The 57,671-nt window shown below is 53.6% G+C and carries 50 protein-coding genes and 1 pseudogene (1 of these 51 running past the window's edge); 24 read left to right on the top strand and 27 right to left on the bottom strand.

Annotated elements, in window-relative coordinates; translation table 11 throughout:
* The 7 genes in view from CPA45_RS09180 to CPA45_RS09150 are tightly spaced (at most 60 nt apart) and all read right to left on the bottom strand, a layout consistent with a single transcriptional unit that may run on beyond the window.
* Positions 1–1,424, bottom strand: the 5' portion of a protein-coding gene (locus CPA45_RS09180; protein WP_096651259.1) for an FAD-binding oxidoreductase. It extends 1 nt beyond the left edge of the window; only the first 1,424 of its 1,425 coding nucleotides appear in the window; it begins with the start codon at positions 1,422–1,424; the stop codon is cut by the window's left edge — 2 of its three bases fall inside, at positions 1–2.
* 9 nt (positions 1,425–1,433) lie between these two features.
* Positions 1,434–2,603 (bottom strand): fumarylacetoacetate hydrolase family protein, encoded by a 1,170-nt coding sequence (locus CPA45_RS09175; RefSeq protein ID WP_096651258.1) that lies wholly within the window; start codon positions 2,601–2,603, stop codon positions 1,434–1,436.
* A 15-nt stretch (positions 2,604–2,618) separates the two neighbouring features.
* Entirely contained in the window at positions 2,619–4,196 is a 1,578-nt protein-coding gene (locus CPA45_RS09170; protein ID WP_096651257.1) for an aldehyde dehydrogenase (NADP(+)), read from the bottom strand.
* 12 nt (positions 4,197–4,208) lie between these two features.
* Positions 4,209–5,201 carry an AraD1 family protein gene (gene araD1, locus CPA45_RS09165; RefSeq protein WP_096651256.1) on the bottom strand — a complete coding sequence of 331 codons (993 nt, stop codon included), beginning with the start codon at positions 5,199–5,201 and terminating at the stop codon, positions 4,209–4,211.
* 41 nt (positions 5,202–5,242) lie between these two features.
* Complete coding sequence (locus tag CPA45_RS09160; RefSeq protein ID WP_096651255.1) at positions 5,243–6,526, bottom strand: TRAP transporter large permease; 1,284 nt, start codon at positions 6,524–6,526, stop codon at positions 5,243–5,245.
* Positions 6,527–6,529: 3 nt separating this feature from the next.
* Complete coding sequence (locus CPA45_RS09155) at positions 6,530–7,123, bottom strand: TRAP transporter small permease (RefSeq protein WP_096651254.1); 594 nt, start codon at positions 7,121–7,123, stop codon at positions 6,530–6,532.
* A 60-nt stretch (positions 7,124–7,183) separates the two neighbouring features.
* On the bottom strand, positions 7,184–8,263 hold the full coding sequence (locus tag CPA45_RS09150; RefSeq protein WP_096651253.1) for a TRAP transporter substrate-binding protein: 1,080 nt from the start codon (positions 8,261–8,263) through the stop codon (positions 7,184–7,186).
* Between the two features lie 320 nt (positions 8,264–8,583).
* Here CPA45_RS09150 and CPA45_RS09145 point away from each other — a divergent pair, with 320 nt between their 5' ends.
* The 4 genes from CPA45_RS09145 to CPA45_RS09130 are packed head-to-tail and all read left to right on the top strand — an operon-like array spanning position 8,584 to position 13,144.
* Positions 8,584–10,386 carry an IlvD/Edd family dehydratase gene (locus CPA45_RS09145; RefSeq protein ID WP_096651252.1) on the top strand — a complete coding sequence of 601 codons (1,803 nt, stop codon included), beginning with the start codon at positions 8,584–8,586 and terminating at the stop codon, positions 10,384–10,386.
* A gap of 47 nt (positions 10,387–10,433) precedes the next feature.
* Positions 10,434–11,375: a DMT family transporter gene (locus tag CPA45_RS09140; protein WP_096651251.1), complete on the top strand. Its 942-nt coding sequence runs from the start codon at positions 10,434–10,436 to the stop codon at positions 11,373–11,375.
* A 28-nt stretch (positions 11,376–11,403) separates the two neighbouring features.
* Complete coding sequence (locus CPA45_RS09135) at positions 11,404–12,174, top strand: FadR/GntR family transcriptional regulator (RefSeq protein ID WP_096651250.1); 771 nt, start codon at positions 11,404–11,406, stop codon at positions 12,172–12,174.
* Between the two features lie 31 nt (positions 12,175–12,205).
* Positions 12,206–13,144 (top strand): Gfo/Idh/MocA family protein, encoded by a 939-nt coding sequence (locus CPA45_RS09130; RefSeq protein ID WP_096651249.1) that lies wholly within the window; start codon positions 12,206–12,208, stop codon positions 13,142–13,144.
* Positions 13,145–13,154: 10 nt separating this feature from the next.
* Here CPA45_RS09130 and CPA45_RS09125 read toward each other — a convergent pair whose 3' ends face one another.
* Positions 13,155–14,099, bottom strand: a complete 945-nt coding sequence (locus CPA45_RS09125) for a LysR substrate-binding domain-containing protein (protein ID WP_096651248.1) — start codon at positions 14,097–14,099, stop codon at positions 13,155–13,157.
* A gap of 521 nt (positions 14,100–14,620) precedes the next feature.
* Between CPA45_RS09125 and arfA the strand changes: the two genes are divergently transcribed.
* The 12 genes from arfA (at position 14,621) to CPA45_RS09065 (ending at position 30,272) form a co-directional block, all read left to right on the top strand.
* Entirely contained in the window at positions 14,621–16,156 is a 1,536-nt protein-coding gene (gene arfA, locus CPA45_RS09120; RefSeq protein ID WP_096651247.1) for an arabinosylfuranosidase ArfA, read from the top strand.
* Positions 16,153–17,232 carry an ABC transporter ATP-binding protein gene (locus tag CPA45_RS09115; RefSeq protein WP_096651246.1) on the top strand — a complete coding sequence of 360 codons (1,080 nt, stop codon included), beginning with the start codon at positions 16,153–16,155 and terminating at the stop codon, positions 17,230–17,232. Before arfA ends, CPA45_RS09115 begins: the two co-directional genes overlap by 4 nt.
* A gap of 55 nt (positions 17,233–17,287) precedes the next feature.
* Positions 17,288–18,565, top strand: a complete 1,278-nt coding sequence (locus CPA45_RS09110; protein ID WP_096651245.1) for an extracellular solute-binding protein — start codon at positions 17,288–17,290, stop codon at positions 18,563–18,565.
* 98 nt (positions 18,566–18,663) lie between these two features.
* A complete protein-coding gene (locus CPA45_RS09105; protein WP_096651244.1) occupies positions 18,664–19,542 on the top strand; it encodes a carbohydrate ABC transporter permease in 879 nt (292 codons plus the stop codon).
* Entirely contained in the window at positions 19,539–20,438 is a 900-nt protein-coding gene (locus tag CPA45_RS09100; protein ID WP_208858477.1) for a carbohydrate ABC transporter permease, read from the top strand. The genes CPA45_RS09105 and CPA45_RS09100 overlap by 4 nt, the downstream gene beginning before the upstream one ends.
* Positions 20,439–20,467: 29 nt before the next feature.
* Positions 20,468–21,541, top strand: coding sequence for an arabinan endo-1,5-alpha-L-arabinosidase (locus CPA45_RS09095; RefSeq protein WP_208858476.1), 1,074 nt, complete (start codon positions 20,468–20,470; stop codon positions 21,539–21,541).
* 491 nt (positions 21,542–22,032) lie between these two features.
* Complete coding sequence (locus tag CPA45_RS09090) at positions 22,033–23,121, top strand: carbohydrate porin (protein ID WP_165771531.1); 1,089 nt, start codon at positions 22,033–22,035, stop codon at positions 23,119–23,121.
* A gap of 396 nt (positions 23,122–23,517) precedes the next feature.
* The gene (locus CPA45_RS09085; protein WP_096651242.1) at positions 23,518–24,741 is read left to right on the top strand and encodes an aldose epimerase family protein; all 1,224 of its coding nucleotides are present in this window, start codon (positions 23,518–23,520) and stop codon (positions 24,739–24,741) included.
* A 70-nt stretch (positions 24,742–24,811) separates the two neighbouring features.
* The gene (locus tag CPA45_RS09080; RefSeq protein ID WP_096651241.1) at positions 24,812–25,807 is read left to right on the top strand and encodes an arabinose ABC transporter substrate-binding protein; all 996 of its coding nucleotides are present in this window, start codon (positions 24,812–24,814) and stop codon (positions 25,805–25,807) included.
* Positions 25,808–25,847: 40 nt separating this feature from the next.
* On the top strand, positions 25,848–27,341 hold the full coding sequence (gene araG / locus CPA45_RS09075; protein ID WP_096651240.1) for an L-arabinose ABC transporter ATP-binding protein AraG: 1,494 nt from the start codon (positions 25,848–25,850) through the stop codon (positions 27,339–27,341).
* 117 nt (positions 27,342–27,458) lie between these two features.
* On the top strand, positions 27,459–28,469 hold the full coding sequence (gene araH / locus CPA45_RS09070; RefSeq protein ID WP_096651239.1) for an L-arabinose ABC transporter permease AraH: 1,011 nt from the start codon (positions 27,459–27,461) through the stop codon (positions 28,467–28,469).
* 57 nt (positions 28,470–28,526) lie between these two features.
* The gene (locus CPA45_RS09065; RefSeq protein ID WP_096651238.1) at positions 28,527–30,272 is read left to right on the top strand and encodes an IlvD/Edd family dehydratase; all 1,746 of its coding nucleotides are present in this window, start codon (positions 28,527–28,529) and stop codon (positions 30,270–30,272) included.
* 11 nt (positions 30,273–30,283) lie between these two features.
* On the opposite strand, the gene CPA45_RS09060 is transcribed toward CPA45_RS09065, so the two are convergent.
* On the bottom strand, positions 30,284–31,510 hold the full coding sequence (locus tag CPA45_RS09060) for an ROK family transcriptional regulator (protein WP_096651237.1): 1,227 nt from the start codon (positions 31,508–31,510) through the stop codon (positions 30,284–30,286).
* Between the two features lie 360 nt (positions 31,511–31,870).
* On the opposite strand from CPA45_RS09060, the gene CPA45_RS09055 reads away from it, so the two are divergent.
* The 4 genes from CPA45_RS09055 (at position 31,871) to CPA45_RS09040 (ending at position 35,602) form a co-directional block, all read left to right on the top strand.
* Positions 31,871–32,641 (top strand): SDR family NAD(P)-dependent oxidoreductase, encoded by a 771-nt coding sequence (locus tag CPA45_RS09055; RefSeq protein ID WP_096651236.1) that lies wholly within the window; start codon positions 31,871–31,873, stop codon positions 32,639–32,641.
* 62 nt (positions 32,642–32,703) lie between these two features.
* The gene (locus tag CPA45_RS09050) at positions 32,704–34,110 is read left to right on the top strand and encodes a sugar porter family MFS transporter (protein WP_096651235.1); all 1,407 of its coding nucleotides are present in this window, start codon (positions 32,704–32,706) and stop codon (positions 34,108–34,110) included.
* A gap of 26 nt (positions 34,111–34,136) precedes the next feature.
* Positions 34,137–35,036, top strand: a complete 900-nt coding sequence (locus CPA45_RS09045) for an SMP-30/gluconolactonase/LRE family protein (protein ID WP_096651234.1) — start codon at positions 34,137–34,139, stop codon at positions 35,034–35,036.
* A 266-nt stretch (positions 35,037–35,302) separates the two neighbouring features.
* Positions 35,303–35,602 carry a hypothetical protein gene (locus CPA45_RS09040; RefSeq protein ID WP_096651233.1) on the top strand — a complete coding sequence of 100 codons (300 nt, stop codon included), beginning with the start codon at positions 35,303–35,305 and terminating at the stop codon, positions 35,600–35,602.
* Between the two features lie 200 nt (positions 35,603–35,802).
* Here CPA45_RS09040 and CPA45_RS09035 read toward each other — a convergent pair whose 3' ends face one another.
* The 11 genes from CPA45_RS09035 to dksA form a co-directional block, all read right to left on the bottom strand.
* Complete coding sequence (locus CPA45_RS09035; RefSeq protein ID WP_096651232.1) at positions 35,803–36,981, bottom strand: acetyl-CoA C-acetyltransferase; 1,179 nt, start codon at positions 36,979–36,981, stop codon at positions 35,803–35,805.
* Positions 36,982–37,191: 210 nt separating this feature from the next.
* Positions 37,192–37,572 carry an aspartate 1-decarboxylase gene (gene panD / locus CPA45_RS09030; protein WP_096651231.1) on the bottom strand — a complete coding sequence of 127 codons (381 nt, stop codon included), beginning with the start codon at positions 37,570–37,572 and terminating at the stop codon, positions 37,192–37,194.
* Between the two features lie 26 nt (positions 37,573–37,598).
* On the bottom strand, positions 37,599–38,468 hold the full coding sequence (panC, locus tag CPA45_RS09025) for a pantoate--beta-alanine ligase (protein ID WP_096651230.1): 870 nt from the start codon (positions 38,466–38,468) through the stop codon (positions 37,599–37,601).
* A gap of 45 nt (positions 38,469–38,513) precedes the next feature.
* Positions 38,514–39,305 (bottom strand): 3-methyl-2-oxobutanoate hydroxymethyltransferase, encoded by a 792-nt coding sequence (gene panB, locus CPA45_RS09020; RefSeq protein ID WP_096651229.1) that lies wholly within the window; start codon positions 39,303–39,305, stop codon positions 38,514–38,516.
* Between the two features lie 136 nt (positions 39,306–39,441).
* The gene (gene folK, locus CPA45_RS09015) at positions 39,442–39,966 is read right to left on the bottom strand and encodes a 2-amino-4-hydroxy-6-hydroxymethyldihydropteridine diphosphokinase (protein WP_096651228.1); all 525 of its coding nucleotides are present in this window, start codon (positions 39,964–39,966) and stop codon (positions 39,442–39,444) included.
* Positions 39,967–39,974: 8 nt separating this feature from the next.
* Complete coding sequence (gene pcnB / locus CPA45_RS09010; protein ID WP_096651227.1) at positions 39,975–41,360, bottom strand: polynucleotide adenylyltransferase PcnB; 1,386 nt, start codon at positions 41,358–41,360, stop codon at positions 39,975–39,977.
* 863 nt (positions 41,361–42,223) lie between these two features.
* Positions 42,224–43,621, bottom strand: coding sequence for a sigma-54-dependent transcriptional regulator (locus CPA45_RS09005; RefSeq protein WP_096651226.1), 1,398 nt, complete (start codon positions 43,619–43,621; stop codon positions 42,224–42,226).
* Entirely contained in the window at positions 43,599–46,544 is a 2,946-nt protein-coding gene (locus tag CPA45_RS09000) for an ATP-binding protein (RefSeq protein ID WP_096651225.1), read from the bottom strand. The genes CPA45_RS09005 and CPA45_RS09000 overlap by 23 nt, the downstream gene beginning before the upstream one ends.
* Complete coding sequence (locus CPA45_RS22830; RefSeq protein WP_165771530.1) at positions 46,534–46,710, bottom strand: hypothetical protein; 177 nt, start codon at positions 46,708–46,710, stop codon at positions 46,534–46,536. The genes CPA45_RS09000 and CPA45_RS22830 overlap by 11 nt, the downstream gene beginning before the upstream one ends.
* A 1-nt stretch (position 46,711) precedes the next feature.
* The gene (gluQRS, locus tag CPA45_RS08995) at positions 46,712–47,611 is read right to left on the bottom strand and encodes a tRNA glutamyl-Q(34) synthetase GluQRS (RefSeq protein ID WP_096651224.1); all 900 of its coding nucleotides are present in this window, start codon (positions 47,609–47,611) and stop codon (positions 46,712–46,714) included.
* Positions 47,612–47,711: 100 nt separating this feature from the next.
* On the bottom strand, positions 47,712–48,149 hold the full coding sequence (dksA, locus tag CPA45_RS08990; protein ID WP_009101440.1) for an RNA polymerase-binding protein DksA: 438 nt from the start codon (positions 48,147–48,149) through the stop codon (positions 47,712–47,714).
* A 258-nt stretch (positions 48,150–48,407) separates the two neighbouring features.
* On the opposite strand from dksA, the gene CPA45_RS08985 reads away from it, so the two are divergent.
* Both CPA45_RS08985 and sfsA read left to right on the top strand, forming a co-directional pair.
* Entirely contained in the window at positions 48,408–49,568 is a 1,161-nt protein-coding gene (locus CPA45_RS08985; RefSeq protein WP_096651223.1) for an aminotransferase class I/II-fold pyridoxal phosphate-dependent enzyme, read from the top strand.
* Positions 49,565–50,293, top strand: a complete 729-nt coding sequence (gene sfsA, locus CPA45_RS08980) for a DNA/RNA nuclease SfsA (protein WP_096651222.1) — start codon at positions 49,565–49,567, stop codon at positions 50,291–50,293. The genes CPA45_RS08985 and sfsA overlap by 4 nt, the downstream gene beginning before the upstream one ends.
* A 4-nt stretch (positions 50,294–50,297) precedes the next feature.
* Here the strand turns inward: sfsA and CPA45_RS08975 are convergent, their stop codons facing one another.
* From CPA45_RS08975 to CPA45_RS08950, 6 genes are all read right to left on the bottom strand, one after another.
* A complete protein-coding gene (locus CPA45_RS08975) occupies positions 50,298–50,747 on the bottom strand; it encodes a DUF4426 domain-containing protein (RefSeq protein ID WP_096651221.1) in 450 nt (149 codons plus the stop codon).
* Between the two features lie 33 nt (positions 50,748–50,780).
* Positions 50,781–51,374, bottom strand: a complete 594-nt coding sequence (gene metW, locus CPA45_RS08970; protein WP_078090347.1) for a methionine biosynthesis protein MetW — start codon at positions 51,372–51,374, stop codon at positions 50,781–50,783.
* A complete protein-coding gene (gene metX, locus CPA45_RS08965) occupies positions 51,374–52,570 on the bottom strand; it encodes a homoserine O-succinyltransferase MetX (protein ID WP_096651220.1) in 1,197 nt (398 codons plus the stop codon). The genes metW and metX overlap by 1 nt, the downstream gene beginning before the upstream one ends.
* A 64-nt stretch (positions 52,571–52,634) precedes the next feature.
* Positions 52,635–53,228 carry a YggT family protein gene (locus CPA45_RS08960; protein WP_078088850.1) on the bottom strand — a complete coding sequence of 198 codons (594 nt, stop codon included), beginning with the start codon at positions 53,226–53,228 and terminating at the stop codon, positions 52,635–52,637.
* A 30-nt stretch (positions 53,229–53,258) separates the two neighbouring features.
* Positions 53,259–54,083 carry a pyrroline-5-carboxylate reductase gene (proC, locus tag CPA45_RS08955; protein WP_096651219.1) on the bottom strand — a complete coding sequence of 275 codons (825 nt, stop codon included), beginning with the start codon at positions 54,081–54,083 and terminating at the stop codon, positions 53,259–53,261.
* Positions 54,084–54,173: 90 nt separating this feature from the next.
* On the bottom strand, positions 54,174–54,890 hold the full coding sequence (locus tag CPA45_RS08950; RefSeq protein WP_096651218.1) for a YggS family pyridoxal phosphate-dependent enzyme: 717 nt from the start codon (positions 54,888–54,890) through the stop codon (positions 54,174–54,176).
* A 34-nt stretch (positions 54,891–54,924) separates the two neighbouring features.
* Between CPA45_RS08950 and CPA45_RS23080 the strand changes: the two are divergent.
* Positions 54,925–55,065, top strand: a pseudogene (locus CPA45_RS23080) (twitching motility protein PilT); the annotation flags it as partial.
* 21 nt (positions 55,066–55,086) lie between these two features.
* Here the strand turns inward: CPA45_RS23080 and CPA45_RS08940 are convergent.
* On the bottom strand, positions 55,087–56,229 hold the full coding sequence (locus CPA45_RS08940) for an anhydro-N-acetylmuramic acid kinase (protein ID WP_096651217.1): 1,143 nt from the start codon (positions 56,227–56,229) through the stop codon (positions 55,087–55,089).
* A 115-nt stretch (positions 56,230–56,344) separates the two neighbouring features.
* On the opposite strand from CPA45_RS08940, the gene tyrS reads away from it, so the two are divergent.
* A complete protein-coding gene (gene tyrS, locus CPA45_RS08935; RefSeq protein WP_096651216.1) occupies positions 56,345–57,544 on the top strand; it encodes a tyrosine--tRNA ligase in 1,200 nt (399 codons plus the stop codon).
* Positions 57,545–57,671: the final 127 nt, after the last annotated feature.

The raw sequence follows: 57,671 nt of genomic DNA, 5'->3' as shown, positions 1-57,671 counted from the left end.
TAGCCATTGTCAGGTAATATCCTCCCTGGATTCATCAGCCCCTTGGGGTCGAAGAGGGCTTTCACACCGCTGATCAACTCTCGCTCAATAGGTGATAAGCGCGCCAGATAAGGAGCTTGTTTGGTGCGGCCTATGCCGTGTTCGGCGCTGATGCTGCCGTGGAACTCATCGAGTACGTCAAACAGCTTCTCTTCCAGGTCATGCAGGTGGGCTCTCTTATCGCTGTCCGCCATGGCGAGGGGAGGTAGGATATTGAAGTGCAGATTGCCGTCGCCAACATGCCCGTAGGCAATGATTTCGCACTCTGGTGACGCCGCCATCACCACTTCACTTGCACGGGTAACGAAGTCTGGAATTGCCGAGATGGGTACCGAGATATCGGTGCGCAAGTGCTCGCCGCGTCGGCGTTGGCCTTCCAACATACTCTCCCGGATCTGCCACAGCTGGGCAGACTGGGTGTCGCTGGATGCCAGCGCGCCATCCAGTACCAGCTCGCGCTCCATCCCGGTCTCCAGCAACTGTTCCAGCATCGAACCGAGATCTACCGGGCCCGTGGCGGCGACTTCCATCAACACATACCAGGGGTAAGCGCTCTCCATTGGGTCGCGCAGTTCAGGCGTTGCTTCAATGGCCAGCTCAATGCAGCGGCGGGGAATCAGCTCGAAAGCCGTCAGCAGATCGCAGCAGTCGCGGCGGGCCAAACCGTATAGGTCAATCACCGCCTGAACGGAGGGTAGACCAAGCAGTGCGGTACGATTCTGGGTCGGGCGTGGTGAGAGCTTGAGTACCGCACCGGTGACAATACCCAGGGTGCCTTCGCTGCCTAAAAACAGCTGCTGAAGGTCGTAGCCTCGGTTGTCTTTATGTAGCGCGTTAAGACTTTCCCACAGGCGTCCATCAGGAAGAACGACTTCAAGCCCAAGCACCAGCTCGCGCATCATGCCGTAGCGCAGCACGTTAAGCCCGCCTGCATTGGTCGCGATGTTGCCGCCAATCTGGCAACTGCCCTGGGCGCCTAACGAAAGGGGGAAGTCGCAGTCATGCTCAAAAGCCGCTAACTTCACGTTCTCGAGAATACAGCCCGCGTCGACGGTGATGGTGAAGTTAACCGGGTCTATGGCGCGCACACTATTTAAGCGCTCCAGACTGATCACCAGTTCCTGACCGTTTGCGGCGGGCAAGGCGCCTGCCACCAAGCCACTATGGCCTCCCTGGGGCGTCATCGCGATGCCTTGTGCATAGCAGCGCTTAGCGACTTCGGCGACTTCCGCAGTAGTCGCCGGGCGGGCCACAGCTAGCGGCATGCCTAGCGTATCGCCTGCCCAGTCGCTCACATAGCGCGCCATGGCATTTGGTTCGCGGACTAAACCCCGTTCACCAAGTAGGCTGGTTAGCTCATTTAAGAAGATGTTGATGTCCTTCATTGGATGTACTCAGGGACTGCGTCGCTTAAGGTGACGCATCAGTTCGCAAATCCCATAGGTCCAAGGTGGCAATTGGTCGCTTCTGCCGACCGAATTGACCAGGGCGCCAAGGACAGGGGTGGCGATGGTGACGCGATCGCCTAGATGGTGGGTGAAACCCTGGCCTTTACCATCGCGGTCCTGAATCGGCGAGAACATGGTGCCTAGGAATAGCATAAAACCGTCAGGGTATTGATGGTGGTCGCCGATGGTTTGGCTTACCAAGTCCAGTGGGTCGCGGCTGATTTCGCGCATATCGCTCTCGCCTTGCAGCAGAAAGTCGTCATCCTTACCCTCAATGCGTAGCGATACCTGACAGTTGCGTATGCTGTTGATATCAAAGTGATCATCAAATAGGCGAATAAAGGGGCCAATGGAGCAGGAGGCGTTGTTATCTTTTGCTTTACCTAACAGCAGGGCACTGCGCCCTTCAACATCGCGCAGGTTTACGTCGTTGCCCAAGGTGGCACCGCGCACCTGACCGCGGCTATCGACTGCCAAGACAATTTCCGGCTCGGGGTTATTCCACTGGGAGGATGGGTGCAAGCCCACCGGGGTGCCAAAGCCTACCGAGGAGAGCGGTTGGGCTTTGGTAAACACCTCTGCATCGGGGCCGATGCCGACTTCCATATATTGCGACCAGCCGCCGCGGGCTTGAAGCGCTTTTTTAAGCGCCATCGCCTCATCCGAGCCTGGCTTAATCTTGGAAAGGTCGGTGCCGATCAGTGCTTGTAGGTCATCGCGCAATTCAACGGCCTTGGCCGGATCGCCCCCCGCCTGCTCCTCAATCACCCGCTCCAACAGGCTAACTGCGAAAGTAACGCCACAAGCTTTAACGGCCTGCACATCACAGGGAGCAAGTAGATAGGGAGCCTGTGGTGGTGATAGCTGAGAATTGGCCAATAGCGCCTCTGAACTGCCTAACGACGGCCCTTGTGCTTGCTTCACGATATCCAGCAGATCTTCGCGCTCAAGCAGCTCGGCCATGGTTGGGCCAAACTCAGTGAGATCAATAACATTGTCGCCATGTAGGGTAATCAATGCGGGACCTGGCTGTGGGCTATCTACCCAGGCACGACCAATGAGCAAAGCTTTTTCAGCGTCAGTGGGTAACACCTCTTTCAATGCGAGTGCTTGCATATGTGCCTTCATGTTCTAGCCCTCGCGCTTGCCATCCACCAGGCGGGCGATGTTAAAGGGATTGTCATCGCGCAGTGCTTCAGGCAGCAGCCCCGCAGGCAGATCCTGGTAGCAGACCGGGCGCAGGAAGCGGTAAATTGCTGCGCTACCCACAGAGGTAGTGCGCGCATCAGAAGTGGCCGGGTAAGGGCCACCATGTACCATGGCGTGGCACACTTCGACCCCGGTGGGCCAGCCGTTGGCCAAAATGCGACCAGCACGGCGCTCTAGAATGGATAGCAAGCGCTTAGCGGCGGCCAGATCGCCATCGTCAAGTTGTAGCGTTGCGGTCAATTGGCCTTCCAACTGATCGGCGACACGCTGCATTTCATCGCTATCACGGCACTCAATTACCAGTGATGTAGCGCCGAAAACTTCACTCTGCAGGGCTTCATCGGTCAAAAAATCGTTGGCGCTAGCAACAAATAGCCCTGTCTGGCAGCCATGAGGGGCATTGTTGGTTTGGCCGCGGGCGATTTCCTTAACGTGAGGGCTACCTGACAGGGCTGCGACACCGCTTTGATAAGCCGTGTGAATGCCCGGCGTCAGCATAGTTTGTGCCGCGCTGGCCTTAACGGCTTCACCGGCAGTCGCCACAAATGCATCGAGGTCAGGACCTTTAAGGCCGATAACCAAGCCAGGGTTGGTGCAAAACTGGCCCGCGCCCATGTTCAGCGAAGCCACAAAGCCTTCTGCAATCTTGCTGCCGCGAGCGTTTAGCGCTTCGGGTAGCAGGAAGACCGGATTGATGCTGCTCATTTCGGCGTAAACAGGAATTGGCTCGGGGCGCGCTTGCGCCGTTGCCATCAAGGCGGTGCCACCGCTTCGTGAACCAGTGAAACCAACGGCTTTAATGCGTGGGTCGGCAACCAGTGCCTGGCCGATCTCTTTGCCTGAGCCAAATAGCAGTGAAAATACCCCTTCAGGGAGCCCGCATTTGGCGACGGCGCGCTGAATGGCACTGCCTACTAGCTCAGAGGTTCCGGGGTGGGCAGAGTGGCCTTTCACTACCACCGGGCAGCCTGCCGCGAGGGCAGAGGCGGTGTCGCCGCCTGCCACACTAAACGCGAGCGGGAAGTTACTGGCGCCAAATACGGCCACTGGCCCTAATGGAATATGCCGCTGGCGCAGGTCTGCGCGGGGTAGCGGCTGGCGCTCTGGCAGGGCGGGGTCGAGGCGAATGTCTAGCCATTCACCCGCGCGCACGACGGAGGCGAACAGCCGCAGCTGGCCGCAGGTACGGCCACGCTCGCCTTCAAGGCGTGCCTGAGGTAGGCCAGTCTCAGCTACGCCGCGTTCGGTAAGCTCTGCGCCAATGGCCTCAATCTCCTCGGCGATGGTTTCCAGGAAATGGGCACGGGTTTCCAGTGAGGTCTCGCGGTAGTGATCAAAGGCTGCCTCAGCAAGCTGGCAGGCCTGTTCTACCTCAGCGCGACTGCCGCCATGGTATGTCGGTGCTAATGCTTCACCGGTAGCTGGGTTAATCGCGAAAATCTCAGCCTGTGAGCCGGTAACGGCCTGTTGACCGATAAGTAGTGTGCCTTGCAGTGTCATCTTGGCCTCCTTTTAAAGGGTGTTAACTTTCGTTGATCCATGGGGTTGTTCCATGCGCAGTGTGTTACGCAGTGGTCTACCAAAGTCGCCAAGTGTGATCTCGAAGCGGTCACCTTCACGGGGCTGGATACCGTCGGCAAAGCTTAGGGTCGCGGTGCCAAAGAAGTGAACGTGGACATCGCCTGGGCGGCGAAAGCCAGGGTATTTGAAATGGTGGTACTCAAGGTTGGCGATGCTATGGGCCATATTGGCTTCGCCGGTCAGAAAAGGTTTTTCCCACAAGATTTGGCCATCACGCACAATGCGGCTGGTGCCTTCAAGATAATCGGGCAATTCGCCGATCAACAGCTCCGGCCCAACGCTACAGGCGCGCAGTTTAGAGTGTGCTAGCCATAGGTAGTTAAAGCGTTCGGTGATGTGATCGGAAAATTCATTACCCACTGCATAGCCGATCCGCCAAGGAGTTCCATCTGCCGCCACGATATATAGCCCAGCAAGCTCGGGCTCTTCCCCGGCATCCTCCGCGAATGCGGGACTTGGTATCTCGGCTTCGGGGGCAACGATGCAGTCGCCATCGCCTTTGTAGAACCACTCCGGCTGGGCACCCGGTGTATTGTCGCTGGGTTTGCCACCCTCAACTCCGAGCTTAAACATGCGCATGGAGTCGGTTAACTCGGTTTCCGCCACTTGAGTTTTAGCATGCATAGCGGAGCGGGTATCAGCGCTGCCAAGGTGAGTTAAGCCGGTACCAGTGACCAAACAGTGAGCAGGGTCAGGGTGGGTCAGTGGCGGTAGTAAACGCTGTTCATCTATTAACGCCTGATAATCGATAAGAGCATCGCCTAAGCGTGCTGTTATCGCCTGTTTAAGGGATTCCCCAGCGCTGATAGCCGCTTGAGCCAAGGCGTAAGTGCCGCCCTCAATATTAAGTGGGCGAACGCTATCGGCACTTTCCACCAGGGCGACCCGAACCTGTTGCTGGTCGCGGTATTGAATCAGTCGCATCGTAAGCTACTCCTTATTGTAGATAGTTGTAGTATTCGTTATCAGTTGCCACGCACGGCGGTGAGGTCCGGCAGCCAGGTAACAATGCCGGGGAACGCAATCAGGATAACCAGCACGACTAGTAGTGCCGCGTAGTAAGGCAGCATTGCCTTAACAAGTTGCTCCATGGAGACTTTGCCGACCCCACAACCTACGTAAAGACAGGTACCCACGGGTGGGGTTAACAGACCGATGCCAAGAATGAAGGACATCAACACGCCGAAATAAACTGGGTCAACGCCTACTGAGGTCACAATGGGGGTTAGCATCGGTGCCATAATCACCATGGCGGGGGTCAAATCCATTACAAACCCCACCAGCAGGAGCAAGCCCGCGACAATCAACAACAGTAGGAAGGGGTCTTGAGTGATTGCTTGTACTTGGGTAACCAGAGTTTGCGGCACCATATTGATGGTTAAAAACCACGCAATAACGGTGGCAAATGCGAGCAGCAACAAGACCATGCCCGTCAAACGAGCAGTGCGAATCAGCATGCCCCACAGCTCACGAATCTTAAATTCGCGGTAGACCACTAAGGAGATAAACAGCGAGTAAAGCAGTGCCGCGACAGCGGCCTCAGTGGCGGTAAATATGCCGCCTATAATGCCGCCAATCACGATGACGGGAAGTACCAGGGCCAGCCATGCAGCCTTAAACGCTTCCCACAGTAAATCGAGACGGAACTTACGGGTCTGCCCGGCCTGGCCGAAGCTAGCCATAATGAAGGTGGTTGCCATTAGGCCAAAGCCGATGAGTAGTCCTGGTACGATGCCAGCAATAAACAGACGGCTGATGGAGGTTTCGGTAACGATGCCAAACAGAATTAGCGGGATAGAGGGTGGAATAATAATACCGATCACCGACGAGACAGTATTGATCGCAGTGGCTTGAGGGGCGCTGTAACCCTGTTGCTTCATTGAGGGGATCATCATCGCGCCGGTAGCTGCAGTGTCGGCCACCGCTGAACCGCTAATGCCACCGAAAAACATGGAGCCGGTAATCGCCACTTGACCCAAGCCACCGCGCACGAACCCCACCAAGGCACCGGCTAGCTCCATTAAACGACGGGCGATGCCACCGTTACTCATCACTTCACCGACCAGAATAAAGAACGGAATCGCCAGTAGCGGAAAACTATTAACACCACGGATCGACTGTTCGATCATGATGGAGAGTGGAATATCCGAAATTATCGCCATGACCACGGCAGCTACACCCAGGCCAAAGGCGATAGGCAGGCCTAATGCCAAGGAGGCGAACAGAATGCCTAGGAAGATCCATAGCATGGTCTAACGGCCTCCAACGATGGTAGAGGTCACATTAGGCGAGCGTATTTGTTGAATGCTCTGCCAAGCACGCCAGATGGCCACTGCGGCAATAAACATGGCGCAAAGCACCAATGAAACGTTGACGAGGTTCCATGGCACACCAAGAATCGCAGTGCGTCCGGTTGATCTAGACATGACTAGAAAACCACCCCAGATAATGACGCCCATAAGTGCAGTGATGATCAGGTGCTGAAATAAGTACAGCATATGGGCTGCACGTGGCTTAAGCCTGCGCACTAAAAAATCCACAGCAATGTGCTCGTAGCGGGCAAAGGCAGCTGCTGCGCCGATAAAAATTAACCAGATAAACAACATACGGGCCAGCTCATCGGCCCAAGGCAGTGAATGGTTTAACAAGGAGCGTCCGATCACATTGGCCGACACCGAAATAATGAGCGCCACCAATAAGGTGGCAATAATGTGTTCCATCGCCAGTGTTAACCAACGAAAGAGCGCCGGGCCGCGGCGTTTCTCGGTGTCGATTTCCAGAGGATAGCGTTGAGGATCGTCAAGAAAATCCGTGGTATTAGGAATAGGGGCGTTGGGAATATCCATGAGTTCTCCAAGTCGGCGAGTAATGTGGCAAGAGGCTTCTGCCCCTTGCCCTGGTGACAATTACTCAGCCATCGTTGACTCGACAATTTGCTGAATTTCAGCGATCAAATCCTCACCAATGCGCGGGGCCCATTGATCGTAAACGGGCTGTACGGCGGCCTGGAATGCGGCAATCTGCTCATCATCAAGACGCGTGATCTGCATACCTCGCGCTTCAAGCTGTCCCCGTGCCCAATCGTCGTATTCAGTGGCTAATTGGATCTCGTAGGCTGCCGCTTCTTGGGCTGCCTGCTGCACTAACTCTTGATAGGCCGGGTCAAGGCGATTCCAAGTTCTTTCAGACATCATGATTATAAAGGGGGTGTAGACATGGCGTGTTTCAGAGCCGTAATCCTGCACTTCATGGAAGTTGGAGGTCAGAATCGTACTCCAGGGATTTTCCTGGCCGTCGATTACTCCCTGCTCCATCGCCGAAAACACTTCGCCAAATGCCATTGGCGTAGGGTTAGCACCCAGTGCCTGCCAGATACTCAGTTGTACCGGGTTTTCCATGGTGCGAATGGTTAGGCCGCTGACATCTAACCCGGCGACATCGTCGGGCGACTCCACGGGACGCACGCTGTTGGTTAACTGCCGATAGCCGTTCTCATGATAGGCAAAGGCCTTAATGCCGGTCCCTTCAAACTTATCGAGTAGCCCAAGGGCGACATCACTTTCTAGCACCGCGATAGCCGCTTCACGAGTGGGGAGCAGGAACGGCAGATCGAAGACGGCTAGCTCTTGAACGTAGCTGGTCGCTGGCGAAGTCGAAGGGATGGTCATATCCAGTGTTCCCGTCTGCAGCATCTCCATCATCTGCGCATCGTCGCCCAACTGGCTGTTAGGAAACACATTTACCGTCAAACGCCCTTCAGTGCGCTCAGCCAGAATGTCACCAAAATAGCGTGTGGAGATATACAGCGGTGATGTCTCGGCTAAGCCAAGACCAACACGAATAGTATGTGTACCAAGATTTTCTGTGATCACCTCGCCCTGGATGGGGGGAGGGTCGGATAGGTCAGGCGTTTGTGCATAAGCGATACTTGTGCTGAGGAGCGTGGCACCGGTCAGTAGCAGGGTGCGCTTCCAAAGGTAAGACATAGTGGTCAATCTCCTAGCGTGCTGATGATCGCTACCCAAGGGTTGTGTTCTCAGCGAACTGCAGCATGGTTGCTATTGTTGTTGTGTTTGAACGGAACCCTTTTTGAGCGAAAGGCGCCGCAACCTGAGTGTAAATGTCTAACTTTTCCGGCATATGTTCAACATATACTTTTGTATGTGTCGACTATGTGCAAGGGATGGCGTACCGTCATAGTGGCTACCCTGCAAGCGTATTCGGGGTAACTGAATCGATAAATGTTGGTGGCTTAGGTTCGCTTACTAACGTTCGTTTTATTTTCTATCAGGCATGGAGTAAGACCATGGCCAAAGCCCGCCGGATCACCTCTGAGAAGCTGCGTTCACGCTACTGGTTCGATAACCCTGATCATCCCGGCACCACGGCTCTGTGTATCGAACGCTATCTTAATTACGGTATCACTTTGGAGGAGCTGACTAGCGGTAAGCCGGTTATTGGTATTTGTCAGTCAGGCTCTGATTTAACCCCATGCAATCGCCACCATATTGATTTGGTTAAGCGGGTAAAAGATGGCATTCGTGCCGCAGGCGGCGTGCCGTTTGAATTCCCCATGCACCCGATCCACGAAAATGTGCGCAGACCAACCGCAGCGCTGGACCGCAACCTCGCCTACTTAGGATTAGTGGAGGTACTCCATGGCTACCCGTTAGACGGGGTGGTATTAACCACCGGCTGCGATAAAACCACCCCTGCAGCATTGATGGCGGCGGCAACGGTGAATATTCCCGCTATCGTATTGTCTGGTGGGCCGATGCTTAATGGCTGGCGCGGCGCCGAGCGGGTGGGCTCGGGCACCATTATCTGGGAGCTGCGGAAACGTTTGGCAGCCGGTGATATTGACTACGCTGAGTTTCTTTCACGGGCCAGCGACTCGGCACCCTCGATTGGTCACTGCAATACCATGGGCACCGCTTCCACCATGAACTCCATGGCCGAAGTGTTGGGCATGAGCCTGCCGGGTTCAGCGGTGATTCCGGCTCCTTACAAAGAGCGGGCCATGGTGGCTTATGACACCGGTACGCGGATTGTCGAGATGGTGTGGGAAGATCTACGCCCGCTGGATATTCTCACCCGGAAAGCTTTCGAGAACGCCATCGTGGCCTGCTCGGCGCTGGGCGGCTCCTCTAATGCACCGGTGCATGTCAATGCCATTGCCCGCCATGCAGGCGTAGAGTTGGATAACGATGACTGGCAGCACTTAGGTCATGAAATTCCGCTACTGGCTAACGTGATGCCAGCAGGCGCTTTTCTGTGTGAGGAGTTTTACCGCGCGGGAGGCGTTCCCGCCATTCTGTACGAGTTGTATGGGGCAGGTAAGCTTCACGGCGATGCCCTGACCGTGAATGGCCGCTCGCTGGGCGATAATCTGCAGGGGCGTGAAACTCAGGATACCGATGTGATTTGCCGCTATGCCGACCCGTTGGTTGCGCACGCAGGCTTCCTCAATCTCAAGGGCAACTTATTCGACTCGGCGCTGATGAAAACCAGCGTGATCTCACGGGATTTTCGCGAACGCTTTCTCAATGATCCCAATGACCCTGAGGCGTTTGAAGGCAAGGTGGTGGTGTTTGATGGCTCGGAGGATTACCACGCGCGTATTGATGACCCTGCGTTAAATATCGATGCACGTACCATCTTGGTTATGCGTGGCGCTGGTCCAGTGGGTCACCCTGGGGGGGCGGAGGTGGTCAATATGCAGCCACCAGAGGCGCTTATCAAGCAGGGAATTGAATCACTTCCATGCCTGGGCGATGGTCGTCAGTCGGGTACTTCCGGCTCGCCGTCGATTCTTAATGCCTCCCCAGAAGCGGCCACAGGAGGCGGTTTGGCGCTGCTGGAGAGCGGCGACCGGCTGCGGGTTGATCTCAAGCGTGGTGAGGTGCAGTTGCTGATCGAAACGAGTGAGCTGGAAGCACGCCGCGAGCGGTTAGCCCAGCAGGGTGGCTACCGTTACCCAGACCACCAAACGCCCTGGCAAGAGATTCAGCGCAGCATGGTTGAACCGCTGGATCGTGGTATGACTTTAGCGCCCGCTACCAAATACCGTGATGTGGCGCGCCAGCATCCGCCCAGGGATAATCATTAAAGGGGCGATCTCTAGCAGGGGTTAGCACTAACAGGACAAGCACTATTATGAGTCTACGTTCCTTATCGCATCGCCAGCAGGGGCTGCTATTGACCGGTGGTGGGGCATTGATCATGGCCCCTGATGCGCTACTGATCAAGGTGGCTGACCTACCCGATGCAGAAATTCTGATGTGGCGCGGCTTCCTGTCTGGGCTGGGTTTCCTGCTTATTGCTCTGCTGCGCTATGGCCGCGGTACCCTGGTAGCCTATCGCCGCTGTGGCTGGACCGGTATCGCCGTGGCGCTGCTGTTCAGCTTGACGACCTGTGGGTTCGTGCTGGGCAATCAGTACACCACCGTAGGCAACGTATTGATGATACTGGCCAGCTCGCCGCTGATCGCCGCGGCGCTCTCGTGGGTTATCCTCAAGGAGCGTTTGCCCAGGCGAACCTGGTTGGCAATTTTGCTGTGTATGGCAGGGATAGCAATGATTGCCTTGGATGACGCTGGGGCGGGGTCTTGGGTGGGGAACGCTTTCGCTTTAATGGCGGCCACGACGCTGGCGATTAATTTCACCCTATGCCGCACGCGTCCAGGCGTGGATATGAGTCCGATGCTGGTCTTCAACGGCCTGATTGTCGGTAGCGTCGCCGGGCTGTTTTGGCTGATAGGCAGCACACCATCTTTGCCAGCAACCAATCAGCTCGCTGTGGTGATTCTGCTGTGTCTGATTATTGTGCCTTGTGGGGTTACGCTGCTGCAGCGTGGGCCACTCTATCTGCCCTCCGCTGAAGTTGGCCTGCTGATATTGCTAGAAGTGGTTATTGGCACCTTACTAGCCTGGTGGATTCTTGCTGAGCAGCCCACACCCATAGCAATGGTGGGGGGCACTCTGGTGTTGGGTACGCTCTTTGCCAAGGGGCTTTATGATCGTCGGTTAGAACTGAGGCAGCGAGTGGGGAGTGAGGTGGCGCTAGCGTTACCAACAGACCGGTCGCGTACGTTATGATTGGCAGCAATTGAATAGGGGCTCAATAGTGACATCATCTTTTAATAAGCCAGAAGCTCGCCCTAGCATTGCTGAACATCTTGCCGAGGAGATCTTTGGTGGACGCTACCATCCCGGGGATTTTGTGCCTCGTGAACTGGACCTATGCGAGCGTTTTGCGATTAACCGCTCAGCGGTGCGCAGCGACCTGCGTCAACTGGTAGATGTCGGTATTATCGAACGTATCTCTGGGCATGGCTCCAAGGTGAGAGAGTACTCGGAGTGGCATATTCTCGATGCTCAGGTGACCGATTGGCTGACCCGTTACGCCGCGCCCAACCCGGATATTCAACGTGAAATTCTCGCTTTCCGATTGGATGTTGAGCCCTATGTGGCAATGACAGCTGCCAAACGCGCTAAGGCGCGTGATCTCGTCGCTATTGAAGAAGCGTTTGAAGGGCTAGGACAGAATTTGCGTAACGCCACCTGCGAAGAAGAGCGGCGTTTGCATAGCGAGTGTGATGTTGCCTTTCACGAGGCTATCTTCAAGGCGACCCACAATATTGTCTGGGCACAGTTATCGCATATTCTGCGTCCTTCGATTTATATGCTGATATCTATGTCCAATGAGAGTGCTTCTGACCCTGAAGAGAGCCTTGAACGCCACCGTCGATTGATGGAAAGTATCCGCCTACGCCGCCCTAAAGAAGCTTTTTTGGCCGCCCAGGCGGTGCTGGCAGGTACTGCAGATGCGTTGGGGCTTGAGCATAGTGCGAGCTCTCTTGGCCGCAGTGTTGAGTTGCCTCACACCGCCCCCTAACTCCTGTTCTCAATTAAACAAAGGCAAGCATATGTCTGACCTCAACTCTGGCTTCAGCCTCGGCCTAGTGGGCGTAGGCAAAATTGCCCGCGACCAACATCTACCTGCTATTGCTGCGACCACTAACTGCCACCTTATTGCAGCAGCGGACCCAAAAGCATCCTTGCCTGATGTACCCGTTTATGGGGCTCTGGGTGCAATGCTGGATGCGCACCCCGACATTACCGCAGTTTCAATTTGTACACCGACGCACCTGCGCTATTCTCAGGCACGCCTTGCGCTACTACGTGGCAAGCACGTGCTGCTTGAGAAGCCACCTGGCGCTACATTAAGCGAAGTGGAAAGCTTGATATCACTCGCTGCTGAACAAGGCGTCAGCCTGTTTGCTGCTTGGCATTCGCGTTTTGCTCCCGGTGTGGCCCAGGCCAAAAAGTGGCTGGTAGAGCGTCAGGTCCAGCGGGTAAAGATCGAGTGGAAAGAAGACGTACGAGTGTGGCATCCAGGGCAAACCTGGATCTGGCAACCTGGTGGTATGGGGGTGTTTGACCCAGGTATTAACGCGCTGTCGATTGCCACCGTTATTCTTCCCCAGCCATTTTTTCTGCGCCAAGCACGGCTGCTAGTGCCGAGTAATGCGCAAACCCCGATTGCAGCAGATCTCTCCTTTGCTGACCCAACCGGCGTGGAGATAGAGGCGGCATTCGATTTTCGCCAAAGCGGCCCGCCAATTTGGGATATTCATATTGATACCGATGGTGGTCGCTTAAGCCTCACTCAGGGAGGGTGTCGCTTGGAAATTGATGGACAGTTAGTTAATGAAGCCGAGGAGCGCGAATATCCAGAACTTTATGCGCGTTTTGCCGAGTTGATAGCAAGCGGCATTAGCGAAGTGGATGTGGCGCCACTTCGCCAAGTCGCAGATGCATTTCTATATGGGCGCCGCGAGGTCACGGACGCGTTTATTGAGTGATCTGTACCGGTCACGGTGTATTCCGCGCAATAATCTCACGTAGAGTGCTCATCAGTGCCGCCGCACCGGGTGAAAGGCGCTGGTGTCGCAAGCTCACCAGCCCATAGGGTTGAACGCTCAGCGTCTCGCTGAAAGGCAGCACATGAAATCGCTGCGGCGTGCAAAGAAGGTCAGCAGTTTCACGTGTAGTCACTGTGATAGTGTCTGATTTATCGACCAGTGCTAGGGATAGTAGCAGGTCCGCCGTATCGACGATTTGCTCGGGCGGCTCTTCCTGATGGTGTAAAAATAGGCTGTCTACTCGCTGCCGCATGAGGGTGCCAGCAGGCTGCAATGCCCATGGGTAAATGGCCATCTTCTCTAAGCTGAGTGGCGTTTTACCCATCAACGGATGTCCATCTCGGCACACGAAGCAGAGCTCCTCCTCGCCAATCTCCTCAAACACAAAGCGCTCTATATCAATGCCTGCCGGAATACGCGTAATCGCGAAATCCAGCTCTCCTTCGAGAAGACGCGGCACCAGCTCCTTACTAACATCTACGTCCACGCTGATTTTTAGTCGTGGGCGAGTGCGGTGGACTTGTTCAATCGCGTTGGTGAGTAGTGTCACTGCTGGAGCCATTACGGTGCCAACTGCCACTGTTCCCTCATTGCCCCCTCGTAATGCATTCAACTCCTCTCCTGTGTGGCGCAATGCCGAAAGCATGCTGTGGGCGTGACGAATCATAATCTCGCCATACCAGTTAGGCGTTAGCCCGCGGGGATGACGATCAAATAAACGAATCCCAAGCTTGGCTTCCAGGTCGCTGAGTAGTTTTGATGCGGCGGGCTGGCTCATATTGAGCTGGGCTGCGGCACGATGCAGGTTACGATGCTCATCTAGCGCTAAAAACAGTTGAAAATGGCGCAACTTTAGTCGCACGTCTAGAAACCAGTTATCACCGATAATGCCCATAGAATAAGCCTCTAGTTGTTATTGATAACTATAAGTATATCGATATTGATAGGTTTGTATATTGGTTGGTTATGTCGTAATTATCTACTGTAGGACATGTAAAGACGGTGAGGTTGACGTCATGATACCCATGATTGAATAACAACAATATCTTCAATGAGGAAGATCATGCCTTTAATTTATAGCCAACGATTAAAAAATGGTTCGCCACTGTTGTTCAGTACTCCTATTAAGATGTTGCTGGTATGCCTAACATTAGTTCATCTCTAACCAAGCTCTATCTGAGTAATTACAAGTTTCAATAGTATTGCAAGCTTCAACAGTTCGTCATTTGAAGCACGCTAAGCTTTATCAAAAAAACACAATCACAATAAGAGAAGCGTTATGTTTATTTTCAAATCTGCGGACTTTCCTTACCTGAATAAAGTTATTTAATAAATTTCGCTAATTTACGGGCTATGGCCTGTTTATTGGGCGAATACACTTTTTTAATACAACTTAACTATGGGAGGAAAGCCTTTATGCGCGTTCGTGCGTCGTTACATCGTGATTTCAAAATCAGTCGTATTGATGACCGCCTCTATTCTGCATTTATTGAGCATATGGGGCGGGCGATCTACTCCGGAATCTATGAGCCAGGCCATCCTCAAGCCGATCCCAATGGCTTTCGTAAAGATGTGCTCGAACTGGTTCGTGATTTGAAGATTCCTGCCATTCGCTATCCTGGAGGTAATTTCGTATCTGCTTACCGCTGGGAGGATGGGATAGGCCCAAAGGAACAACGGCCTGTGAGGTTAGATCTTGCCTGGCGTTCAAAGGAAACCAATCAAGTAGGTATCAATGAGTTTGCCCAGTGGGCCGAGATGGCGGGTATCGAGATGATGCTCGCCGTCAATCTTGGTTCGCGTGGCCTCGAGGATGCGCGCAACTTTGCCGAATATGCCATACATCCCGAAGGAACCTACTGGTCAGAGCTGCGCCGCAGTCATGGGGTGAAAGAGCCCTATAACGTCAAGATGTGGTGCCTGGGTAATGAAATGGACGGGCCCTGGCAGATTGGTCATAAGAAGGCCAAAGAGTATGGCCAGTTAGCCAATGAAACGGCCAAAGCACTCAAGGCGCTTGATGGCGATATTGAAGCGATCGTGTGTGGTTCATCCAATGATCAGATGCCGACCTATCCCGATTGGGAACGTGAAGTGCTCGAAGAGTGCTACGAGAATGTCGACTATATCTCGCTGCATAAATACTTCGGTAATTCGAGCAACGACACGCTGAACTACTTTGCCAAAATCGAGGAGACCGGACGTTATATCCAGGCCATTGGTGGCGTGATTGATTTTGTGAAAGCTAAAAAGCGCGCCAAGAACGATGTCTATATTTGCTTCGACGAATGGAATGTTTGGTATCACCGCCGAGAAGAAGACGCGCAGCGTTGGCGTACGTGGGATTGGCCTGAAGCGCCGGATCTGCTCGAAGAGGATTACAACTTTGAGGATGCGCTCTTCGTAGCGGGATTAATCAATGAGTTTATCCGTCGTAGCGACCGCGTGCGGATTGCCTGCATCGCTCAATTGGTTAATGTCATTGCTCCTATCCGGGCGGAGAGAGGTGGGCCAGCCTGGCGGCAAACGATCTATTACCCCTATCAATTCGCCTCGCTTTATGGACGTGGCACGGCCCTGAAGGTGGCTGTGGATGGCCCGACCTACGACTGCAAGGTGGCTGACGATGTGAACTATCTTGACGTCGCCGCAGTGCATGATGAGCGGGCATGTACGGTCACGCTGTTTCTGGTCAATCGTCATCTTGAGGAAACTGTCGAGCTTGATATGCCGATGACAGGATTCCCCACTGCTCGTTTGATTGAGCACAAAGTCATGGCAGGTTTTGGTTTGCGCGATGCCAACGGGCCAGACCACCCCAACGCAGTGGCGCCGCGTGATGGAACAGGGGTAGGAGTCGATAATGGCCGCGTTAAGGGTCACTTGGTGGCGCTCTCCTATCACGTAATACGTTTTGATGTGATGGATGTGGCTAAGGGAGTCGGCGCATGACTGGGGTTACGCTGAAATGCGTCGATAAAGACTTTGGCTCGACCAAGATCATCGACAATGTGTCGATGGATATTGCCCAGGGCGAGTTTGCGGTCTTCGTTGGCCCGTCGGGCTGTGGGAAGTCGACCTTGCTGAGAATGATTGCAGGGCTTGAAGAGACCAGCGCCGGTGCTATCGAAATAGAGGGGCGGGACGTCACCCAGACCGAACCCGCACAGCGCGGAGTGGCGATGGTCTTTCAGTCCTATGCGTTGTATCCGCATCTCACTGTGTTCGAAAACATGGCCTTCAGTTTGCGTCTGGCGCGTGCGCCTAAACAGCAGATCACAAAGCAGGTGAACGAGGCGGCCCGCATTCTCAAGATTGAAGAACAACTGGATAAAAAGCCTTCCAAGCTGTCGGGTGGGCAGCGCCAGCGGGTTGCGATTGGCCGGGCGATCGTGCGGCAGCCCAAAGTGTTTTTATTTGATGAGCCGCTCTCCAATCTTGATGCCGAGCTGCGCGTACAGATGCGGCTTGAGCTTTCGCTGCTCCACAAGCAGCTTGGCTCGACCATGATTTATGTGACTCACGATCAGGTTGAGGCAATGACGCTGGCGGATAAGATTTTTGTCCTGCGAGGAGGAGTCGTCCAGCAGTCCGGGACGCCCCTGGCGCTGTATGACGATCCGGCTAATCAGTTTGTCGCTGGGTTTATAGGTTCACCGGCAATGAACTTTCTTTCAGCCACGGTTAGCGCTGTGACCACGGCGGGGGTGGTGGCCTCTATCGAGGGTAGTGATGGTCAGTCGCTGGAAGCTCAATTGCTCGATACCACCCTCGAGGCGGGTCAAAAAGTGACCCTGGGTATACGGCCCGAGCATATGCACATCTGCGAAAGTGGTTTGAGCACTACTGTCGAGATGACTGAAAACCTCGGCGGCGTTGCCTATCTACACGCACGCTTGATGGGCGGGCAAAAAATCGTGATTGAGCGCCGGGGCGAGCGCCAATCTCATCAGGACGAAAGCATATCGGTCTGGGCCGATCCCAAGCATGTGCTGGTTTTCGCCCAGGATGGTCAGCGTTTGCGCTAATGCCACCTGGCATCAGCGCTTCAGCTGAGATTTTAATCGTAACAGGACAATAACAATGAAATTACTGAAATCAATGATACTGGCCACGGCAACGTTTGCCTCTGCTGGCTCTGCGATGGCACAGACTGAAGTCGTTTGGTGGGACTTCTTTGTTGGGGGGGATGGCCAGCGCATGAAGGCGCTGATCGGCCAGTTTAATGACGAACACCCGGACATCCAGATTAATGCTACCTCATCTGAGTGGGGCGTTCCATTCTACACCCGAGTACGCACTGCTGCTGCGGTGGGCCAAGGGCCAGATATAATGAGCTACCACCTGTCCAGGGTGCCTCTGGCGCTGTCGGAAGGGATTCTGACGCCGATTACTGACAGCGACCTTGAGCAGGCGGGGCTAGCCCGCGACGATTTCTTCCCACGCTCAATCGAAGCCGCTTCCAATGATGAAGGAACCTTGTACGCAGTACCCTTCGATATCCATTCGATCGTGCTGTATTACAACAAAAGTTATCTAGAAGGTAGCGATTATCTGGACGAAGCAGGGAATTTGGTCGGCATTGAGAGTTTAGATGATCTAAACGCTGCGTTGGCACTGGCCCAAGACAATGGTTCCCAGACGCCGCTCTCCTACCAGACGAGCGGGCCTGGTGGTATCTGGCGGATCTTCCATACGCTGCTTAGCCAGCAGGGCGGGACGCTGATCGAAAATGGCGAAGTATTGCCTGGCGACAACTTGGACAAGGCCACACGTGCCATTGCGATCATGCAAGACTGGGGCGATAAGAACTATCAACCAGAGCATGCCGAGTATGAAGCGTCGGTGGCTCTGTTTACTTCCGGGCGCTCAGCTTTCTTCATTAACGGTGTATGGGAGGTGCCCACGCTAGTCGATATGGAGGCGGCGGGCACTCTTGGCTTTGAGTGGGGAGCGGTAGCGGTGCCGACATTGCTTGAAGAGGACGCTATTTGGGCCGATAGCCATGCCTTTGCTGTTCCTATCCAGGGTAATAAAGAGATGGCCCCCGAAAAGCGAGAAGCGGTAATGACCGTGATCGGATGGATGGAAAAACATGTGCTTGATTGGGCGGCTGCCGGGCACATTCCCGCCTATCTTCCCGTCGCCGAAAGCGAAGCGTTTACCCAGATGGAACCCAATGCCACCTACGCGTCGCTTGCCGATAAAGCGGTGTACGACGCCCGTTCGGATATCGCTGGTGTAGCTTCCCCCGTCTACGATGCGGCGCTGAATGTTATTGCGCCCGCCATCCACGGTTTCCTAGAGCCGGAGCAGGCAGCCGAGCATATGCGGCAAGAACTGCAGGCGCTGCTTAACTAGGGCCAAATTGGCTAAAACACTATTGCCCCCCGCGCTACTGATGCATGCCTGACAAATGTATTGGTAGTGCGGCACTCAAGGGAGTTCCGCCATTGGCTATGATCACAAATCGGCGCAAGCATATCGTGGTGGCGATGACACTGATCGCGCCCTTCGTGTTTATCTTCGCGCTGGTATTCCTCTATCCCACTCTGAAAATGGTTGAGTTGAGCTTTACCAATGCGCCACTGATTGGCTCAGGTGAATGGGTCGGTCTGGATAACTATCGCCGTCTTTTTAACGATAATCTGTTTTATACCTCGCTCAAGAACAACGGCTATTTCGTGTTATTGACGGTAGTGCCGACCACGGTGATTGCGCTGGCCATTGCCTTGGCAGTCAATCGTCTGGCGGGAAGTATGCAGGCATTAGTCCTTGCGGTCTTTTTTCTGCCCTACATTCTACCCGTTTCGGTAGTTACTCAGATCTGGGCCTGGATGCTCGATTTTCAGTTCGGCATACTCCAGCCGCTAATTGAATGGGTAACGGGTAAGCCGGTCGCCGTCTTCAACCATCCTTCCTGGGTGATGCCGGCTGTCGCGAGTATCACCATCTGGTGGACCAACGGTTTCAATGTACTGCTGTTTATTGCCGGGCTACGCAATATTTCTCCCGACCTGTATGAAGCCGCGGCCTTGGATGGTGCTTCCCGGCGTCAGCTGTTTATGAAAATCACCTGGCCGCTGCTATGGCCGGTGACTGCGCTGGTGCTGACGTTACAGCTTATTCTCCAGCTGAAATTGTTCGATCAGGTATATCTATTGAGCGGAGGTGGACCCTTCAACTCCTCTTACGTGCTGTTGATGATGGTGTACCGCGAAGCCTTCCAGCTCAATCACGGTGGCTATGCCTCTGCGGTGGCCGTGATTCTGTTTGTACTCATCATGATTGTCTCTGTACTGCAATTCCAACTGCTGAGAATCGGGGGGCGCAAGTGAGTATTCAAAGAGTTACCAATCCACGCTGGAGAGCCACTGCACACGCCGCCAAACCGCGAGGGACGAGAATCGGTACCCGAAAAATAGAGAATACGGTGTTGCTGGTAATTACGCTGACCGCCGCAGCAATCTGGATATTTCCGCTTTACTGGGCCTTTGTCACCTCGATTCGTGATGAGAGCCACGTGGTCAGTTCTGACGCCGGGCTTTTGCCTGATATGCTGAACCTGACGGCCTATAGCGATGCGCTGTTCAATTCCAACCTGCTGACCTGGTATGTCAACTCAATCGGGACGTCGATCATTATCACTGTCACGGTGCTGATTACGGGGATGATGTGCGCTTACGCGCTATCGCAGATGCGCTTCCCTGGTCGCAGAGCATTGTATGCGGTCGTTCTGGCCAGCTTTATGATTCCCACTCAGGCATTGGTGGTGACTCAGTTCGTACTAATGAATGACCTTGGGCTTGTCAATACCTGGGCAGGGATCATCCTACCGCAACTTATTGTTCCAGTTGTGATTATCGTCTATAAGCAGTTTTTTGATGCAGTGCCAAAAGAGATGCGCGAGGCGGTGTTATTGGATGGCGGCGGTGAGTATACGCTGCTGTTTAAAGTCTACTTACCGCTCAACTGGGGTATCACTACTGCCTTGGCGATCATCACCTTCATTATGGCGTGGAATCAGTTCTTCTGGCCTTTCCTGGTGACTACTTCAGAAAACATGATGACGATTCCTGTGGGGATTACCCAGGTGCGGGATACCTTTGGCGTCAATTACGCACGGGTGATGGCGGTGGCGCTATTGGGAGCGGCTCCCGTGGCGATTGCCTACCTCATTTTCCAGAAAAAAGTGACCGAAGCGGTGATGATTTCCTCGGGGGTCAAGGGATGACAGCTACCAATAATAAAGGAGTGCTATCTATGCTCAGTAAACGGTCTATGCCCAGCACACGGTATTTCGACACGATAACAAAGCAGCTGTCCGTGTCAGCCGGGGTTCTATTCTGCGCGGCTACTCTAAGTACGGAGATTTCAGCAGATACCCAAGTAAGTATTCACGATCCCGTAATGGCCCAAGAAGGCGGTACTTATTACCTGTTTTCTACCGGGCCTGGGATTACCTTTTATAGCTCTCAGGATATGCAGGAGTGGGAGCACGCAGGACAAGTCTTCGAGCCCGAACCAGAGTGGGCGCGAGAGGTGGTGCCAGGGTTCGAAGGCCACCTTTGGGCACCCGATATCATTGAGCATGAAGGGCAATTCTATCTTTACTACTCGGTGTCTGCTTTTGGTCTTAATACATCGGCGATTGGCGTAACGGTTAATGCAACGCTGGACCCAGAAAGCCCTGACTACCACTGGCGTGATCAGGGAGTAGTCTTGCAGTCGGTACCTAACCGGGATCTATGGAATGCTATCGACCCCAATATCATCATTGATGAAGAGGGCGTTGCCTGGATGAGCTTTGGCTCTTTCTGGGGAGGCCTGAAGTTAGTACGTTTAGCAGATAATTTGATCGATTTAGCCCAGCCGGAAGAGTGGTACAGCTTGGCTAAACTAGAGCGCCCGGCGTTTGTTCCCGATAGAGAAGCAGGCCCTGCTGAAATTGAGGCCCCATTCATTTTTAAACACGGGGATTACTATTACTTATTTGTGTCTTATGGCAAGTGTTGCCGTGGCGAAGATAGCACCTACCACATGGCCGTTGGGCGCTCGTCAGATGTGCGAGGGCCGTATCTGGATCAAGATGGTATAGATATGGCATCGGGTGGAGGATCGGTCATTCTTGAAGGCAACAATGAGTGGTATGGCGTTGGACACAACAGCATCTATGAATTTGATGGGCAGCATTACTTGGTCTTTCACGCTTACGAAGCTGCTGATGAAGGGCTACAAAAACTCAAAATTACGGAAATTGAGTGGGCTGATGATTGGCCAGTAGTGAGTGAATCTGTACTCGAAGAGTATCAAAGTAAGCTTATATTAAATGAATGAAACCTTTAATACGTTGCTCAGCTGAGGTACCTGAATGTAGGTTGTTGGTTCTTTGTAGGCGTCTTTTTTGAAGTGAAAGGCGCAGATTTTATTCGCTTATATTACCCGTAAAATAAGGAGGTGTTTCTATGTTTAAATGCTAGTGTTGATTTGTTAACGGCTGATAGTGATGGTCGTTAATAGCCCAGTGTAATGTCGCTTATCTGTTGCTTTCTGTATTTAGACATTGGCTTAAGCTGCTTGTCTGGAATTGTTTTTGCATTTTTATGGGAAGAACAGTTGCCTTTTGCGTCGCCAATATAATTATTTCCATAAGTTATGGGTGGTTAAGCCATTCATGGGGAGCTTGTGTGAAAATTATGTGGCTCAATTTTATTGATAGTTTGACTCTTAAATACAATAATCTTAAAGGGTAAATGAACATGTTTTTAGCTAAATATAAAAAACTCCCTCTGTTAGTTGCTATTACAGTAGGCTCCACAACCTCAGCGATGGGGGCTATAACTTTTGAAGATGAAAGGGGCTCGCTAAGTTTTGGAGGCGATGTAGAGCTGGATATTAATGCTTATAACGAACACGAAGGGGGCGTTTCTCTTTTTCGGAGCCAATCAGGCGAGCCTCTCGATCGCGATGATCGCTTCAATCAAGATGGGCGGATACTGTTAGATATTAGTGGTGAGCGCCACCACCAAGGTAACTTTGCGCGGTTCAAGTTACAGCCGCTTTGGGGTACTAGTGGTAATGCTGGCTTGGATGATGCATGGCTGGCGATCGGTACTCAAGGGGGAAGTGAAATCAAGGTTGGCCGCTTTGAAGCTTACGATTTGTTCCCGCTAGGGCAGGATGTTTTTATCCAGTACAGCGGGACGACTTCTGACAGTCTCTATAGTGATGGGCAGAGTTATGTTTATCAGGCCCGCGAAGGGCGAGGGCGTGGTGACGATGGGCAAATTGCGCTTAGCCATCGCTTTGCCAATGACTTTTATGCTGAGGTGACTACGCTGCTTGGTGATCGCTCGGGCCTTTTTGATGGTGATACGTATCATGGTTACCGCATTGATAATGATACTAAAAGCGCAGCTATTATACGTCCTGTGATCGCCTGGCAACCTGGGGAGTGGTCGTTTGCACTGGGCATGGAAACAAATCTGGTTAGCAACTCAGTGGTTGATGAGCGAGGGGCCGACATTGGTGACCGAACAGGATATGGGGCCACTGCCTCTTATCACGGAGGAGATGTAATCTTCAATTTCAGTCTAGCCCATCTGGAAGCCCATGAGGAGAGCAATAGTTCTGTGGGGATTAACACCATCTGGAACAATATCGGGCTGGGATATATTTATTCCCGCAATCAAATTGACGCTATCAATCCCGCTGTTGAGCAAGACGTTATCACACCCGAAGGACGGAACGAGTCGAATACGATCTATACTTCGTACCGTTTTGCTAATGTGCTTGGACTGAATGGATTCGATACCTTTATTGGTGCTTACTACAGCTATGTAGATCATAGCGATAGTACTAATAGCAGTGATTCCGACCGCTATGGTGCCAGAATACGTCTCAAATACTTCTTCTGATAGACCCGCAAGCCCAGGTAGAAGGAGCTAGTTCGCGCGCTGTTTCGATTCTTGGTGCCCAGCAGTGATGGGCGCCTTTTTTATGAGACGGCCTTTAGCTCTTTAATTAGCCTAGGTGCGGTAGCTGGCTGATAGGCTGAACTGCTATACGAAGTAGGTTTAGCTCCCCATCCAGCGCTAAAAATAGCTGAAAACGTCGCAACTTTAGTCTCACGTCTCGAAACTCTTTCTCGTCAAGAACGCCCATGGAATAAGCCTTGCGGTGTTGTTGATATATAAAAGTGTATTGATCATGACGTATTTGTATATTTGTTGGTTATGGCGGAATTCTCTACTGTAAGGACTGTAATAACGACACTGCCATAACAATAATGATGCCCTATCAGGAGAAAAGTGATGCCGCTCATATACGCCCAAAAACATGATGTTGGGTCAAAAATGCTGCTGAGCGCCGGGTTGGCTTTACTGATGTTTAATGCAACTCATGCGCAAACTGCCACGGCCGCTGATAGTGGCGCTAAAAATGGCGTAGAGAGGTCGGTGTTTGGCCACTTGCCTGATGGCCGTCAGGTCGATGTTTATCAATTCACCAATGCCAATGGTATCGAATTGCGGGTGACCAACTATGGCGGCATCATCCTGTCGCTGAAAACTCCCAACATAGCCGGTGAGTTTGAGGATATTGCACTGGGTTTCGACTCTCTAGAGGCATATCTCTCCGATGATTATCTCCAGTCTAATCCCTACTTCGGTGCCATTATTGGGCGTTACGGGAATCGCATCGCCAATGGGCAGTTCTCCCTAGATGGGGAGCAGTACGCATTGGCGGCTAACGATGGCAGCAATCATTTGCACGGCGGTCAGCAGGGTTTCGACAAAGTACTGTGGCAAGCTGAGCCGTTTGAGAGTGAAGCAGGTACCGGCTTGGTATTACGCTATACCAGTGAGGACGGCGAAGAGGGCTACCCCGGCAGGCTGGAGAGCGAAGTTACCTATACGCTAACCGATGATGATGAACTGGTGGTTGATTATCGGGCGGTAACCGACAAAGCCACCCCCGTGAACCTTACCCAGCATAGCTACTTCAACTTAAAAGGAGAGGGTAGCGATACCATTCTTGATCATCAGCTGATGATCAACGCCCCTGAGTTCACCCCGGTTAACGACACCCTGATTCCTACCGGCGAGATCCGATCGGTAAAAGACACGCCTTTCGACTTTACCCAAGCCACGCCAATCGGTGAACGGATTGAGCAGGACAACGAGCAGCTCACGTTTGGCGGTGGTTATGACCATAACTTTGTGCTTGCTCGCGGTGACGCGGCAGCGGATGCGCTTGTCGTGGCGGCTAAGGTATGGGAACCGCAAAGTGGGCGCATGGTGGAAATCACCACCACCGAACCCGCGATCCAGTTCTACTCCGGCAACTTTCTTAACGGCGACCTGACTGGGAAACAGGGCCAGGCCTATGGACATCGTTCCGGCTTTGCGTTGGAAACCCAGCACTACCCCGACTCTCCCAATCAAGAGGCGTTTCCCAGCACGATCCTAGCGCCAGGCGATACATACCGCTCGCGTACGGTGTACCGCTTTTCGGCACAACAGGATTTTGAGTCATAACCCCAAAGGGTTCGTAATAAAAGACTGAGCTAGCAATAACAACAACGCTAAAAATAGCAGGAGTATAACAATGAGATTGACGACAGTGTTTACCCGTTTAGCGCTAGGCAGCGCCATTATGCTGGCTTCTTTGGGCCCAGTGCAGGCGCAGGAAGACGGTGTGAAAATTGGCTTTATCGTTAAGCAACCCGAGCAGGCTTGGTTCATTAACGAGCAGCGAGCGGCCACCGAGCGTGGTGAAGAGCTTGGCTTTGACGTTGTGCGCCTGAGCGGCAAGGACGGTCAGGAAGTGCTTAGTGCCATTGATAACCTCTACGCCCAAGGGGCCCAAGGGTTTGTGATTTGTCCGCCGGATGTGCGCCTTGGGCCTGCCATCATGAACCGTGCCGAGCAGTACGGTATGAAGGTGATCACTGTGGATGATCAGTTTGTGACTTCCAGTGGCGAGCCGATGGAGGGCGTGCCACACCTGGGCATGTCGGGAACCAAAATCGGTCAGCAGGTCGGTGAGGCGATTGCCGCCGAAATGGAAGCGCGTGGCTGGAACCCTGAGGAAGTCGCCGCACTGCGTATTACCAACAACGAGCTACCTACCGCGGTAGAGCGTACGGATGGCGCCACCCAAGCACTGCTAGCGTCAGGATTTCCGGAAGCTAATATTTTTGATGCTCCCCAACAGAGCACCGATACCAGCGGGGCCTTTTCAGCCGCATCACCTGTCCTTTCCCAGCGTGGGGAGTATGAGCACTGGATTATCTATGCCCTGAATGAGGAGAGCGTCCTCGGCGGCGTTAGAGCAACTGAGCAGTACGGTCTAGCAGCAGAAAATGTGATCGGCGTCGGGATTAATGGCTCGGGCGCTGCCTTTGCTGAGTTCTCCCGCAATAATCCCACAGGCTTTCACGGCACCGTGGCGGTTAGCTCCACCATGCATGGCCGTCAGACAGCCGAAGACCTCTACCACTGGATTGCTGAAAATCAAGAGCCAGCGGCGAATACCGAGACCTCCGGCACGTTAATGACACGTGACAACTGGGAAGATGTGCGTGAAGCGCTTGGCTTGTAACGGCCAACTGTGAAGGGCTGTCTGCCGGAGGTTTTCAATCATGTCTGATCCATATCTACGTTTCGACGCGATTAGCGTTGTCTTCCCCGGCGTGCGCGCGCTGGATGGGGTGAGTTTCTCTGCTCACGCCGGTCAGGTGCATGCCTTAATGGGCGAGAATGGGGCGGGTAAATCTACCCTCCTCAAAGTACTTAGTGGCGTCAATCGCGTTGCTGAAGGGGCGCTCTGGATCAATGGTCAGCGCCATGTGTTTAGTAATGCTCGCGAAGCGCTGCGTGAAGGGGTGGCCATCATTTACCAGGAGCTGACACTCTCGCCCAATATGTCGGTGGCTGAGAACCTGCTGCTCGGTCAGCTGCCGACACGGAGTGGATTTATTAACCGTCGTAAGCTGCGCGAGAAAGCGTTGGCGATCCTAGCCGACCTAGGAGAGGGAGCGATTCACCCCTCCACCAAGGTGCGCGAGCTTTCCATTGGCCAGCAGCAGATGATCGAAATTGGTCGAGCGCTGCTACGCGACGCCAAGGTCATTGCCTTTGATGAACCCACCAGCAGCCTCTCTATTCAGGAAATTCGCCAGCTTAAGCGTATTGTCAAACGGCTGCGTGATGAAGGCCGGGTGGTGCTCTATGTCACCCATCGCATGGAAGAAGTATTTGAGATGTGTGATGCGGTGACGATTTTTCGCGATGGCAAACATATCCGTACCCATGAGGATATGTCGGCGCTAAATCACGATCTACTGGTTAGCGAAATGGTCGGTCGCGATATTGACGATGTGTACGGCTATCGCCCCCGTGAGCAGGGCGATGTTGTCTTGAACGTGGAGGGCATTCAGGGGCGTGGGCTAAAAGCACCGGTCAGTTTTTCCGTCAAACGCGGTGAAGTGTTTGGGTTATTTGGTTTGGTCGGCGCCGGGCGCAGCGAGCTGCTGCGTTTGGTTTGCGGTGTTGAGTCACCCAAAGCGGGCAATGTGACCTTCAACGGCGAATCGCGGCGCTTTAAGAGCCCCGGTGAAGCCATCCGCGCGGGGATTGCCATGTGCCCGGAGGATCGCAAATCCCAAGGGATTTTTCCCGTCGCCAGCGTGGCCGATAACCTCAATATCAGCTGTCGACGCTTTTTCAAACGCTGGGGTGTATTCCGCCATCCTGGCCGGGAGCGGCGCAATGCAGAAGCCTATATCCAGCAGCTCAGCGTTAAAACGCCGGGCCCCCGGGCACCCATCGGCAAGCTCTCTGGGGGTAATCAGCAGAAGGTGATCCTGGCCCGCTGGCTCTCTGAAGAGATTGATCTGTTCGTAATGGATGAGCCGACCCGAGGCATTGACGTAGGGGCGCGGCGGGATATTTACGCGCTGCTCTACGATTTGGCTGAGCAGGGTAAAAGCGTGGTGGTGATCTCCAGCGACCTTGCCGAAGTCAGCTCCATTTGTGACCGCATCGCGGTAATGCGTGATGGGGCGCTGGTGGAGGTCGTACCACGGGAATCTGCCACCCCGGAGCGCCTGCTGGGGCTAGCACTTCCCGCCTAATTGGGCATTTTCTCAGGACTCCCTCACGTAAAAGAACGCGCTCTTAAAAGAAACAAGCTCTTAAAGAACAAGCTCTTAAAGAACAAGCTCTTAAAGAAAAAGCTCAGGACAACCATTATGACAACTAACAATGCAGCCCAAGGCAAGACATTGCCTGCCCGCCCGGCGGGGCGCCAGGGGCTTATCAAGCCACTACGCACGCTACTGGATACATCAGGTCTGATCGCGATTTTCTTACTGCTGTTTGTGGCACTAGCGGTATTTATCCCCGGCTTTCTGACCGGCCGCAATATGGTTGGGCTACTGCTATCGATCACCCTGATCGGCAGCTTGGCAACCACCATGATGCTGGTGCTGGCGCTAGGCGAGGTTGATCTCTCAGTAGCGTCTACGGTGGCTTTTGCCGGGGTGGTGGCTGCCGTGGTGACCTCTACCTCTGGGAGTGTATTTATCGGCGTGATGGGAGGCGTCTTGGCCGGTGGCGCGGTGGGGGTATTTAACGGCTTGGTGATTGCCAAGTTCGGTATTAACTCACTAATTGCGACCCTGGCCGCCATGGAGTTTGTGCGTGGGCTCGCCTACATCACCTCCGGTGGCGACGCGGTGATGATTACCGTGCCAGGCTTCTTTGATCTGGGCAGCGCCTCGTTTCTTGGTCTAACCCTGCCGGTATGGACCATGCTGGCCTGCTTTGTGATCTTCGGCGTGGTGCTCAATATGACTGCCTTTGGCCGCAACGTGCTGGCCACGGGAGGAAACTCGGAAGCCGCTGCGCTGGCAGGGGTTAATGTCCAGCGCCTTAAAGTGATTGTCTTCGGCCTACAGGGAGTCGTCGCGGGTGTGGTTGGTGTGCTGCTGGCGTCACGTATGGGATTAGGTGATCCCAACACCTCCATGGGCTTGGAGCTGGCGGTTATCTCCGCCTGTGTGCTGGGCGGTGTGGCGTTGTCTGGCGGTGTTGCCACGATAACCGGCGTCTTGGTTGGGGTGCTGATCATGGGTTGTGTACAGAACGCCATGGGCCTGCTCAACGTTCCGACCTTTTACCAATACTTGGTGCGTGGCGCGATTCTGCTGCTGGCGGTGATGTTTGATCGCTGGAAACAGAACCGCCGTCAGCGGGCCTGAGGCCCATGCCTCTCTTTTCTCTTTTCATTAATTTCTTGGTTTGTACGGAGTCTTCCTATGTCTGATCGCCAGCGCCCTTTACGTTCTGCCCAATGGTTTGGCACTACCGATAAAAACGGCTTTATGTACCGTAGTTGGATGAAAAATCAGGGGATTCCCGACCATGAATTTCAGGGCAAGCCGATTATCGGTATTTGCAATACATGGTCGGAATTAACCCCCTGCAACGCGCATTTTCGTAAGTTGGCAGAACACGTTAAGAAGGGCGTGTTGGAGGCGGGCGGCTACCCAGTGGAGTTTCCGGTCTTCTCTAACGGTGAATCCAACCTGCGGCCTACGGCAATGTTTACGCGCAATTTAGCCAGTATGGATGTGGAAGAAGCCATTCGCGGTAACCCGATTGATGCAGTAGTGCTGCTGGTGGGCTGTGATAAAACTACCCCCGCGCTGCTGATGGGCGCGGCGAGCTGCGATATCCCCACTATCGTGGTGTCCGGAGGGCCAATGCTCAACGGTAAGCATAAAGGTAAGGATATCGGTTCCGGCACCGCGGTATGGCAGCTCTCCGAGCAGGTCAAGGCGGGTGAAATTTCACTTCACGACTTTATGGCTGCTGAGGCCGGTATGTCCCGCTCCGCCGGTACCTGCAACACTATGGGCACCGCCTCTACCATGGCCTGTATGGCCGAAGCGCTGGGCACCTCGCTACCTCACAATGCCGCCATCCCTGCGGTGGACTCTCGCCGCTACGTGCTTGCCCACCTCTCGGGCAACCGGATTGTCGAAATGGTCAACGAGGACCTGCGTCTGTCCAAAATCCTTACTAAGGAAGCCTTCGATAATGCCATTCGCACTAACGCTGCTATCGGCGGCTCGACTAATGCGGTGATTCATCTCAAGGCGATTGCCGGGCGCATCGGCGTCGATCTCACCCTGGATGACTGGAGCCGGGTAGGGCGTGGCACTCCCACGGTGGTCGATCTACAGCCCTCGGGGCGTTTTCTGATGGAGGAGTTCTACTACGCTGGTGGCCTACCTGCAGTGCTCAAACGCCTGGGTGAGGCCGATCGGTTGCCCTTTAAAAACGCGCTCACCGTCAACGGCAAAACCCTATGGGAGAACGTTCAAGATGCGCCACTTTACAACGAGGAAGTGATTCGTCCGCTGGATCAACCCCTTACGGCGGATGGTGGCATCTGCGTAGTGCGCGGCAACTTAGCCCCTAACGGCGCGGTGCTAAAACCCTCAGCAGCAACGGCGGAACTGATGCAGCACCGGGGGCGTGCCGTGGTGTTTGAGGATTTTGACGACTACAAAGCGCGCATTAACGACCCGGACTTGGACGTTGAAGCTAGCGACATTCTGGTCATGAAACACTGCGGGCCGCGGGGGTATCACGGCATGGCGGAGGTGGGCAATATGGGGTTGCCGCCCAAAATCCTCGCCCAGGGGATTACCGATATGGTGCGTATTTCTGATGCCCGCATGAGCGGCACGGCCTACGGCACCGTGGTACTACACGTAGCGCCCGAGGCCGCCGCGGGTGGCCCACTAGCGGCGGTACGCAACGGCGACTGGATTGAGCTTGACTGCGAAAGCGGCCGGTTGCATCTCGATATCAGCGATGAAGAACTCGCATCACGGCTTGCCGAAAGTGACCCCTCCGCGGCTGCGACGCTCATCGCTAGCCAGGGTGGCTACCGTCAGCTCTATATCGAACGTGTGCTACAGGCTGACGAAGGCTGTGATTTTGACTTCCTGGTCGGCTGCCGGGGGGCTGATGTGCCGCGTCATTCGCATTGAGTTTTTGCGCTTTAGGCTTCCCTAGCGGTTTGACTATCTAAAAGCGTTTGGGCATCGGTGGCGTGTAGCGCCATTGCGATGCCACCCATGCAGGTCATATCGCGATCCCAGGCGTAGCTTTCGATGCGTGTATTACCTATCAGCTCGGTTACCAGCGCTTCATCAATGGCGCTATGCATAGCGGCCTTCATGGCGTCAAAGCCGCGTACTCCTGAGCCGGTAATAATCACTAAATCGGGGTTGAACAGTGCCAATACGTTGGCGATACCATAGCCGAGTGCCTGGCCAGCTTCGGAATAGATGCGCTGGGCTTCTGGATTGCCCTGTTGGGCAAGCTGCGTCAGCGCCTGCATTTGCTGCTCTGAAGGGTGGGCGCTATCGCCAGGCGGCAGCTCTAAATGGTTGACTGCGGCTCGATAAAGAGCGTAATCGCTAGCGTAAGCCTCGATACAACCCCGGCGACCACAAGCACATAGGGCACCATTCGGAAGGTATTTGCTATGCCCAAACTCTGCTGCTGAGCCATTGGCACCAACAAATGGCTCGCCGTTAATTAGCACTGACATACCGATGCCATAGCCCAGCATAATGACCACCAAATTGGGGCAATCCGCATAGGCGGGTTGCGCCGTTAGTAGGTTGGCAATGCAGTTGGCATCGTTCTCCAGCAGTACACTGCAGTGAAAACGTTCTGCTAAACAAGCGGATATTGGCACGTTACGCAAGCCTAAAGCAGGTGACCAGATAATTGTACCGCTATGCGACGACACCACCCCTTGTACTGCTAGGCAGATACCTGCTAAGCGTTGAAAACTTTGTAGTTGTTGCGCACAAACAGCGCTGATTTTCTCTTCCAGCAATCTTTCCAGAGCGTTGGCACTCAACGTTAAGGTAGGCACTGTGTGGTATTCACTATGGCGAATTTGGCCCGCGAAATCGCCCACTACCAGCTGAATCTCATTAATGGATAGTTTGACGCATACCACGCAGGCAGCAGTGGGGGAGAGTTCAATCAAGGTTTTTGGTCGGCCTCTACCGCTGGGACGGAGTGTTTCGGGCGGCCGCTCAGTAATCAAGCCCTGTTGAAGTAACTCCGCACTAATAGAAGTCACGGTAGCAGGGCTAATGCCATTGAGTGCGCCTAGATCGATGCGTGCCACCGGCCCCTGTTCACGCAGAGTGCGAATCACCGCCAGGGTATTGTCGAGGCGGGTGGTATCAGTCAATGGAAGCGCCATAGGATCGCCGTTACGGTTTGTGATGAGAAAAAATTGCTTTGTGCCCTCATCCTGGCGCGTGAGCGTGTTTGTCAAAATACGACCTAAGTTGCATATGCAGATATTTATTTTAGGTCCTAAAGTAATTCAAGCGTTCCTTAACGCAATCGATGCTGATTAGCCCCAAGACAATAACAACAGACATCATCTGAGCCCTTCACCCAACTCTATTGCAATTTCGTCGTGCAAATTCATGCGTATTAAAACGGCATAAGTGCCAATCCGCTTGCTACACCAGTACCGAGGGTGGCCAGTGGGAGAATATCGATCAAATACACTTAAACAGATTAAACACGCTAGAAGAGGGAGGTGGAAAACGATATGAAGCAGGACTCAGCACACTATACCGGCCTTGAACAAAGGGTTGTTTTTATTACCGGCGGCGGTAGCGGCATTGGCGCGTCGCTTACCCGCGCCTTTCACCTTCAGGGCGCACGGGTGGTGTTTGTCGATATTAACGATGATGCCAGTGAGGCGCTGGTCGAGGAGCTACGCGCCGAAACTGGCGAGGCGCCGCGCTATCACCACTGCGATATTCGCGATGTGGCAAGTCTACAGCAAGTTATCTCCGAGACTGGTCAGAATATCGGGCCGATTTATGCACTGGTGAATAATGCCGCCAATGATGACCGCCACTCTTGGAGGGATGTGGATGTTGCCTATTGGGATGAGCGTATGTCGCTAAACCTGCGCCCGATGTTTTTTGCCGCCCAGGCGGCGGCGGAACAGATGGTTAAAGCAGGTGGGGGCTCGATCATTAATTTTGGATCGGTCAGCGTGCAGATGGCGCTGGGTGGGTTACCCGCTTATGTCACCGCAAAAGCGGCGGCCCACGGCCTGACCCGCAGCCTGGCCCGAGAGCTAGGCGAACACAATATTCGCGTTAATACCCTGGTGCCCGGCTCGGTGATAACCGAACGCCAGCTTGAAAAGTGGATTAGCCCTGAGGACGAAGTCGCCATTCAACAGCGCCAGTGTCTCAAGATGCGCCTTGAGCCCCAGCATGTCGCGCCTGTTGTACTGTTTTTAGCCAGTGCCGAAAGCCAGGCCATCACTGCCCAGGAGTTGGCGGTGGATGCCGGCTGGGCGTAGTCGCAAATTAGATCGAAAGAAAATGCTCGAAATGCTCAATAACAACTCCGAGGAGCTAAACAATGACACCCCAAAAAACGCTAAGCCGCTCATCCTATATTTTGGTGATCTGCTGTATTGCCGCCATCGGCGGTTTCCTGTTTGGCTTCGACAGTGGCGTGATCAATGGCACGGTGGATGGTCTACAAACCTCTTTTAACTCTGATAGTGCAGGCACTGGCTTCAATGTCGCGTCAATGTTGCTGGGCTGCGCAGTTGGGGCTTTCTTTGCTGGCCGCTTGGCAGATCGCTTTGGTCGTCGCACGCTGCTGATCGTAGCGGCGGTGTTCTTTCTGATTAGCGCCTGGGGGTCGGGCGTAGCCGGCAGTTCAATGGAGTTTGTGGTATATCGAATTCTTGGCGGGCTTGCCGTAGGTGCTGCCAGTGTGATGACTCCGGCCTATATCAGCGAAGTCGCGCCTGCTGCTTACCGTGGCCGCTTGGCTACCATTCAACAGGTGGCCATTATCTCGGGTCTGTTTATGGCTTTCTTGAGCAACTACGTGTTGGCGTATGTATCCGGTTCCGCAATGTCTGAGCTGTGGTTTGGTTTTGCGACTTGGCGCTGGATGTTCTGGATTGAATTGATACCTGCTTCTATCTTCTTGTTAGCGTTACTGTTTATCCCTGAAAGCCCTCGTTATCTGATTAGCACTGGCAAACAGAGCGAAGCCCGCCGTGTGCTTGGATTAGTGATGCCAGAACGGGATGTCAGTAGCAAAATTGATGAAATTAACGCCACGCTGGATCAAGATCACAAGCCGCGCTTAAGCGATGTGGTTAACCGTACCACTGGCAAGCTACATGGCATCGTTTGGGTAGGGATTGGTTTGGCGGTCTTCCAGCAGTTGGTGGGCATTAACGTGGTGTTCTATTATGGCGCGGTGCTGTGGCAGTCGGTGGGTTTCTCCGAAGGCGATGCGCTACTCATCAATGTGATCTCCGGTGCAGTGAGTATTGGTGCCTGCCTGCTCGCCATTGCGCTGATCGACAAAATTGGCCGCAAGCCGCTGCTCTGGGTAGGGTCGGTAGGCATGGCGGCGACTTTAGCGTGCCTCTCCTACGCCTTCTCTACCGCAGCGATGGTAGATGGCAGCCTACGCTTAACCGATGACATGGGGGTGTTTGCACTGCTGTGTGCCAACCTTTATGTGCTGTTTTTTAATGCCTCTTGGGGGCCGGTGATGTGGGTCATGCTGGGAGAGATGTTCCCCAATCAGATGCGTGGCTCGGGGCTTGCAATTGCTGGTCTTTTCCAGTGGCTGGCCAACTTCGGTATCACCATGACCTTCCCGATTATGCTGGCATCCATCGGGCTGTTCGGTGCCTATGGTTTTTATGCCATCAGCGCCATTGCTTCGGTCTTCTTTGTTATCTACTTCGTCAAAGAGACTCGCGGTAAAGAGCTTGAAGCGATGGCCTACGAGTAAACAACACTGCCAAGAAGGACACCACAATGACGCAACAACGTGTAGAAGTAGCTCAGGCGCTCAATATGAGCCTGGGGGAAAGCCCGTTATGGTCAGTTGAGCGGCAAACGCTTTATTGGGTGGATATAAACGCGGGAGTTATCTATGCCTGGCAAACTTCTCAGTCGACAGGCCTCACTCAAATGGAGTTAGGTGAAAAAGTGGGCTGTATCGCGCTATGCGAAGGTGGCTTGCTCGCGGCCCTGGCGTCGGGAGTGGTGCGTATTCCGCTGCCTTTCACCGGACAGTATGAACGGCTTGCTGCTAATCCAGAGTGGCAGGAAGGCCAGGGAAACCGCTTTAACGATGGCCGCTGTGACGCTGCTGGGCGCTTTTGGGTTGGTACCATTGATGCTCAAGAGTCACAGCCAACCGCCGCACTCTACTGCTATCGAGAAGGTGAGCTTAAACCGCAAATCCCACACCTAACGATTTCAAATGGGCTGGCGTTTAGCCCCGATGGCCGCTGGCTCTATCACGCTGATTCGCTAAGCCGATCCATTCAACGCTATCCCTATGATGTGACAAGCGGCGAAAAGGGGGAGCCGCACTGCTGGGTCGACCTGGATGCGCTGGACCTACCTGGTGTGCCGGATGGTGCTGCAGTTGATCGCCAGGGCGACTACTGGTGCGCGCTCTACAATGGCGGGCGGGTCGTGCGTTTTTCGCCGCAAGGAGAACTAGTGGGAAATTACCCCGTTCCTTGCCCGCACCCCACCATGGTGGCGTTTGGCGGTAAACAGCTGGATACCCTCTACATTACTACCGCTATGCAACACCTGGATGCAGCAGACAAGGAGCGCTGGCCTCTGGCAGGTAGCTTGCTGCAAATGGAAGTGGGAAGGCTGGGGTGTGTTGAGCCATCATATGCTGCCCCGCTGGCATGATGCAGCGGGGCTCATGTGTCATTAATAAACAATAAAATACTAATTAAATGTCGTTTGATAATAGTGTTGGCACAAGTTGTCGTTGTTTAAGTTGTTGTATTTTTTGATGGTTTTTATTTTTTTGGTATGGGTTGGTATGGCATCTGCAATAGTTTTGATAAGAGTGAAATGTCAGGAAGACACGACGCTCTTACCATCAGCACAGTTTTGAAATCACAGTTTTTAAATATTGAAATGAAAGCGAAGCCATATCAGGAGGCACGATCATGAAGAAGGAAGCTCTCAAGAAACTTGGCATCCTAGGCGTATCTTTCGGTTTAATCGCCAGCCCGCTAGCATTTGCTGGCATGGAAGGTAACGACGAGTATGAGCCTACTCCGCAAGAAGAAACAACGCAGGATGAGCAAGGCGCCTTTAACTCTTTCGACTCTGAGCAAGAGCATGGTACGACTCATGACGGTGTAACTACCGAATATGAAGAGGAAGAGCAAGAGTTCACTTATGAAGAGGAGGAAGAAGAGCAGGATGAGTGGGAAACAGAGGAGGAAGATGAATCCGGCTGGTAATCCAACACTGCGAAAGGATTAACTTCTACCCCTGCTCATGGATGAGCTAAGAAATGCCCCGCCTAAAGCGGGGCATTTTTGTGGGCAGCACCACTCAATGTGGCATATTTCAGACGCATTGCGTGAAGCATATCGTTAGCGATTACCCTCATCGAACATTCGTAAATTGCAATCGATGAATTGCTAGCAACGATCAATAGTTAGGGACGCTCAATAGCTAGCGCTACCCCTTGGCCACCGCCAATGCACAGCGTCGCGAGGCCTTTTTTAGCGTCACGGGCAATCATTTCATGTAGTAAAGTGATCAGCACTCGGCAGCCTGAAGCACCAATAGGGTGGCCAATGGCAATAGCACCGCCGTTAACATTGACTTTGGAGGTATCCCAGCCAAGTTCTTTGTTCACGGAAAGTGCCTGCGCAGCGAATGCTTCGTTAGCTTCAACCAAGTCTAGGTCGTCCAGGCTCCAGCCCGCTTTTTCCAAACAGCGGCGGGTTGCAGGTGCTGGGCCAATGCCCATGATAGCAGGATCGACGCCTGCGTTAGCGTAAGCGGCAATACGTGCCAGTGGCTCCAGACCTAGCTCTTTCGCTTTTTCAGCGGAGCAGAGCATAACGACGGCAGCGCCATCGTTTAAGGATGAAGCGTTACCAGCGGTAACGGTGCCATCTTTTTTAAAAGCAGGGCGCATGCCACCGAGTTTCTCAGCCGTTACTTCGCGCGGGTTTTCATCGGTATCAAATACTACGGGGTCGCCTTTGCGCTGGGGAATTTCAACAGGCACGATTTGCCCTTTGAACTTACCCTCTTTAATCGCAGTAGCAGCTTTTTGCTGGGAAGCAGCGGCAAATTCGTCCATTGCTTCACGTGTGATGCTGTATTTTTCTGCCAAGTTTTCTGCGGTAATGCCCATATGGTAGTTGTTAAAGGCATCCCATAGGCCGTCATGTACCATTGAGTCGATAGCTTTCCAGTCACCCATACGCTGCCCATTACGGGAATTAGGCAAAATATGGGGCGATGCTGACATGTTCTCCTGACCGCCAGCCAAAATAATTTCAGCATCTCCGCAGCGGATAGCTTGAGTGGCTAGGTGCAGCGCTTTCAAGCCAGAGCCGCACACTTTATTAATCGTCATTGCCGGTACGGATTCGGGAAGACCTGCCTTAATTGCCGCTTGGCGAGCAGGGTTTTGGCCGACACCGGCGGTTAACACTTGGCCAAGCAGTACTTCGTCAATCTGCTCGGGGGCAACGCCTGTAGTCGCGAGGATGTCTTTTATTACCAGTGCGCCTAAGTCACTGGCAGGAATGCCGGCAAGCGATCCACCAAAACTGCCTACGGCGGTGCGGCGTGCCGCAACGATAACCACGTCTTGCATACGATGACTCCTTGGGTAAGTAACGCAACGGTCCGATTGACGATAGGTCAGCATAAGTATCGCTGCCCATCCATTTTTGTCAGCCGTGTTTTGTCAAACTTACTGTCAGCATAGGGGAAGGGAGTGCATTGCGGCAATACGCAATTACGGGCAAATAAAAACGGGCCGATTAAAGGCCCGTTAACAAGTGCACTTGCTCGGTCATACGCCTTATGCTAGCTGCACAGGAATCGCATTGCTGGTATGGCTCACGTGGTTACCTTCCTGCAGGTACACAAGTGCAGGCTGGTGATTATCAAGTTCAGCTTCGGAGTAGTGAGCATAACTGCAAATAATAATACGGTGCCCTGGTGCAGCTAAATGCGCAGCCGCACCATTAATAGAGATCAAGCGAGAGCCTTCTTCGCCACGAATGGCGTAAGTAGTAAAACGCTCGCCGTTTTCTACGTTATAAATCTGAATCTGTTCATTTTCGCGAATGCCTGCCATATCGAGCAGCTCACCGTCGATAGCGCAGGAACCTTCGTAGTTGAGTACCGCATGGGTAACGCGGGCCATATGCAGCTTGGCTTTGAGCATAATGGTTTGCATGGTAACTCCTAGATAACGAAGCTAGCCTAGCGGCTAGCGTCAGTAGCAGCATTTGGCAGCTGCACGCTGAGGTTGTCGATAAGCCGAGCAGGGCCGAGTTTCGCGGCGGCTAGGATTACCGCTTGGCGCGTTGCGGAAGTCACCGGGCCAAGGGTAGTATCACGTAGCTCAAGGTAATCGGGCGTAAAGCCAGCATCATACAGCGTCGTTTTGCCACGTTGTAGTACCTGTTTGGCGCATTCGCCGCGCTCTAATGCATCCCTTAGTGTGCAAAGGGTGCGATAGAGAGCCGGAGCCGTAGCGCGCTCTTGCTTGTTGAGGTAGCCATTGCGTGAAGAGAGTGCAAGGCCATCCTCTGCCCGCACAATAGGCACGCCGATAATTTCAATGGGCATATGCAGGTCACTCACCAGCTTACGAATTACCGCTAGCTGCTGGTAATCCTTCTCGCCAAAGCAGGCAATGTCAGGCTGCACCAGATTGAACAGCATGCTCACCACAGTGGACACGCCATCGAAATGCCCAGGTCGTGATCCGCCGCAAAGGCCTTCTCCCACCTCAGGTACATGCACTGTTGTTTGAGCAGACAGGCCATTAGGGTAAAGCGCGCTAACGGTTGGAGCGAACAAGATATCGCAGCCTACATCAGTTAGCTGTGCGTGGTCCGCTTCAAACGTACGCGGGTAAGCGTCCAGGTCTTCACCAGGACCAAACTGCATGGGGTTCACAAACAGACTAGCAACTACGATGTCGGCATGCTGGCGGGCTCGAGAAACGAGCGCTAAGTGGCCTTTGTGTAGGTTGCCCATTGTGGGCACCAACGCAATCCGTTGGCCACCCAAACGGTGCTCGCGGAGGATGCTGCGTAGGTCGTTGATATCTCGCAAAGTGCGCATAAGAGAAGTATCGTTCACAGGCTGTAAAAAAGCCGAAGGCACTACTTAAAAGCAGTGTTCCGGTGCTGGGAAGGCACGGGTCTTGACCGCTTCATGGTAGTTCTGAAAAGCGTTTTGAATGCTATCAGCGTCGACCATAAAGTTTTTGACGAAACGCGGTGTGCGGCCGTTGGTAACGCCCAGCACATCGTGCATTACCAATATCTGGCCGTCGGTGTCTGGGCCAGCGCCAATACCAATCACTGGCACGTCTAGGGCTTCGGTAACGGCTTTACCTAAGCTTGCTGGTACGCACTCAAGTAGAATGACCGAAGCACCTGCCTCAACCAGTACCTTGGCATCGTTGATGATTTGCTCGGCCTGGGCAGCTTCACGGCCCTGTACTTTATAGCCACCTAACTGATAGACGGTTTGCGGGGTTAGTCCCAAGTGGGCACATACCGGAACGCCGCGACGGGTCATCTCGCGGATGCCGTCGGCCATCCATGCTTCACCTTCTACTTTGACCAGCTCGGCACCGGCGCGCATTAGGGCGGCAGAGTCTTCCAGCAGGCGTTCGGTAGTGGCATTGCTCATAAACGGCAAGTCAACCATCAGTAGGCTGTGACCTTTACCCCGTGCCGCACAGCGGGTGTGATAGCAAATATCATCGATGGTAACGGGTAGCGTGCTGTTGTGCCCTTGCAGGACCATGCCTAGGGAGTCGCCCACTAGTAGGACATCAATGCCTGCATCGCTGGCAGCATGGGCAAAGGAGGCATCATAAGCGGTCAGGCAGCTGAACGTTTCGCCGGCGCGTTTGTACGCCTGCAGAGTGCTCAGGGTGACGGTTTTCATGGCGTGCTCTCATTTTCTACGTGGGGCCGATGCGTCTCATAGGAAGCCGGCCATTATTAACGCTGCATCCTTGCATGCGTGAAGTGGCTTAACCGGTAATTGTTACCTGAATGGGGGCTTGGTGTCGAGATTTGTGTCAGATGGTAGCAGAGGTGGTGACATCTGCTAGTAGCTCAGTGTGGCTTAAGCGTTTGATCGCGGAGTGGTCTAGATGAGCTAGCCAATGATCTAGTGGCTGCTGGTGCAGCGGGAGCGACTGACCTGCGGCCACTTCTGATAGTGGCACCAATACAAAGGCACGCTCATGCATATGAGCATGAGGGACTCGTAGCCGTGGGTGCTCAACTGTCCGCTGCCCATAGAGGAGCAGGTCTAAATCAAGCGTGCGAGGGCCCCAGTGGCGTAAACGCTGGCGTCGATGGCACTGTTCTAAGGCCTGTAGTTGGTCGAGCAGCGCCAGGGGCGAGAGCGCTGTTTCAATAGCAGCGACCGCATTAATAAAATCGGGCTGGTCTTGGGGCCCTACAGGGGGGGTGGCATAGAGTGAGGAGCATGCTACTAATTGACTAAGCGGCAGTTGCCCCAGCTCAGTAAGCGCGTGTTGAACCTGCGCGATGGGGTTTTCCAGGTTGCTGCCTAGGCCAATGTAGGCAAGTTCCATCGTGACACTCATGGATCTGTTTTACGCGGTTTGCGGCGTTTTTTGCGACGCCGATCACCTTGGCTCGCTGGGTCGCTGCCGACTTTTTGCAGTAGGCGGCGCTGCTCGTGTTCGTCGCCTTGTTGAAACGCTGTCCACCAATCCCCTAAGCCTCGCGGTAGTTCACCGGCTTGCTCACGCAGTAGCAACAAGTCATAGGCGGCGCGGAAACGTGGGTGCTCTCGGGTCTGAAAAGCGCGTTTGCCACGGCGCATGGGTAAGCGGGTCTGCAGTTCCCAGATTTCGCGCATGGGCATACCGAAGCGCTTCGGGATCGAGGTGTGCTCAAGCTGACGAGATACTACTTCCTGGGCAGCGGTTTGCAGAGCAGGAATAGCGGGCATGCCTTCACGCTCCAGCTCGGCCTGGCGGTGTGCTACGGGTGCCCACAGAAACGCAGCCAGCAAAAAAGCTGGGGTAACCGGGCGGTCTTCAGCAATACGTTTATCGGTATTCGTCAGTGCCAGCTCGATTAACTCTTCGGCCCAGGCGGCGTCTGCCATGGCTTCTTCCGCTTCGGGGAAAAGCATGCCAAATAGGTTGTAATGGCTGAGCAGGCGGAAAGTGATCAAGCCATGCCCCGACATGAATAGCTTAAGCACCTCATCAAATAGACGTGCTGGCGGAATCTGCAATAACAGCGGTGCGAGGTCAAACATCGGGGCTTCGGTAGCCGGATCGATGGTGAAGTCTAGCTTGGCAGCGAAACGCACGGCCCTTAGCATACGCACTGGGTCTTCTCGGTAACGTGTGGCTGGGTCACCAATCAAACGTAGCGTGCGTGACTTAATATCCCGCGCACCATTCGCGAAGTCGTGAATGGTGAAGTCTGCAATGTTGTAGTACAGCGCATTGACGGTAAAGTCGCGGCGTAGGGCGTCCTCTTCAATATTGCCCCACACGTTGTCACGCAAAAGCAGTCCCGCGTCGGATTGCTGGGCGATATGATCGCCGTGCTCGTCTTGGGGCTTGCCACGGAAAGTAGTGACCTCAATCACTTCGCGGCCAAAGCGTACGTGCACAATGCGAAAGCGCCGACCAATCATGCGTGAATTACGAAATAAATCGCGCACTTGCTCCGGCGTAGCGTTTGTCGCCACGTCGAAATCTTTAGGCATTTTTCCCAGCAGTGCATCACGAATACAGCCACCTACCAAGAACGCGCCAAATCCGGCACTGTTCAGGCGATAAAGAACTTTTAGAGCGGCATCGCTGATTTGCTGACGAGAAACAGGGTGCTCGGAGCGCGGAATAATACGTGGACTGAGAGCCTCTGAGGCTTCCACTGGGGAATTGAGCAGGGATTTCAATTGCTCTCCCGGGTTATGTAAGAAACGGGTAAATCCTTTGAACATGCGACGATATCGACTCGCAGGGTATAAAAAGTGACCATATAAATTAGCGGCAAGCTGCTGAGTGTAGCCGACCCCTTAAAACTTGCAAAGCGTCTATGGTGGGTTTAGTAAAAGCAAAAGCCACTAAACGCGGAAAGGGGAGGCTAAGTTAGCCTCCCCTATAAAGTAGACAATCAGCGTCCATGCTGCTGTTTTTCTTCATGATGGCACATCGCCCTGAATACGCACCGCAGTCGGTAGGCGTGAAACCAGTCTGATTCCGACCGCCTCGTATTCAAAACAATAATCCAACCGCGAACTTTTTCTACCCGGCGAGTTGTTGTTGGCTCCGGGGTGTACAAACGCTCTGCTATTATTTTTGTTGGTATGCAAAAAACTTGTTGTACGTCGCGTCCATTTGGGCTCTTGCTAGCTGTTGTTATTGTTTGCTGCGCTTATGTTGCATAACGTCTGCATAACGTCTGCATAGCGCGTGCAAGTAATGAGACTCAAGCCTGTTGTTCTTGTTAGTGCTGTTATCTCTGCCTAGCCTTGTTGTTTTTGTTATGGCTTAGGTCGGGCGGTGTCATGTTTTGTTTTTGTTGGCGACTTACCGCGTTGCCCAGTTTGTTTTTCTTACCCAGTAATATTGCACTCACTGTGCCACCTAATGGATATGGTAGGAATTTCATAAGCTTGGCGTTTTTGAGCTATGCCAAGTCACCAAGGGCAGTAGAAAGTGTTACCCGCTTTTGAGCGATTTTTAGCTCTAATTGTGTGGGAAGGTAACAGTAGTGAGGTAACGAATTTTGAATGTTTCTTATTAAAATCAGTACATTAGACGTTAGTAGAAGATGGCCTTGAGGCCGCCCTTGTGGCATTACCTAGCCGGGCCTTCGAGCTGTTTTTTTGCGTGGAATACCTAGCCGCTGGCGGCGTTCCCATAGGTTCTTACGGCTAATACCAAGTTTTTGAGCCAACTCGGTTTCACTCATCTGATCCTGATGCTCTAGCACAAAGTGTTGAAAGTAATCTTCCAAAGAAAGGTCGTCCTCTTCAGCTGCTATTGGGCCCTCATTGGTCACGTTAGTAGAGCTAGCTGTTGGTGAACTGGTCGTGGGTGGAGGCGGGCGGTGAGCCACCGGGCCCAGGCCCAGGTCATCCGGGTGGATCAGGTGCCCTTCAGCTAGAATAACGCCTCGCTCTAGAGCATTTTCCAGCTCTCTCACATTTCCTGGCCAGGGATAGTCCTGGAGATCTTGGCGGGCTGCACGTGATAGCCGGAGCCCCTGGCGCTCATGACGCTTGCACGCTTTTTCTAACAGAATATCGGCAATTTTAAGTACGTCTTCATCACGCTCTCGCAGCGGAGGTAGCTCTATCTGCATCACGTTTAGGCGGTAATAAAGATCAAGACGAAACTCGCCGCTTTTTGAGAGTGCGCGTAAATCCCGATGGGTGGCGGCGATGAGGCGCACATCTACGTGACGGGTTTCGACGGAGCCTATTTTACGAATTTCACCTTCTTGAAGTACACGCAGCAGGCGGGCTTGGGCGTCCAGCGGCAGCTCACCAATTTCATCTAAAAATAGTGTACCGCCGTCGGCAGCTTCCACTAGACCGGTACGGGCAGCACTGGCGCCGGTGAAGGCCCCTTTTTCATGACCAAATAATTCTGATTCAATCAGTGTTTCTGGGATTGCCGCGCAGTTAACGCAGATTAGCGGCGCTTTGGCCCGCTTGCTTTGCTGGTGAATAGCACGGGCGACGAGCTCTTTGCCGGTACCTGATTCCCCTTGGATTAGCACGGTAACATCTGCAGGTGCAGTTTTTCTGATGCGAGTGTAGACCTGCTGCATGGCGGCGCAGTTGCCGATCATTGTCTGACGCCCCCCACCTTCGTCGGTAATGTCTGGTGGAGTACCTTGTTGCATCGACTGTTTGTGTAGGATGCGCTCGACGGTTTCCAAAAGCTCCGTGTGATCAAAGGGTTTTGCGACATAATCAACCGCCCCTTGTTTGAGGGCGTCAACAGCAGAGCGCATGCTAGCGTAGCTGGTCATGATAAGCACAGGAGCAGGCGCCGCAGCACTGATCAGTGTTGTGCCAGGCTCTCCCGGTAGGCGCAGGTCGCTGATGATGAGGTCAAACTCACTGAGTGGCAAAGCGCTAGCCTCTTCAGCCGTTGCGGCTTCGCTCACCGCATAGCCATGGCGCTCCAATAAGCGTTTTAAGGCGCTGCGAATAATCGCTTCATCTTCAACAATCAGTATCCTGGGCATAAGGTGAAAGATCATCCTGTTGGTAGAGCGGTAGCCAGAGAGTAATGGCGGTGCCGCGAGGCTGTCCGGGAGGTGGCGAGGCCACTTCTATTTTGCCTTGATGCTCGTTAATAATTTGATACGCCAGCGATAGCCCAAGCCCAGTGCCCTCACCCGCCGGTTTGGTGGTAGTAAATGGCTCGAACAGACGATCTTTAACGCTAGGCGCAATGCCGTGCCCATCATCGCTTACCCGCCACCATGCATGGCTCGCCTTTGTGCCTGCTTCGATGCGTATATTGCCTTGGTACTGGCAGGCATCCCGTGCGTTACTCAATAAGTTAACCATGACTTGGGTTAAACGTTGGTCATCACCACGCACCACAATATCGCTGGGGCAGGCATTAGTGAAGATAACATCCTCTCCCGAGCGAGCTAAGTGGATCAAGTGTAACGCGTCTTCGCTAATGGTCTTAAGTGATGCAGGAGCTGTGGGTAGTGGGGTTGACTGCCGCCCACCGTGAGCAAAGCCTACTAGCGAGTTAACGATTTTAGTGACCCGTTGGGTAAGCTGCTGGATTTGATCAGCGGTCTCTAGAAGGGCTGGATCGTCGGTGTCATAGCGTAGGTTTTGTGCCAGTGATGAAATGCCGGTAATAGGATTGCCAATTTCATGGGCAACCCCAGCAGCAAGTTGACCAATAGAGGCAAGGCGGGCGGCGTGGATTAACTCATCTTCGAGCCACTTCATTTCCGTATGGTCTTCCACCAGAATTACGCTGCCGCCTCGGCTGTCGTGACCACTTAGCACGGCCTGGTGCAGTGTCAGAAAGTAGTCTTTGCCGTGTAGCGACACTGACTGCTTATAAAGCGGTGTCTGGGAAGCTTTAAGAACACTGCTTAGCAGAGCAGGCCAAGGAGCAGGCAAGCTATCCCGGTGCGAGCCAATCACGCTGTCGCCGCTAATGCCTGAGAGCTGAGAGAGTGCTTGGTTCCACATAAGCAGTTCATCGTCATCACCTAGTACGCATAGCCCGACAGGTAAGTTGGCCAGAGTTTGGCGGTGGTGGCGGCGCAGGCCGTCAAGCTCGCGGGCCAGCCCGGTGAGCCTTGAACGGTAAGCCTCCAGCCGGCTTTCGACAAAGTGAATATCGTCGGTAATAGGGGCATCATCGTGGCGGTAGGGTAAATAACGATCAACAATATCCCTGGCCACGGATGGACCCATAAGGCCGGATAGGTTGGCCTGAATACGGTCACGCAGGCGGCGAAGCGCATACGGGCGCCGCTCCTGGGGGGTAAGATTGAGTGCCTTCAAAGCGCGGTCAACTTCGCGGCCAGCGGCTTCATCACCAAGCGCCTGGGCAAGGTGTGTGGGAAAGTCGGCAGCGGTTGCCGCCTCTAGAGGTAAGCGCTTGGAACGGATCACTGCGTCTACCGAGCAGGCTTCAGCTGCAGAGCGCTCTCCCTCTGAGGTGCGGGTAAACAGCGAGACCACGATTAACAGTAGGATATTAATCGCGAGAGAAATTAGTGTGGCGTTGTACCAGTCTGGTGCTCCCTCGGGCATCAACGGTGTGAATGGAAGCGTTGGCAGTGATATGTCGAAAAGGAGCGGCAACCACAGGCCCCACAGCCAGATAGTAGTACCACCGATCAGCCCTGCCACCATGCCCTTACGGTTTGCGCCAGGCCAATAAAGTAATGCCAGCATGCCAGGTAGGCACTGGGCCATGCCCACAAAGGCAGCTAGCCCTAGGTTGGTTAGTGAGTGGTAGCGGCCAACGCTTTCGGCAAATAGCCAGCCTCCCAAAATAACTGCTACTACCAAGCCTCGGCGTAGCCACAGTAGCCAGCCGTATAAATCGCTTTGTGCCTCCGGCGGGCGTGCTACTAATACTACGTGGTTCAGCAGCATCCCGGAAAGAGCCAGGGCGATCATCATCATGGTGCCGCTAGCGGCCGCTAAACCACCAATGAATGCCAGTGCCCCTACCCACCAGTGCTCCGACATTACATAGGCAGCGTAAGCAGCCATCGGCACCGACTCATTGGTGGACTGTGCCGCCCACCAAATAAGCGGCACAGGTAACGCCATTAGCAGTAGGAACAGCGGTAGCGACCAGCTTGCCTGGAGTAGAGTGTGTCGGGAAAGGCTTTCGGCGAAGGTGATTTGGAATAAGTGCGGCATCATAAAAGCAGCAGCAAAAAACAGCAGTAGCAGCGTGCGCCACTGCGGTGGTTCCAGCTGTGATGTTGCGGCCTGAGCTGCTGCACCAGGGCCTTCTAGCCACTGTTGTAAATCGTGCGGCCCGTCAAACACCCACCATAGTGCAATGGCACCTAGCCCGAGCATGGCTAAGAGCTTGATCACTGACTCAAAGGCAATCACGCTCAGCAGTGTGTCGTGTCGGTGCCGATGGCTATAGCGTGCGCCAAACAGCACTGCACAGCCTGCAATTACTGCACAAAATAGCAGTGCAACGGCAGCACTGTAGCGACTGCCGGTCAGTAGGTGTATTGCATCACTCAGGGTTTGCACCTGAATGCCTAGTAACGGCATTACTGCGAGAAGACTAAGCAGCGTGACCATGGTGCCTATCCAGCGCGAACGGAAACGAAAGGCAAATAAGTCAGCTAGCGAGGAGAGCTGGTAGGTGCGGGTGATGCGTTGAATGGGCACCAGTAGTACAGGAGCAAGTAAAAAAGCGCCTGCGGCGCCAAGGTAATAAGCTAGATAGCCAAACCCAGATTTAGAGGCGAATTCAACGCTGCCGTAAACCGCCCAGGCGCTGGCATATACGCCTAACGCCAAGGTGTAAACAACCGGGTGGCGTGTCACCCGCACCGGCACCCAGCCACGCTCTACGGCTGTCCCGCAGCCAAAGAGTAGCGCAAGGTAGCCGAGGCCCAGGAGAAGTACACCGAGTAACTCAACGCTCATCTAGCTTCCTCTTTTGCTCTAGCCATAGCGTTAGCGCAATTAGTCCACCCCAGATAGCAAACGGCCGATACCAGGCAACGCTGGGGTCACTCCAGCCATCCATTAGCAGTGGTGAGAGCAAGTAGCCCCCAAATACTAGAAACAGCATGATGCGATAAACGTACATGTCAGTGCTCCGAGGGTTGCGCACGATGGTGAAAAGGCGTCAGCTGATCGACTGACCAGTGCGCTATTGCCCAGCGTAACTGCGTCTCTGGTGCTTCTTGAGCCAGCTCGAAAGGTGGCATTTGGTCAAGCGCCTGTAAGGCTTGAAACAGTTGGTGACGAATGCCGTCGTCACTCTCTGCCAATGGGGGGGCTAAGTTCTGTTTGGAGAGCTTTTGGCCTTCATCAGTCACCACTAGCGGCAGGTGAAGATACCGGGGTGTGGGTAAGTTGAGTGCCGCTTGAAGTTGGATCTGCCAAGGCGTGTTATCCAGGAGATCAAAGCCCCTGACGACATCGCTAATATCCTGTTCGGCATCGTCCATCACTACTGCAAGCTGATAGGCCCACAGTTGATCTTTGCGTTTTAGCACCACGTCGCCCAGTGTGGCGGGGTCGAACTGTTGATAGCCAAACAGGCGGTCATGCCAAGCAATGGGGCGTTGAGCTAAATCGCTGCGTAGTCGCCAAGCAACGGGTTTGTTAGCCTCACACTGTCCGTTACGGCACCAGCCAGGGTAAATCGCAAAGTCTTGCCACTGCTTACGGGAGCAGCTACAGGGGTAGGCTAAGCCAAGCGTAATTAGACGGTCTAATGCTTGCTGATAAATCTCATGGCGGCCGCGTTGCCAAATCACTTCTTCGTCCCAATGCAGGCTAAATGCTTCAAGCTGGCGAAGAATGGTGCTGTCGGCGCCTACTGGGCAGCGGGGAGGGTCAATGTCCTCTATGCGTACCAGCCAGACGCCGCCCGCCGCTCGGGCATCCAGGAAGCTGCCCAAGGCTGCAACGAGCGAGCCAAAATGGAGAGGGCCTGATGGCGTGGGAGCGAAGCGCCCTCGATAGCGAGCAGAATGTGTCATGGGGGCCAATAATGACTTCAATTAAAGTGACCAACAAAAACGGGCACCCTAAAGGTGCCCGGCTTTTGTAGTTGCGTCCAGAGCTTTACCGCTGAGGTTGTTAACCGCCGAGCTGTTTCTCTTTAAGCTCTGCCAGCGTCTTGCAGTCAACGCACAGTGTCGCTGTAGGGCGCGCTTCAAGACGACGAATACCGATTTCAACACCACATGCTTCGCAGAAGCCGTAGTCGTCTTCATCGATCTTATCGATCGTTTCATTAATTTTTTTCAACAACTTACGTTCGCGGTCCCGGGTGCGCAGTTCAAGGCTGAAGCCTTCTTCCTGGGTAGCGCGGTCAGCGGGGTCGGCGTAGTTGTTAGCGTCTTCTTGCAGGTGGCGTACGGTACGATCCACCTCTTCCATGAGATCCTGTTTCCAATCCAGAAGCAGCTGGCGGAAGTGCGCAAGCTGCTTCTCATTCATATACTCTTCACCTGGTGCTGGCTCATACGGGGTGAAGGACTTGGACGCTTCCGGTTTCTTTTCCGCTACTGGCATGGGAGTGCCCCTTACGTATGTGACTGCTGATCGACCATGAGCGTGTGCCACGATCTCACGCCAAAGGGATGCTTGTTTAGCTGAAATTTGGCTGTGTTGCAAGCATAATAGTCAGTATTCGACCAAGGTCTTGTGGTTATTTGACCTCTCTCATACTTTTTCGTTGTGTTGTTAAAACCGTATTTTTACGACGGTACATTGTGTGTTGTAGCTGTTTGTATAGCCGAGTTTCTATGAATATAAGGTGAAGGAGCCATTATGGCCTGGAATTCCCGCGTGAATTATGTCGCGCCTTTCCGCGTGATGCACTTATTAGAAATGGCCCAGGCCCGAGAGGCTCAGGGCCACGATGTGATTCACCTGGAGGTAGGCGAGCCTGATTTTGCCACACCAGCGCCTATTGTCGCTGCCGGACAGCAGGCGCTGGCAACGGGCAAAACGCGTTACACGCCAGCTGCCGGTTTGGCTACATTGCGCGAAGCCATTGCAGGCCATTACGCCGAGCATTTCAATGCCGCCGTAGACCCCGCACGTATTCTAGTAACGCCGGGAGCCTCTGGGGCACTGTTGTTGGCCAGCCAACTACTGGTAGAGGCTGGTGATAGGGTGCTGATGGCTGATCCCAACTATCCCTGTAATCGCCATTTTATGGCCCTGGCTGGTGCACAGGTTGACGCCATTCCGGTTGGTCGTAGCAGTGGCTGGCAATTAGACGCACCGTTGATAGAGCAGCATTGGCAGGCACACACTCGCCTAGCCATGTTAGCGTCGCCTTCTAACCCCACTGGACATACGTTGAGTGCTGAGGCTCTGCAGGCGGTATTCAGGGCTGTGGCAGCCAAGGGGGGCGAGGTCATTGTCGATGAGATCTACCAGGGGTTAAATTATGACGACACACCACTCTCGGCGACATCGCTTTCCGATCAAGCCTTTGTGGTTAACAGCTTTTCAAAATACTTTGGTATGACCGGCTGGCGCTTAGGGTGGCTGGTAGCACCGGAGCATGCGGTAGAACCGCTAACCCGGCTAGCGCAAAACGTATTTCTTGCCGCTCCAACACCTTCCCAATACGCCGCACTTGCTGCTTTTACCCCGGAGTGTCGGGATATTCTTGAAACGCGTCGGGCAACGCTGAAACAGCGTCGCCAAGTGCTACTGGATGGATTGGCGCAGTTGGACCTGGCACCTGATCTTCCACCTCAAGGTGCGTTTTACCTGTGGCTAGATATTTCTCGTTACAGCCGAGATAGCCAAGCCTTCTGCGAACGGTTGCTGGTTGAAGAGAATGTAGCTATTACCCCTGGGATTGATTTTGCCCTTGTTGGCGGCGAGCACCACGTGCGTATTGCCTTTACTAACGATGTGGCACGGCTACAGGAGGCCGTAGTACGCATTTCCCGCTTCGTGAGCCGGTTATGATCACCTATGAAGGCTTGGAGCCGGGTGTGCTGCTACGCCGCTACAAACGCTTCTTGGCGGACATACGTTTGGAAAGTGGCCAAGAGGTCATTGCCCACTGCCCTAATACCGGCTCTATGAAGGCGGTCAATATGCCAGGCTGCCGGGTGTGGCTTTCGTCAAGCGATAACCCTAAGCGTAAGCTGGGTTGGACTTGGGAGTGGATTGAACTACCTCAGCCAGATGGCACCCTGGCACTGGTTTCGGTACATACCGGACGGACAAACCGCATTGTAGAGGCTGCAATTGAGGCGGGCGATATTACACCACTGATGGGCTATCAAACGCTCAAGCGGGAAGTGAAAGTTAATGATGCTCGACTCGACTTTCGCCTGGATGACCCGCAGCGTGGTACGGTCTATATCGAAGTAAAGCAGGTGACTCTGAAAGAAGCCGATGGTCACGGCTATTTTCCAGACTCCGTGAGCGTTAGAGGCACCAAGCATCTGCATACGCTAACAGCGCTTGCCGAGCAGGGGGAGCGGGCGGTGTTACTGTTCTGCGTCGCCCATGAAGGCATTGCCGATGTAGCTCCGGCTGCTCATATCGACCCTGTTTATGCGGCAGCGCTAGCCGAGGCGGTAAAGGCCGGTGTGGAAGTGCTGGCTTACGGTATCACGCTGCGGTGGGAGGCAGATAAACCAGTCGCAGTGCGCTTAGCGCGTCGGCTACCGGTTCGGCTATAAGTACTTATCGCTCGATATAGAAACGCTGAATAAAATTGACCGATTCGGGCGATTGATTACGGTCGTAGCGCACGTCTAGTTCAAAGCGCATGGCCTCGTCATGTCGCATGGTAAATGGTGCTAGATGGTAGGTAGCATCTCCATCATGCACGGTACGAAAGCTCAGAGGCTCTTGGGTGCCGGTAAGGCCGCTAACATAGCCCTGTATGCCAGCACTCACTGGGCGAGTGCTGCCGTCCTCCATGCGCTCGCGTACGCTTACATTAACTAGGCCTCGGTTAGCGCTACGCTGAATGCTGTGTGCCTGGGCTACTTCCGGTGTAAGGAAACTAGTGCTCACCGCACTGTAGTGGATATCGTAGTCACCAACCTGAACGAACTGCTCCGCGTTGGCGTTGGTTGTGGTCATTAGCATTGTAGCCAAGCCAGCGCTGAGTAGTAAGCTGCGTAACATGATGCTTTCTCCTACTGCTTGATGTGAACCGCGTTAGCGGCGGCGTACTCTAAAAATAGCGATTTCACCAAATAGGTTAGGCCACCACTTGGATGTCCAATGCCCTCGGTGCTCGCCAACGCCTACTGCACGATCAACAATCACCAGCCCTTTTTCACGGCACAGGTGCTCAAAGTCGTTGAAGGTCGACAGGTGAATGTTAGGGGTGTCGTACCAAGCGTGGGGCAGCGATTTGGAAACAGGCATATAGCCGCGCAAGCCAAGGTGAATGCGGTGACGCCAGTAGGCAAAGTTAGGAAAGGTAATAATCCCTTCTTCAGCTACCCGTAGCATTTCATCGAGCATTTTATCTGGCCGGCGCAGAGCTTGCAGTGCTTGGGTCATGATTACCTGATCGTAGCTGTTATCGCAAAAGCTACCTAGGCCGTCGTCGAGGTTATGCTCAATCACGTTAACGCCTCGCGCTACGCATTGAGTAATGCCTTTGGGGTCGATTTCCAGCCCATAGCCGGTGACGTTTTTCTCTTGCGCCAAGCGTTCCAGGAGCGCTCCATCTCCACAGGCTAAGTCTAATACATGGGCTCCCTGGGGTACCCAGTCGTAAATGAGCTCTAAATCAGCGCGCATCATTGTGTCTCCTCTCCACCCGTTTTATGGATCGCTAGCTCATGGGCTACTCGGCCCATAAAAGCGCTGAACAGGGCGTGATAACGCGGTTCGGGTAGTAAAAACGCATCGTGGCCGTGGGGAGAGTCGATATTGGCATAGCTAACCGACTTACCCGCACGGGTTAAAGCGTCTACCAATTCACGGGAGCGTGAAGGAGGGAAGCGCCAGTCGGTGGTGAAGCTGACAATCAAGAATGGGCACTGGGCAGGGGCTAGCGCACTGGCCAAATCACCGGAGTGAGCGGCTGCGGGGTCAAAGTAATCCAGCGCCTTGGTCATCAGCAGGTAGGTGTTGGCGTCAAAAGCGGTGGAGAAGGTGTCTCCTTGATAGCGCAAATAAGACTCTACCTGGAACTCTACATCGAAGCCGAAATTCAAGTCTTCACTGCGCAGGTCGCGGCCAAACTTACTTCCCATTGCGTCTTCTGAGAGGTAGGTGATATGGCCTACCATGCGCGCTAGCTTAAGCCCTCGTTTAGGCACGGTAGCGTGCTCTACGTACCAGCCGTCAAAAAATTCAGGGTCAGAGCGAATTGCATGGCGGGCGACCTCGTTAAAGGCAATATTCTGTGCTGAGAGGCGTGGCGTAGCTGCAATCACTATTGCGTTGGCGACCCGTTCGGGGTAGGTGATGGTCCACTGGAGCACTTGCATGCCGCCCAGGCTGCCACCTACTGCAGCAGCCCAGCGATCAATACCAAGACGATCGGCAAGCCGTGCCTGGCTGGCTACCCAATCACTGACAGTAACCATAGGGAACTCAGGTCCCCATTGACGGCCCGTTTCCGGATTATGGCTAACTGGTCCGGTGCTGCCGTGGCAACCGCCTAAATTATTAAGCGAGACGACAAAAAAGAGGTTGGTATCGATGGATTTGCCCGGTCCAATATGGGCATCCCACCAGCCTGGCTTACGATCATCTGCGCTGTGGTAGCCCGCTGCATGGTGGTGGCCTGAAAGCGCATGGCAAATTAATACCGCATTAGAGCGCTCGGCGTTCAGCGTGCCGTAGGTCTCATAAATAAGCTCATATTCGGGCAATACCTTGCCGCAGGCAAGCGACAGTGGGGTGTCGAACTTGGCAATGTGGGGCGTGACAAGGCCAACGGAGTCCGCTGGCCGGTCGTTAAACGCGAGAGTGTCTGAATCAGGCATTGAGAGCGCTAGTCCTGCAAATAAGTCCTATTGAAAATAAGTCCTGCTGAACTTGGCGTTAAAGTTAAAGCCCTACCAATGATCCTGGCAGGCCAGCAGCACGAACTAATGATCCCACTACCAAGCCATCCACGACGTTAATGGCGATAAACACCACGATCGGTGATAGGTCGATCATTCCTAGTGGAGGGATAACCTTGCGTACGGGCGCCATGATTGGCTCAACTAGTTGCATGACCAGCAGCGCGCCAGGGTGGCTGGCGTTAGGGGCTACCCAACTCAGGATGATCATTACAATCATGGCAAAGAAGTAAATCTTCAAGATGGCATTCGCTAAAGCGGCCACTCCAGCAATTAGCAGCCCAGCGATCGGCGGCATGCCAATGCCAATTACCATGAAGATGGCAATAATAGTGACAACTTTAAGAGTGAAGCCAGCCGCCAGCGTGGCTAGGTCAAATCGTCCGCCTACTGGGCCTAAAAATCCCTGGAACAAGCCAACAACAGGCTGGGTGATTTTGACGACCGACTGGCTAAGCGGGTTGTAATAATCAGCCCGTGATGCCTGCAGCAGAAAGCGCAGCATAAGTAAGAATAAATATATGTTAATAAGGGTGTTAACTAACATTAACCCGGCACTACCCACTTGGTTGCCCATGGCTGCGTCTCCATTGCGTTAAGTTTTTGCTTAGCTTGCACTTAGTTCCTTGGCCATTGCCTGGGCGCGGTCAGCGCAGGCCTGCATGGCGTCGGCAATAGTAGTGCGTAGCTGGGCATCTTCCATATGTTGAATAGCGCGTTCTGTGGTGCCGCCCGGCGACATCACGTTTTGTTTCAGTGTGGCAGGATCTTTATCGCTCTGTTGTGCCATGGTTGCGGCACCGAGGGCGGTTTGGATAGCCAAGCGCCGGGCGGTAGCGGCAGGTAGGCCAAGCTTGACGGCAGCCTCTTCCATTGCCTCAAACATTAAAAAAAAGTAGGCCGGAGCGCTACCAGAGACAGCGGTGACTGCATCAAGTAGATGCTCATCTTCCACCCACTCGACAATACCAACCGCTTCCATCAGTTGGGTTGCCTGGGTGCGCTGGGCCTCGCTAACTGCGCCATTGGCGTACAGGCCGCTGGCACCTATGCCGACGAGCGACGGGGTATTGGGCATGCAGCGCACTAGCGCTGTTTTACCACCTAGCCACTGATCAATGGTATCGGCATCGAGGCCTGCTGCAATAGAGATAACCAGTGGGGATTGTTGCTGCACGCTGGTGCTCATTGCCTCACAAACGCTGCGCATAATTTGCGGTTTGACCGCAAGGACAACCACATTGGCATCCTTAACTGCAGCATTGTTATCAGTCTGGGTATTCACTCCTAGGCGCTGCTTCAATGACGCTAGCTCGCTCTCATTAGGTGCTGTTGCCGTGATATCTGAAGGGGCAACGCCGCTTTCGATCAGGCCGCCGATAATGGCACCTGCCATGTTGCCTGCGCCAATAAAGGTGATCTTACTCGCCATATGGATATCCTGTGTTGAGAAATGGGCCGCACGTTAGCGGTGATGTACGTTTCTGTGCAGCAGCACTGCGATAGTGTTCTAGATAGTGTTCTAACTGTTGCTGCGTGCACCAAAAATAGCCGTGCCTAAGCGTACCAGAGTAGCGCCTTCGGAAATGGCAGCTTCTAGATCGTCACTCATCCCCATGGAGAGCGTGTCCAGTTGTGTTTCGGGTAGCGCGGCTTGCAGCTTTGTTAGTAGTTGGCGCAGCTCGGCAAATGGTATCCGTTGAGCAGCGAAGCTTTCGGCTGGCGCGGGAATCGCCATCAAACCACGTAGCCGAAGCCGCGGGAGTGCGGCTACGTCATGTGCAAGTGCAATCGCTTCTTCGGGCATAACGCCTGACTTAGAGGCCTCACGGCTAATATTGACCTGCAGGCAAATATTAAGTGGTGCGAGATTCGCTGGCCGCTGCTCGCTTAATCGCTTGGCGATTTTTAAGCGCTCGACGCTATGCACCCAGTCAAAGTTTTCTGCTACTGCGCGGGTTTTATTGGACTGTAGTGGGCCAATGAAATGCCACACGATATCATCCAGATCGGCAAGCTCGGTCTGCTTCTCCAGCGCTTCTTGCAGATAGTTTTCACCAAACTCACGTTGGCCAAGCTGCCATGCTTGGCGGATCAATGATGCCGGTTTTGTTTTGCTCACCGCCAATAATGTGGCCGTACCCTGAGCACGCTCCGCGTCTTCTAGCGCTTTACGCAAGCGTGCACGCGCCTGATCTAATGAATAGCCGAGTGACTCGGGAAGCGCGATGTCTGTCATACTCAAGCACCTTACCGCAGCTGGGAAAGTAGAGTTGGATATTACCGAACTGCTGGCATGCTCGGCAAAGCAGAATGTATATGACTTGCACCTTTCTATGGCTTTACCACCCATGATACGTGTTGACGGCGATATTCGTCGGCTTAATGTACCTGTTACGGTCAATAGTGTGGTGTGGAATATGGCTCCCATAAATTCAAGGAGCGTAGACACCGCCAAGAACTCGCTGACCACGAGCGCCGGTGACCGAAGGCAGATTGCCGGGCAGACTGTGTAATCTCTGATAGGCAAGCCAAGCAAAGGCACCGGCTTCAATCCAGTCCTCAGGCCAACCATAAGCCGCAGGAGACTCGAACTCAGCGTTAGGCAAGTGAGACGCAAGTCTACCCATTAAGTACTTATTGTGTGCGCCACCCCCGCAGGTAATTAATGTGATGCGTTGGTGACTTAATGGTAGTTGCTGAACCCCTTGCGCAATGCTTACCGCGGTAAGCTCAGCAAGTGATGCCTGCACATCCTGAGGCGCCTCTCTGCCGGTCAAGTGGCTTTCCAGCCATGGCAAATGAAATAGCTCGCGGCCAGTACTACGAGGCGGTGGCTGGTGAAAGAAGGGTTCTTGAAGTAAGCGATTTAGCAGTGTCTGGTTTACCCTGCCACTGGCCGCCCAAGCACCATCTTGATCGAAGCGCCCTGGGTAATGCTTTGAAAACCACGCGTCTAGCAGTACGTTCGCGGGCCCTGTGTCGAAGCCGATCACAGACTTAGCCGTATCGCTAGGAAGCCAGGTCACATTGGCAAAACCGCCGAGGTTGAGCACCAATCGCTCACCTGACGTTTGGCTGAATAAGGCTTGGTGGAATGCGGGGGCTAGTGGGGCGGCCTGGCCCCCAGCGGCTAAGTCTCGGCGGCGAAAATCAGCCACTACAGTACAGCCAGTTAGCTCGGCAAGCAGGCTGGGGTTATCTAATTGCAGCGTATAGGCAGCGCCTCCATCGTGCCCATTCGGAGCGTGCTCGATAGTCTGTCCGTGGCTACCAACAGCGCTAATCCGGTCAGTTGGCACGCCTTGCTGTGCCAATACCCCTTTAACTGCCTCTGCCTGCAGCTCACAAAATGCAGTTTCTGCTGAGGCTAGTTCAGCAAAACTTACCCGCTGAGCATGGCATAGGTTTAGTAGCTGTTGGCGTAATACGTCAGGCATAGGCGCTGCATAAGTGCTGAGTAATTCAGGCGCAGAGTGTGGCGCAATAGCGACCAAAGCCGCGTCGATACCGTCCAGGCTGGTGCCTGACATCAATCCAACGTAATAAGCAGCTGGTGTAGGTGGTGATGTTTTCATAAAGCGACTCATTCAAAACGGGGTGAAGGCTCAACCAAGACGGTGGGGCATGATAATATTGCGCACTAATAGTCATTAAATGCCTGTGACGGCATATATTACATGGAGAGAGGCAATGAGTGAGGTGGATCAGACGTTAGCACTGCTAGCACGGGGTACGCACGAAATCCTTGTAGAGGATGAGTTGAAGAAGAAGCTGGCCTCGGGCCGTAAGCTGCGTATTAAAGCTGGTTTTGATCCCACCGCGCCTGACCTGCATTTAGGGCACAGCGTTTTGCTGACCAAAATGCGTCAGTTTCAAGACTTAGGGCACACGGTTATCTTTTTGATTGGTGACTTTACTGGCCGTATTGGTGACCCTACCGGCAAAAACGTTACTCGCAAGCCGCTCACTGAAGCTGATGTAAAAGCCAATGCAGAAACCTACAAGGAGCAGGTGTTTAAAATCCTCGATCCTGAAAAAACCGAGGTGCGCTTTAACGCTGAGTGGTTTGGTGAACTAACGGCTGCGAAAATGATTGAGCTGGCTGCGCAGAGTACTGTGGCTCGAATGTTGGAACGCGACGATTTTGAAAAGCGCTATAAAGCTAATCAGCCAATCGCCATTCACGAGTTCCTTTACCCGCTGGTACAGGGCTATGACTCCGTAGCGCTTGAGGCAGACGTGGAACTAGGTGGCACCGATCAGAAATTTAACCTGCTGATGGGCCGCGAGATCCAAAAACACTTCGGTCAGGAGCCGCAAGTTGTGATCACCATGCCGTTGCTAGAAGGTTTGGACGGCGTGCAGAAGATGTCCAAGTCGCTCGGCAACTATGTTGGGGTCGATGAAGCACCAGGCGCGATGTTCAACAAGCTGGTGTCTATGCCCGACAGTTTAATGTGGCGCTACTTCGAATTGCTCTCTTTGAAGTCTAACGCAGAGATAGATGCGCTTAAGCATAGTGTTGAGCAGGGTGCGAACCCACGTGATGTAAAAATGGAGCTAGCGCGTGAGCTTATTGCCCGCTATCACAGTGAAGAAGCTGCTGCAAATGCACATAAGTCAGCGGGTAATCAGCTGGCTGATGGTGAACTGCCCGAAGACCTTCCTGAAGTAGAGGTAGATTTTGAAGGCAATGAACAGGCGCCTATTGCGGCAGTGCTCAACCGCTCTGGCCTTACTAAGAACAGTGCCCAAGCTAAAGACATGCTGAAAAACGGCAGTGTTAAAGTGGATGGGGATGTGGTTGCCCAAGACACAATGTTAGCCACTGGTAAGGTCTATGTTATTCAGGCAGGCAAGAAGCGTTACGCCCGTGTGACGCTTATTTGAACTTTTTGATAATTTTTCTCTCTAAAGGCCTTGCCAAAGCGGCAGCGAGTCCGTAAAGTACGCATCCGCTGCCGGGGACGCCAAGCGTTACCAGCGGTGAATAAGGTGTAAAAACCTTGGTTTGTCA

The sequence above is a fragment of the Vreelandella nigrificans genome (assembly GCF_002374315.1).
GTDB lineage: Bacteria > Pseudomonadota > Gammaproteobacteria > Pseudomonadales > Halomonadaceae > Vreelandella > Vreelandella nigrificans.
Note: the sequence above shows the minus strand (reverse complement) of the source record. Positions and strands in the feature narration are given on the sequence as shown.

Bases quoted from the DNA above. Each gene is read 5' to 3' on its own strand.
- CPA45_RS09175 (WP_096651258.1), bottom strand. From the start codon at position 2,603: ATGCAAGCACTCGCATTGAAAGAGGTGTTACCCACTGACGCTGAAAAA.
- CPA45_RS09170 (WP_096651257.1), bottom strand. From the start codon at position 4,196: ATGACACTGCAAGGCACACTACTTATCGGTCAACAGGCCGTTACCGGC.
- araD1 (WP_096651256.1), bottom strand. From the start codon at position 5,201: ATGCGACTGATTCAATACCGCGACCAGCAACAGGTTCGGGTCGCCCTG.
- CPA45_RS09160 (WP_096651255.1), bottom strand. From the start codon at position 6,526: ATGCTATGGATCTTCCTAGGCATTCTGTTCGCCTCCTTGGCATTAGGC.
- CPA45_RS09155 (WP_096651254.1), bottom strand. From the start codon at position 7,123: ATGGATATTCCCAACGCCCCTATTCCTAATACCACGGATTTTCTTGAC.
- CPA45_RS09150 (WP_096651253.1), bottom strand. From the start codon at position 8,263: ATGTCTTACCTTTGGAAGCGCACCCTGCTACTGACCGGTGCCACGCTC.
- CPA45_RS09145 (WP_096651252.1), top strand. From the start codon at position 8,584: ATGGCCAAAGCCCGCCGGATCACCTCTGAGAAGCTGCGTTCACGCTAC.
- CPA45_RS09140 (WP_096651251.1), top strand. From the start codon at position 10,434: ATGAGTCTACGTTCCTTATCGCATCGCCAGCAGGGGCTGCTATTGACC.
- CPA45_RS09130 (WP_096651249.1), top strand. From the start codon at position 12,206: ATGTCTGACCTCAACTCTGGCTTCAGCCTCGGCCTAGTGGGCGTAGGC.
- CPA45_RS09125 (WP_096651248.1), bottom strand. From the start codon at position 14,099: ATGGGCATTATCGGTGATAACTGGTTTCTAGACGTGCGACTAAAGTTG.
- arfA (WP_096651247.1), top strand. From the start codon at position 14,621: ATGCGCGTTCGTGCGTCGTTACATCGTGATTTCAAAATCAGTCGTATT.
- CPA45_RS09115 (WP_096651246.1), top strand. From the start codon at position 16,153: ATGACTGGGGTTACGCTGAAATGCGTCGATAAAGACTTTGGCTCGACC.
- CPA45_RS09110 (WP_096651245.1), top strand. From the start codon at position 17,288: ATGAAATTACTGAAATCAATGATACTGGCCACGGCAACGTTTGCCTCT.
- CPA45_RS09105 (WP_096651244.1), top strand. From the start codon at position 18,664: ATGATCACAAATCGGCGCAAGCATATCGTGGTGGCGATGACACTGATC.
- CPA45_RS09095 (WP_208858476.1), top strand. From the start codon at position 20,468: ATGCTCAGTAAACGGTCTATGCCCAGCACACGGTATTTCGACACGATA.
- CPA45_RS09090 (WP_165771531.1), top strand. From the start codon at position 22,033: ATGGGGGCTATAACTTTTGAAGATGAAAGGGGCTCGCTAAGTTTTGGA.
- CPA45_RS09085 (WP_096651242.1), top strand. From the start codon at position 23,518: ATGCCGCTCATATACGCCCAAAAACATGATGTTGGGTCAAAAATGCTG.
- CPA45_RS09080 (WP_096651241.1), top strand. From the start codon at position 24,812: ATGAGATTGACGACAGTGTTTACCCGTTTAGCGCTAGGCAGCGCCATT.
- araG (WP_096651240.1), top strand. From the start codon at position 25,848: ATGTCTGATCCATATCTACGTTTCGACGCGATTAGCGTTGTCTTCCCC.
- araH (WP_096651239.1), top strand. From the start codon at position 27,459: ATGACAACTAACAATGCAGCCCAAGGCAAGACATTGCCTGCCCGCCCG.
- CPA45_RS09065 (WP_096651238.1), top strand. From the start codon at position 28,527: ATGTCTGATCGCCAGCGCCCTTTACGTTCTGCCCAATGGTTTGGCACT.
- CPA45_RS09060 (WP_096651237.1), bottom strand. From the start codon at position 31,510: ATGGCGCTTCCATTGACTGATACCACCCGCCTCGACAATACCCTGGCG.
- CPA45_RS09055 (WP_096651236.1), top strand. From the start codon at position 31,871: ATGAAGCAGGACTCAGCACACTATACCGGCCTTGAACAAAGGGTTGTT.
- CPA45_RS09050 (WP_096651235.1), top strand. From the start codon at position 32,704: ATGACACCCCAAAAAACGCTAAGCCGCTCATCCTATATTTTGGTGATC.
- CPA45_RS09045 (WP_096651234.1), top strand. From the start codon at position 34,137: ATGACGCAACAACGTGTAGAAGTAGCTCAGGCGCTCAATATGAGCCTG.
- CPA45_RS09040 (WP_096651233.1), top strand. From the start codon at position 35,303: ATGAAGAAGGAAGCTCTCAAGAAACTTGGCATCCTAGGCGTATCTTTC.
- CPA45_RS09035 (WP_096651232.1), bottom strand. From the start codon at position 36,981: ATGCAAGACGTGGTTATCGTTGCGGCACGCCGCACCGCCGTAGGCAGT.
- panD (WP_096651231.1), bottom strand. From the start codon at position 37,572: ATGCAAACCATTATGCTCAAAGCCAAGCTGCATATGGCCCGCGTTACC.
- panC (WP_096651230.1), bottom strand. From the start codon at position 38,468: ATGCGCACTTTGCGAGATATCAACGACCTACGCAGCATCCTCCGCGAG.
- panB (WP_096651229.1), bottom strand. From the start codon at position 39,305: ATGAAAACCGTCACCCTGAGCACTCTGCAGGCGTACAAACGCGCCGGC.
- folK (WP_096651228.1), bottom strand. From the start codon at position 39,966: ATGGAACTTGCCTACATTGGCCTAGGCAGCAACCTGGAAAACCCCATC.
- pcnB (WP_096651227.1), bottom strand. From the start codon at position 41,360: ATGTTCAAAGGATTTACCCGTTTCTTACATAACCCGGGAGAGCAATTG.
- CPA45_RS09005 (WP_096651226.1), bottom strand. From the start codon at position 43,621: ATGCCCAGGATACTGATTGTTGAAGATGAAGCGATTATTCGCAGCGCC.
- CPA45_RS09000 (WP_096651225.1), bottom strand. From the start codon at position 46,544: ATGAGCGTTGAGTTACTCGGTGTACTTCTCCTGGGCCTCGGCTACCTT.
- CPA45_RS22830 (WP_165771530.1), bottom strand. From the start codon at position 46,710: ATGTACGTTTATCGCATCATGCTGTTTCTAGTATTTGGGGGCTACTTG.
- gluQRS (WP_096651224.1), bottom strand. From the start codon at position 47,611: ATGACACATTCTGCTCGCTATCGAGGGCGCTTCGCTCCCACGCCATCA.
- dksA (WP_009101440.1), bottom strand. From the start codon at position 48,149: ATGCCAGTAGCGGAAAAGAAACCGGAAGCGTCCAAGTCCTTCACCCCG.
- CPA45_RS08985 (WP_096651223.1), top strand. From the start codon at position 48,408: ATGGCCTGGAATTCCCGCGTGAATTATGTCGCGCCTTTCCGCGTGATG.
- sfsA (WP_096651222.1), top strand. From the start codon at position 49,565: ATGATCACCTATGAAGGCTTGGAGCCGGGTGTGCTGCTACGCCGCTAC.
- CPA45_RS08975 (WP_096651221.1), bottom strand. From the start codon at position 50,747: ATGTTACGCAGCTTACTACTCAGCGCTGGCTTGGCTACAATGCTAATG.
- metW (WP_078090347.1), bottom strand. From the start codon at position 51,374: ATGCGCGCTGATTTAGAGCTCATTTACGACTGGGTACCCCAGGGAGCC.
- metX (WP_096651220.1), bottom strand. From the start codon at position 52,570: ATGCCTGATTCAGACACTCTCGCGTTTAACGACCGGCCAGCGGACTCC.
- CPA45_RS08960 (WP_078088850.1), bottom strand. From the start codon at position 53,228: ATGGGCAACCAAGTGGGTAGTGCCGGGTTAATGTTAGTTAACACCCTT.
- proC (WP_096651219.1), bottom strand. From the start codon at position 54,083: ATGGCGAGTAAGATCACCTTTATTGGCGCAGGCAACATGGCAGGTGCC.
- CPA45_RS08950 (WP_096651218.1), bottom strand. From the start codon at position 54,890: ATGACAGACATCGCGCTTCCCGAGTCACTCGGCTATTCATTAGATCAG.
- CPA45_RS08940 (WP_096651217.1), bottom strand. From the start codon at position 56,229: ATGAAAACATCACCACCTACACCAGCTGCTTATTACGTTGGATTGATG.
- tyrS (WP_096651216.1), top strand. From the start codon at position 56,345: ATGAGTGAGGTGGATCAGACGTTAGCACTGCTAGCACGGGGTACGCAC.